General features: G+C 70.1%; 52 protein-coding genes and 1 pseudogene. 20 read left to right on the plus strand and 33 right to left on the minus strand.

The window, feature by feature from the left end; all coding sequences use genetic code 11:
- The 4 genes and pseudogenes from E1202_RS23605 to E1202_RS23620 all read right to left on the minus strand — a co-directional run.
- Positions 1 to 210 (minus strand): annotated as a pseudogene (locus E1202_RS23605) (Pycsar system effector family protein); the annotation flags it as partial.
- Positions 211 to 325: 115 nt separating this feature from the next.
- The gene (locus E1202_RS23610; RefSeq protein ID WP_132685325.1) at positions 326 to 1,639 is read right to left on the minus strand and encodes an MFS transporter; all 1,314 of its coding nucleotides are present in this window, start codon (positions 1,637 to 1,639) and stop codon (positions 326 to 328) included.
- A gap of 213 nt (positions 1,640 to 1,852) precedes the next feature.
- Complete coding sequence (locus E1202_RS23615; RefSeq protein WP_132685326.1) at positions 1,853 to 2,107, minus strand: DUF397 domain-containing protein; 255 nt, start codon at positions 2,105 to 2,107, stop codon at positions 1,853 to 1,855.
- Positions 2,100 to 2,960 (minus strand): helix-turn-helix domain-containing protein, encoded by an 861-nt coding sequence (locus tag E1202_RS23620; protein WP_132685327.1) that lies wholly within the window; start codon positions 2,958 to 2,960, stop codon positions 2,100 to 2,102. The genes E1202_RS23615 and E1202_RS23620 overlap by 8 nt, the downstream gene beginning before the upstream one ends.
- 121 nt (positions 2,961 to 3,081) lie before the next feature.
- Here E1202_RS23620 and E1202_RS23625 point away from each other — a divergent pair, with 121 nt between their 5' ends.
- Positions 3,082 to 3,300, plus strand: coding sequence for a zinc finger protein (locus E1202_RS23625; RefSeq protein ID WP_132685328.1), 219 nt, complete (start codon positions 3,082 to 3,084; stop codon positions 3,298 to 3,300).
- A gap of 123 nt (positions 3,301 to 3,423) precedes the next feature.
- On the opposite strand, the gene E1202_RS23630 is transcribed toward E1202_RS23625, so the two are convergent.
- The gene (locus E1202_RS23630; RefSeq protein WP_132685329.1) at positions 3,424 to 3,726 is read right to left on the minus strand and encodes a DUF4190 domain-containing protein; all 303 of its coding nucleotides are present in this window, start codon (positions 3,724 to 3,726) and stop codon (positions 3,424 to 3,426) included.
- Positions 3,727 to 3,868: 142 nt separating this feature from the next.
- On the opposite strand from E1202_RS23630, the gene E1202_RS23635 reads away from it, so the two are divergent.
- Complete coding sequence (locus E1202_RS23635; protein WP_132685330.1) at positions 3,869 to 4,378, plus strand: nitroreductase family protein; 510 nt, start codon at positions 3,869 to 3,871, stop codon at positions 4,376 to 4,378.
- On the opposite strand, the gene E1202_RS23640 is transcribed toward E1202_RS23635, so the two are convergent.
- Positions 4,375 to 4,683 carry a hypothetical protein gene (locus tag E1202_RS23640; protein ID WP_207918891.1) on the minus strand — a complete coding sequence of 103 codons (309 nt, stop codon included), beginning with the start codon at positions 4,681 to 4,683 and terminating at the stop codon, positions 4,375 to 4,377. The two genes, E1202_RS23635 and E1202_RS23640, sit on opposite strands and share 4 nt — an antisense overlap.
- 266 nt (positions 4,684 to 4,949) lie before the next feature.
- Between E1202_RS23640 and E1202_RS23645 the strand changes: the two genes are divergently transcribed.
- From E1202_RS23645 to E1202_RS23660, 4 genes are all read left to right on the plus strand, one after another.
- The gene (locus tag E1202_RS23645; RefSeq protein WP_235878945.1) at positions 4,950 to 6,269 is read left to right on the plus strand and encodes an MFS transporter; all 1,320 of its coding nucleotides are present in this window, start codon (positions 4,950 to 4,952) and stop codon (positions 6,267 to 6,269) included.
- On the plus strand, positions 6,266 to 7,903 hold the full coding sequence (locus tag E1202_RS23650; RefSeq protein ID WP_132685331.1) for an AMP-binding protein: 1,638 nt from the start codon (positions 6,266 to 6,268) through the stop codon (positions 7,901 to 7,903). Before E1202_RS23645 ends, E1202_RS23650 begins: the two co-directional genes overlap by 4 nt.
- 63 nt (positions 7,904 to 7,966) lie before the next feature.
- Positions 7,967 to 8,590 (plus strand): ClpP family protease, encoded by a 624-nt coding sequence (locus tag E1202_RS23655; RefSeq protein ID WP_132685332.1) that lies wholly within the window; start codon positions 7,967 to 7,969, stop codon positions 8,588 to 8,590.
- Entirely contained in the window at positions 8,587 to 9,177 is a 591-nt protein-coding gene (locus E1202_RS23660; protein ID WP_132685333.1) for a ClpP family protease, read from the plus strand. Before E1202_RS23655 ends, E1202_RS23660 begins: the two co-directional genes overlap by 4 nt.
- Here E1202_RS23660 and E1202_RS23665 read toward each other — a convergent pair.
- The 5 genes from E1202_RS23665 to E1202_RS23685 all read right to left on the minus strand — a co-directional run bounded on the left by E1202_RS23665 (position 9,174) and on the right by E1202_RS23685 (position 12,970).
- A complete protein-coding gene (locus tag E1202_RS23665) occupies positions 9,174 to 9,509 on the minus strand; it encodes a helix-turn-helix domain-containing protein (protein WP_132685334.1) in 336 nt (111 codons plus the stop codon). The two genes, E1202_RS23660 and E1202_RS23665, sit on opposite strands and share 4 nt — an antisense overlap.
- 103 nt (positions 9,510 to 9,612) lie before the next feature.
- Complete coding sequence (locus E1202_RS23670; RefSeq protein ID WP_132685335.1) at positions 9,613 to 10,476, minus strand: PI-PLC domain-containing protein; 864 nt, start codon at positions 10,474 to 10,476, stop codon at positions 9,613 to 9,615.
- A gap of 107 nt (positions 10,477 to 10,583) precedes the next feature.
- Entirely contained in the window at positions 10,584 to 11,243 is a 660-nt protein-coding gene (locus E1202_RS23675) for a YdcF family protein (protein ID WP_132685336.1), read from the minus strand.
- 50 nt (positions 11,244 to 11,293) lie between these two features.
- Entirely contained in the window at positions 11,294 to 12,256 is a 963-nt protein-coding gene (locus tag E1202_RS23680) for a S1C family serine protease (RefSeq protein WP_132685337.1), read from the minus strand.
- 78 nt (positions 12,257 to 12,334) lie between these two features.
- The gene (locus tag E1202_RS23685) at positions 12,335 to 12,970 is read right to left on the minus strand and encodes a TetR/AcrR family transcriptional regulator (protein ID WP_132685338.1); all 636 of its coding nucleotides are present in this window, start codon (positions 12,968 to 12,970) and stop codon (positions 12,335 to 12,337) included.
- Positions 12,971 to 13,060: 90 nt separating this feature from the next.
- Here E1202_RS23685 and E1202_RS23690 point away from each other — a divergent pair, with 90 nt between their 5' ends.
- Both E1202_RS23690 and E1202_RS23695 read left to right on the plus strand, forming a co-directional pair.
- Positions 13,061 to 14,482, plus strand: a complete 1,422-nt coding sequence (locus E1202_RS23690; protein WP_207918892.1) for an MFS transporter — start codon at positions 13,061 to 13,063, stop codon at positions 14,480 to 14,482.
- 11 nt (positions 14,483 to 14,493) lie between these two features.
- Complete coding sequence (locus E1202_RS23695; protein ID WP_235878946.1) at positions 14,494 to 15,666, plus strand: FAD-dependent monooxygenase; 1,173 nt, start codon at positions 14,494 to 14,496, stop codon at positions 15,664 to 15,666.
- Between the two features lie 5 nt (positions 15,667 to 15,671).
- Here E1202_RS23695 and E1202_RS23700 read toward each other — a convergent pair whose 3' ends face one another.
- Positions 15,672 to 16,430, minus strand: a complete 759-nt coding sequence (locus E1202_RS23700; RefSeq protein ID WP_132685340.1) for an ABC transporter permease — start codon at positions 16,428 to 16,430, stop codon at positions 15,672 to 15,674.
- A 9-nt stretch (positions 16,431 to 16,439) separates the two neighbouring features.
- A complete protein-coding gene (locus E1202_RS23705; RefSeq protein ID WP_235878947.1) occupies positions 16,440 to 17,441 on the minus strand; it encodes a LacI family DNA-binding transcriptional regulator in 1,002 nt (333 codons plus the stop codon).
- A 120-nt stretch (positions 17,442 to 17,561) separates the two neighbouring features.
- Between E1202_RS23705 and E1202_RS23710 the strand changes: the two genes are divergently transcribed.
- Together E1202_RS23710 and E1202_RS23715 are read left to right on the plus strand one after the other, a co-directional pair.
- Positions 17,562 to 18,473: a dihydrodipicolinate synthase family protein gene (locus E1202_RS23710; protein WP_132685342.1), complete on the plus strand. Its 912-nt coding sequence runs from the start codon at positions 17,562 to 17,564 to the stop codon at positions 18,471 to 18,473.
- A 119-nt stretch (positions 18,474 to 18,592) separates the two neighbouring features.
- A complete protein-coding gene (locus E1202_RS23715; protein ID WP_235878948.1) occupies positions 18,593 to 19,876 on the plus strand; it encodes an Nramp family divalent metal transporter in 1,284 nt (427 codons plus the stop codon).
- On the opposite strand, the gene E1202_RS23720 is transcribed toward E1202_RS23715, so the two are convergent.
- Entirely contained in the window at positions 19,873 to 20,877 is a 1,005-nt protein-coding gene (locus E1202_RS23720) for a tetratricopeptide repeat protein (RefSeq protein WP_132685343.1), read from the minus strand. The two genes, E1202_RS23715 and E1202_RS23720, sit on opposite strands and share 4 nt — an antisense overlap.
- A 506-nt stretch (positions 20,878 to 21,383) precedes the next feature.
- Between E1202_RS23720 and E1202_RS23725 the strand changes: the two genes are divergently transcribed.
- Positions 21,384 to 21,755: a DUF4345 domain-containing protein gene (locus E1202_RS23725; protein WP_132685344.1), complete on the plus strand. Its 372-nt coding sequence runs from the start codon at positions 21,384 to 21,386 to the stop codon at positions 21,753 to 21,755.
- Positions 21,756 to 22,230: 475 nt separating this feature from the next.
- Here the strand turns inward: E1202_RS23725 and E1202_RS23730 are convergent, their stop codons facing one another.
- Complete coding sequence (locus E1202_RS23730; RefSeq protein WP_235878949.1) at positions 22,231 to 22,899, minus strand: haloacid dehalogenase type II; 669 nt, start codon at positions 22,897 to 22,899, stop codon at positions 22,231 to 22,233.
- A gap of 59 nt (positions 22,900 to 22,958) precedes the next feature.
- On the opposite strand from E1202_RS23730, the gene E1202_RS23735 reads away from it, so the two are divergent.
- Positions 22,959 to 23,513 (plus strand): TetR/AcrR family transcriptional regulator, encoded by a 555-nt coding sequence (locus tag E1202_RS23735; RefSeq protein ID WP_132685345.1) that lies wholly within the window; start codon positions 22,959 to 22,961, stop codon positions 23,511 to 23,513.
- Here E1202_RS23735 and E1202_RS23740 read toward each other — a convergent pair.
- The gene (locus E1202_RS23740) at positions 23,505 to 24,677 is read right to left on the minus strand and encodes an MFS transporter (RefSeq protein WP_132685346.1); all 1,173 of its coding nucleotides are present in this window, start codon (positions 24,675 to 24,677) and stop codon (positions 23,505 to 23,507) included. The two genes, E1202_RS23735 and E1202_RS23740, sit on opposite strands and share 9 nt — an antisense overlap.
- Before the next feature lie 117 nt (positions 24,678 to 24,794).
- Between E1202_RS23740 and E1202_RS23745 the strand changes: the two genes are divergently transcribed.
- Positions 24,795 to 25,652, plus strand: a complete 858-nt coding sequence (locus E1202_RS23745; RefSeq protein ID WP_235878950.1) for a helix-turn-helix domain-containing protein — start codon at positions 24,795 to 24,797, stop codon at positions 25,650 to 25,652.
- Between the two features lie 55 nt (positions 25,653 to 25,707).
- Here E1202_RS23745 and aztD read toward each other — a convergent pair whose 3' ends face one another.
- From aztD to aztB, 4 genes are read right to left on the minus strand one after another with little or no spacing between them, the layout of a single operon-like run.
- On the minus strand, positions 25,708 to 26,871 hold the full coding sequence (aztD, locus tag E1202_RS23750) for a zinc metallochaperone AztD (protein WP_235878951.1): 1,164 nt from the start codon (positions 26,869 to 26,871) through the stop codon (positions 25,708 to 25,710).
- Positions 26,872 to 26,897: 26 nt separating this feature from the next.
- Positions 26,898 to 27,809: a zinc ABC transporter substrate-binding protein AztC gene (gene aztC, locus E1202_RS23755; RefSeq protein ID WP_132685347.1), complete on the minus strand. Its 912-nt coding sequence runs from the start codon at positions 27,807 to 27,809 to the stop codon at positions 26,898 to 26,900.
- Positions 27,806 to 28,960: a hypothetical protein gene (locus E1202_RS23760; RefSeq protein WP_132685348.1), complete on the minus strand. Its 1,155-nt coding sequence runs from the start codon at positions 28,958 to 28,960 to the stop codon at positions 27,806 to 27,808. The genes aztC and E1202_RS23760 overlap by 4 nt, the downstream gene beginning before the upstream one ends.
- Positions 28,957 to 29,829 (minus strand): zinc ABC transporter permease AztB, encoded by an 873-nt coding sequence (gene aztB, locus E1202_RS23765; protein WP_132685349.1) that lies wholly within the window; start codon positions 29,827 to 29,829, stop codon positions 28,957 to 28,959. Before aztB ends, E1202_RS23760 begins: the two co-directional genes overlap by 4 nt.
- A gap of 79 nt (positions 29,830 to 29,908) precedes the next feature.
- On the opposite strand from aztB, the gene aztA reads away from it, so the two are divergent.
- Complete coding sequence (aztA, locus tag E1202_RS23770) at positions 29,909 to 30,610, plus strand: zinc ABC transporter ATP-binding protein AztA (protein ID WP_132685350.1); 702 nt, start codon at positions 29,909 to 29,911, stop codon at positions 30,608 to 30,610.
- An 80-nt stretch (positions 30,611 to 30,690) separates the two neighbouring features.
- Here the strand turns inward: aztA and E1202_RS23775 are convergent, their stop codons facing one another.
- On the minus strand, positions 30,691 to 31,872 hold the full coding sequence (locus E1202_RS23775) for a hypothetical protein (RefSeq protein ID WP_235878952.1): 1,182 nt from the start codon (positions 31,870 to 31,872) through the stop codon (positions 30,691 to 30,693).
- Positions 31,873 to 32,046: 174 nt separating this feature from the next.
- Between E1202_RS23775 and E1202_RS23780 the strand changes: the two genes are divergently transcribed.
- Positions 32,047 to 34,701 carry a glycosyl hydrolase family 65 protein gene (locus E1202_RS23780; RefSeq protein ID WP_132685351.1) on the plus strand — a complete coding sequence of 885 codons (2,655 nt, stop codon included), beginning with the start codon at positions 32,047 to 32,049 and terminating at the stop codon, positions 34,699 to 34,701.
- A gap of 300 nt (positions 34,702 to 35,001) precedes the next feature.
- Here the strand turns inward: E1202_RS23780 and E1202_RS23785 are convergent, their stop codons facing one another.
- The 4 genes from E1202_RS23785 to E1202_RS23800 form a co-directional block, all read right to left on the minus strand.
- Complete coding sequence (locus E1202_RS23785; protein ID WP_132685352.1) at positions 35,002 to 36,024, minus strand: Gfo/Idh/MocA family protein; 1,023 nt, start codon at positions 36,022 to 36,024, stop codon at positions 35,002 to 35,004.
- Positions 36,025 to 36,047: 23 nt separating this feature from the next.
- The gene (locus E1202_RS23790) at positions 36,048 to 36,914 is read right to left on the minus strand and encodes a sugar phosphate isomerase/epimerase family protein (protein ID WP_132685353.1); all 867 of its coding nucleotides are present in this window, start codon (positions 36,912 to 36,914) and stop codon (positions 36,048 to 36,050) included.
- Positions 36,915 to 36,937: 23 nt separating this feature from the next.
- Positions 36,938 to 38,353 (minus strand): sugar porter family MFS transporter, encoded by a 1,416-nt coding sequence (locus tag E1202_RS23795; RefSeq protein WP_132685354.1) that lies wholly within the window; start codon positions 38,351 to 38,353, stop codon positions 36,938 to 36,940.
- A gap of 61 nt (positions 38,354 to 38,414) precedes the next feature.
- Positions 38,415 to 39,365, minus strand: coding sequence for a TIM barrel protein (locus tag E1202_RS23800; RefSeq protein ID WP_132685355.1), 951 nt, complete (start codon positions 39,363 to 39,365; stop codon positions 38,415 to 38,417).
- Positions 39,366 to 39,545: 180 nt separating this feature from the next.
- Here E1202_RS23800 and E1202_RS23805 point away from each other — a divergent pair, with 180 nt between their 5' ends.
- Positions 39,546 to 40,577 (plus strand): LacI family DNA-binding transcriptional regulator, encoded by a 1,032-nt coding sequence (locus E1202_RS23805; protein ID WP_235878953.1) that lies wholly within the window; start codon positions 39,546 to 39,548, stop codon positions 40,575 to 40,577.
- Between the two features lie 140 nt (positions 40,578 to 40,717).
- Here the strand turns inward: E1202_RS23805 and E1202_RS23810 are convergent, their stop codons facing one another.
- From E1202_RS23810 to iolC, 5 genes are read right to left on the minus strand one after another with little or no spacing between them, the layout of a single operon-like run.
- Positions 40,718 to 42,211, minus strand: a complete 1,494-nt coding sequence (locus E1202_RS23810) for a CoA-acylating methylmalonate-semialdehyde dehydrogenase (RefSeq protein ID WP_132685356.1) — start codon at positions 42,209 to 42,211, stop codon at positions 40,718 to 40,720.
- Positions 42,212 to 42,220: 9 nt separating this feature from the next.
- On the minus strand, positions 42,221 to 44,083 hold the full coding sequence (gene iolD / locus E1202_RS23815) for a 3D-(3,5/4)-trihydroxycyclohexane-1,2-dione acylhydrolase (decyclizing) (RefSeq protein WP_132685357.1): 1,863 nt from the start codon (positions 44,081 to 44,083) through the stop codon (positions 42,221 to 42,223).
- Positions 44,080 to 44,973 (minus strand): 5-deoxy-glucuronate isomerase, encoded by an 894-nt coding sequence (iolB, locus tag E1202_RS23820; RefSeq protein ID WP_132685358.1) that lies wholly within the window; start codon positions 44,971 to 44,973, stop codon positions 44,080 to 44,082. The genes iolD and iolB overlap by 4 nt, the downstream gene beginning before the upstream one ends.
- Entirely contained in the window at positions 44,970 to 45,896 is a 927-nt protein-coding gene (locus E1202_RS23825; RefSeq protein ID WP_165943960.1) for a Cgl0159 family (beta/alpha)8-fold protein, read from the minus strand. Before E1202_RS23825 ends, iolB begins: the two co-directional genes overlap by 4 nt.
- On the minus strand, positions 45,893 to 46,852 hold the full coding sequence (gene iolC / locus E1202_RS23830) for a 5-dehydro-2-deoxygluconokinase (RefSeq protein ID WP_132685360.1): 960 nt from the start codon (positions 46,850 to 46,852) through the stop codon (positions 45,893 to 45,895). Before iolC ends, E1202_RS23825 begins: the two co-directional genes overlap by 4 nt.
- A 153-nt stretch (positions 46,853 to 47,005) precedes the next feature.
- Here iolC and E1202_RS23835 point away from each other — a divergent pair, with 153 nt between their 5' ends.
- The 3 genes from E1202_RS23835 (at position 47,006) to allB (ending at position 50,001) form a co-directional block, all read left to right on the plus strand.
- The gene (locus E1202_RS23835; RefSeq protein ID WP_132685374.1) at positions 47,006 to 47,776 is read left to right on the plus strand and encodes a GntR family transcriptional regulator; all 771 of its coding nucleotides are present in this window, start codon (positions 47,006 to 47,008) and stop codon (positions 47,774 to 47,776) included.
- Positions 47,777 to 47,861: 85 nt separating this feature from the next.
- Positions 47,862 to 48,515 carry a GntR family transcriptional regulator gene (locus tag E1202_RS23840; protein ID WP_132685361.1) on the plus strand — a complete coding sequence of 218 codons (654 nt, stop codon included), beginning with the start codon at positions 47,862 to 47,864 and terminating at the stop codon, positions 48,513 to 48,515.
- A 121-nt stretch (positions 48,516 to 48,636) separates the two neighbouring features.
- Positions 48,637 to 50,001 (plus strand): allantoinase AllB, encoded by a 1,365-nt coding sequence (allB, locus tag E1202_RS23845; RefSeq protein ID WP_132685362.1) that lies wholly within the window; start codon positions 48,637 to 48,639, stop codon positions 49,999 to 50,001.
- Between the two features lie 129 nt (positions 50,002 to 50,130).
- Here the strand turns inward: allB and E1202_RS23850 are convergent, their stop codons facing one another.
- Together E1202_RS23850 and E1202_RS23855 are read right to left on the minus strand one after the other, a co-directional pair.
- Entirely contained in the window at positions 50,131 to 50,850 is a 720-nt protein-coding gene (locus E1202_RS23850; protein WP_132685363.1) for an aspartate/glutamate racemase family protein, read from the minus strand.
- 37 nt (positions 50,851 to 50,887) lie between these two features.
- Positions 50,888 to 52,369 (minus strand): NCS1 family nucleobase:cation symporter-1, encoded by a 1,482-nt coding sequence (locus tag E1202_RS23855; protein WP_235878954.1) that lies wholly within the window; start codon positions 52,367 to 52,369, stop codon positions 50,888 to 50,890.
- A gap of 275 nt (positions 52,370 to 52,644) precedes the next feature.
- Here E1202_RS23855 and E1202_RS23860 point away from each other — a divergent pair, with 275 nt between their 5' ends.
- Positions 52,645 to 53,466 carry a bifunctional allantoicase/(S)-ureidoglycine aminohydrolase gene (locus tag E1202_RS23860; RefSeq protein ID WP_132685365.1) on the plus strand — a complete coding sequence of 274 codons (822 nt, stop codon included), beginning with the start codon at positions 52,645 to 52,647 and terminating at the stop codon, positions 53,464 to 53,466.
- On the opposite strand, the gene E1202_RS23865 is transcribed toward E1202_RS23860, so the two are convergent.
- A complete protein-coding gene (locus E1202_RS23865; RefSeq protein ID WP_132624905.1) occupies positions 53,459 to 53,803 on the minus strand; it encodes a nuclear transport factor 2 family protein in 345 nt (114 codons plus the stop codon). The two genes, E1202_RS23860 and E1202_RS23865, sit on opposite strands and share 8 nt — an antisense overlap.
- Between the last annotated feature and the right edge of the window lie 173 nt (positions 53,804 to 53,976).

A 53,976-nucleotide genomic window follows, 5' to 3' on the forward strand; every position in this document is an offset into this window, starting at 1 on the left:
CCACAGGCCCACCCGCCCGGCCGCGGGCAGCGGGATGCGCTGGACCGCCGCCGCGCCCACCGTCACGATCGGTCCGAAGACCGCGAGCAGCACGCTCGCCTTCGTGTCGGTGCGGGCGATCGCGGCATCCGCCCTCGCCAGCTCGGCCCGCAGCACCTCCAGCGCGGCATCGCCGGTGTCCCGCTGCTCGTCGTCGGCCACAGCGCTCACGTTCACACCCCGTTCCGCCGGTCCGGCTGTCGGACCAGCGCACGGCGACGATACGGCGAGGAACCGCCCGGGGTGCGGGGAATTCGCGCGAATCCCCGCACCGCCGAGCAACGACCTACGCGTTCAGGTCGGTTCCGCGGGGTTCGCGGACCATGGTGACGGCGATGATCGAGATGACGCTGAGCACCATGATGTACGCCCCCACCGAGTAGGCGCTGCCCGTGGCCTGGGTCAGCGCTTCGGCGATGGTGGGTGCGAAGGCACCGCCGAGGATGGCGCCGAAGGCGTACCCGATGGACACCCCGGAGTAGCGCACCTTGGCGGGGAACATCTCGGCGTACATCGCCGACATCGGCCCGTAGGACAGCCCGATGCCGAACGACAGCACGACGATGGCCAGCGCGAACAGCACGCCGCTGCCCGTTCCCATCATGAGGAACATCGGCAGCATCCACACGAACACGGACGCGTAGCCGATCTGGAACGTGCGCACCCGCCCGATCCGGTCGGACAGCGCGCCGGAGTAGACGGTGAACACCAGCCACCCGACGGCGCCGACGATGGTCGCCAGCAGCACGGTCGGGCGGGACAGCCCGAGGGTCTTGCCGTAGCTGAGGAAGTAGGCGATGACCAGGTAGCCGGCGGCGTTGTTGGCGACGAAGATCAGCGCGGCCAGCACGACGTTGCGGGTGTTGCTGCGGAACAGCTCCTGCAGCGGCGCCGAGGTGTGGGCCTTGCGCTCCAGCATCTCCTGGAACACCGGGCTCTCCTCGACCATGCGGCGCACCAGGTAGCCGAACACGATGAGCACGACCGACACCAGGAACGGAATCCGCCAGCCCCAGGCGAGGAACTGCTCCTCGCTGGTCGACGAGCTGATCACCCACAGCACCCCGGTGGCCAGGATCAACCCGAGCGGCACGCCGGTCTGCGGGTAGGAGCCGAAGTACCCGCGCTTGCCGAGCGGTGCGTGCTCGACCGCCATCAGCGCCGCGCCACCCCATTCCCCGCCTGCGGAGAAGCCCTGCACGATGCGCAGCACGATGAGCAGGATCGGCGCCGCGACCCCGATCTGGGCGTAGGTGGGCAGCAGCCCGATCAGCGCGGTGGCCGCGCCCATCATGATCAGCGTCATGACCAGCATCGCCTTGCGTCCGAGACGGTCACCGAACCGCCCGGCGACGACCGCTCCGAGCGGCCGGAACAGGAAGCTGATGCCGATGGTCGCCAGCGACAGCAGGCTGGCGACGCCCGGTGCGTCGGCGCTCAGGGGCTTGAAGAAGTGCGGCGCGAACACCAGGCTCGCCGCCTGCGCGTAGATGAAGAAGTCGTACCACTCGATGGTCGTCCCGACGAGCGTGCTGGCGAGCAACCGCTTGTCATCCCGGGTGCGACCAGCGCCCGCAGCGTGCTGCACGGAGTCCGACATGGCTGAACCTCGTTGTTCCGTCGTCCTTGTGTTGGGTGCCTGTCTAGTCGGGACGACGCGCCAGGTCGAGTGCTCGCGCACAACGATTCACGGCGAATCCGGCCGGCGCCCACCGCCCGGAAGGTCCGGTTCAGCCGAAATGGCTTTCCGTGGTCGCACATTCACTCTCCGTATCACTGCGGACGCGGTTGCACCACCGTGCCCGCGGTGCCCTCAGAGCGAGAACCGGTCGCCCTTCACCGCGTCGATGAACGTCCCCCACTGCGACGGCGTCGCGGTGACGTACCCCGCGTCCGGCGTCTTGGAGTCGCGCACCGCGGCGTGGCCGGATAAGCCCCCCACCTCGACGCAGTCTCCGTTGGGGTGGCTGAAGCTGGACTTCCGCCAGCCGACCACGCGACCAACCTCGACGCAGTTTCCATTCGGGTGACTGCGCGAGGACTTCCGCCAACCCTGGATCTCACTCATCTCTCGTCCCCTTCTCCTCCGCGATACTTCTTATGAGCTCCGCGCTAGCCTCAGGGCTCAAGGCCAGCTTGCCGATCGCCTCGATCGCTTGTCGATACTCCTGCACATCAACGACATCGACGACGAAGGCACCAGAGCTGTAATGCTCGAAGTGCACCGTCGCGGGTGAGTCGGGGAACTCGTACAGGATGAACGGACCGACCAGCCCTGGATGCCAGCCGACGAGGGACGGAACCACCTGAATCGTCACGTTCTCCCGAGCCGTCAAATCTCGGAGGTGCACCAGTTGATCGGCCATAACCTCGGCGGTACCGATCTGGTCGCGGAGTGCGTATTCACCGATCAAAGCGTGGAACCGCAACGGAGACCTGCGTGTGAGCAGCTCCCGTCGTGAGGCCCTTACCATGGCTCTGGTTTCGATCTCGTTCGCCGGAAGGTTCGCTGCAACCGAAGCTGCGCGGGCATATTCAGAAATCTGCAACAGCCCGGGAACCACCATTGGCGACCATTCAATGGCCGTTGAAGCAGCTCGTTCGCATTCCACCACTCCCGCGAGCTGCTGCGGAATACCGGGGATGCCGACAGCGAGCCAGTTCGGCTCGCTGGCATGCCGGGCGAGGTCGACGAGTCGCCGCTTCTCCTCCCCGGTCACCCCGGCGACCGCCAGCAGAGATGCCACGTCCTCCGGCGTCGGCACCCTTCGGCCGGTCTCCCAGTGCGAGATCGTTCCGTGGCTCATTCCGAGCCGCTTGCTCAGTTCCCTTCCGCTGATCCCGGATTCTTCCCGAACCGTTCGGATTGCTGCCGCGAGCGCCCGCGCTCTCGGTGTTACCGCACTAACGTCTACAGGCACGAGACAGATCGTATGGTCGTCTACCTGGTATATCCATCCCACGATTAGGTAATTGATCACTGGCTACTAGACGTCGATTCTGGATTTGACACCATCGACATCGAATTGCCTGGGGGTTGCGATGTACAAGTTCCACTGGGTTCCGGCGAACTCAGCACGACATGCGAGCACCGACCGACGGCCGGAAGGCGCGTTGGTCTACCCGAGCGGAACCGCGGTCACGACGTTGTGCGGCGAGGTCGACCAGGTCGCGGACAACTCCGAGCTCGCGTGGCTGTGGGCGACGTGCCCGGAGTGCTATCAGGCGGCGTTGCGGATAGCGAGGGCAGCAGACGGATGACGACACGTCCCTGAATCAGGGACCGCTCGGCCGGACTCCGCGCCGAGACCGGTTCCAGGTCGGCCGGTGCTCCTTCCCCTCCCCCGGCACCGGCCGGCCGTCCCCTCGAAGCAGAACGCGCGATTACGCCCCCAATGCGGCGGTGGTGGACGCGCCGATCATGACGACCAGGAAGAAGAGGAAGACCATCGCCCACACCGCCAGGACCACGTACCCCAGCACCAGCCCGGCGATCGCCATGCCGTACCCCGACTGCGGCGGGTTGTTCCTGATGTCGCGCGCGGCGAGGTGGCCGAAGATCACTGCCAGCGGCGCGATCCCGAGGATGCCCAGGAGCAGCGCGGCCACCGACATGCCGTTGGTGGGCGCTGGGGACGTCATCGCCGGTGGCACGGGTCGGGGGTAGTACGGCTGTTCGGCGGTCATGTTCGGATCCCCTCAGCTGTTGTCCGGCTCTAGTGCGGAAGGTGCCGGTGGGCCTTCCCCGCAGGCAGGGGCGAAAGGTCCGGTCGCGGGGCGCTGGCAACTCCCCTCACCAGCCGCGACGCAGGCCGATAGTGTCGGCCGCATGGCAGATTCACTCCGAGCGCTGGCGTCGTTGCGGGCCACCAGGTGGTTCACCGATGACGCGGTGAGCGACGACCTGCTGCGGTCGGTGCTGGAGACCGCGCGCTGGACGGGATCCGCGCGCAATCGCCAGCCCTGGCGGTTCCACACCGTGCGGAATCCGGAAGCGCGCGCGGAGCTGAGTCGCTGCGGCGCTTACGCGGTGCACCTGCGAGCGGCGCCCGTGGTGCTGCTGCTCGCCCTCGACCTCAACTGGAGCGATGCCGCGTTGGACGGTGGCCGGGTGGCGCAGAACATCATGCTGGCCGCGCACGTTCTCGGGCTCGGCTCGTGCCCGGTGACCTTCTTCCCGGAGGACAACGTCGAGCGGGTCACCGCTCTCGCGGGGTTCTCGGCCCCGTGGCAGGTCCGCACCGGGATCGCGCTGGGGCACCCCGCCCCGAGCCCGGCGGGTCGATCGGCGATCCCGACCGGCCGGCTCTCGCTGGACGAGCTCTGGACCTCCGACTAGCGCGTCTCGGTGGGTTCGCGCTGCTGCTCCGGTCTGCGGAGAAGGTGGAAACCGCGCAGCCCGAGCCAGGTCAGCACGGCGAGCACCGCCACGACCAGGCACTCGATCAGCGGGATGCGCACGATCTCGTCGAGCTCCGTGAGCGACCGCGTCGAGTACACCGCGATCGCCGCGCCGAGGTAGACGGCGACCAGCACCCAGCGGGTGCTCCTCGCCAGACCCGGGCCGTGCATCTGGGAGATGACGAAGACCCCCAGGAAACCGAAGAGGAACATCGGCCGCAGGCCGTCAGGCCCGGAGTTCATCACCGCCACCAACTTCCACTGAAATCAGGTCCCGAACTTCAGTGGAACTCGGACTCCTGTTCCCCCTCGACCCCGGCCTCGGACGTCCTCTGGACCCCGGTCCCGGACTTCCACCGAACTTCGCTGCCGGATTCCCACTGAAATCGAGGGTCGGACTTCCACTGAAATCCAGGGGTTCGGGGCCGGGGACGGAGTTGGCCGTTCTTGACCTGGGATGATCGGGGTCGTAGCTTGCCTAGCAAGCGCTTGGTTCGGCGGAGGAAGTGGTGTCAGTGGCGATGCCCGGGTCGGTTCCTGTTCCGGAGGCGGTGGACGGCCGCCAGGTGCGGAAGGTGGCGCTGTCCGGGCTGCTGGGCACCGTCATCGAGTACTACGACTTCCTGCTCTACTCGACGATGGCGGCGCTGGTGTTCGGGACGTTGTACTTCCCGGGGTCCAACCCCGCCGTGTCCACCATCGCCGCGTTCGGGACGTTGGCCGCGGGGTACGTCGCGAGGCCGCTCGGCGGACTGATCTTCGGGCACTTCGGCGACAAGCTCGGGCGCAAGTCCGCGCTGGTCATGAGCATGGTGCTGATGGGTGTGGCGAGCGTGCTCATCGGCGTCCTGCCCACGTACTCGTCGATCGGGTTGACCGCGCCGGTCCTGCTGGTGCTGCTGCGCTGCGTGCAGGGGATCGCGGTCGGCGGCGAGTACGGCGGTGCGGCGCTGATGGTCATCGAGCACGCCGATTCGCGTCGGCGGGGAGCGTGGGTCGGCATCATGCAGGCGGGCTCGCCGCTGGGGTCGCTGCTGTCGAACGGGGCCGTCGCGCTGGTGACGTTGCTGCCCCGGGAGGACTTCGTGTCCTGGGGGTGGCGGATTCCGTTCCTGGCCAGCGCGATCCTGCTGATCATCGGCCTGTACGTCCGGTTGAGCGTGGTGGAGAGCCCGCTGTTCCGGCAGGCGATGGCGAAGGCGGGTGAGCGGGAGTCGTTGCCGCTGCTGCGGGTGCTGCGGCGCCCGCGCGCGGTGCTGCTGGCGTGCGCTGCGGGGATCGGGCCGTTCGCGATGACGGCGCTGATCGGCTCGCACAGCGTCGCCTACGCCAAGGGGCTCGGCTACGACCTGCCGGACATCATGCGGGCGCACCTGCTGATCAGCCTGACCGGGCTGATCGGGATCCCGCTGTTCTCCGCCCTCTCCGATCGCATCGGCCGACGCCGGGTGCTGCTGATCGGTGCGTCCGGGGGCGTGCTGTTCGCGTTCCCGATGTACGCCCTGCTGGAGTTGCGGACCGTGCCGGCGATGATCGCGGCGCTGGTGATCGCGCAGATCTTCCAGAACCTCATGTACGCGCCGCTGGCACCGATGCTCTCGGAGATGTTCGGGACCCGCGTCCGCTACACCGGGGTGTCGCTGGGGTACCAGATGGCGAGCCTGCTCGGCGCGGGCTTCACGCCGATGATCGCGGCCGCGCTGGTGGCCGGCACCGGCGGGTCGAGCCTGCCGTTGAGCTGCATCATCGTGGGTGCGGTCGGTGTTTCCATCGTCTCGGTGCTGCTGATCTCCGAGACCCGCGGCCGGGATCTCGGGGAGGAGCGGTGAGCACGTTCGCCGAGGTCGTGCGCGCGCGGGCCCACGACGAGCGGGTCGGGCTGCGCTTCGAAGAGCGGTCGTGGACGTGGGCGCAGGTCGTCGCCGAAGGGGCGCGGCGCGCGGCGTGGCTGCGCCGGACGGGTGTCCGGCACGTCGGACTGCTGCTGGAGAACGTGCCCGACCACGTGTTCTGGATCGTCGCCGCCGCGCTGGAGGGCGCGGTCGTGGTGGGCCTCAACCCGACCCGGCGGGGCGTGGGGCTCGCCCGCGACATCCGGCACACCGACTGCGAGGTCGTCGTCACCGAGACGCGCTCGGCCGGGCTGCTCGACGGGATCGACCACGGGGCCTCGGTGCTCGACGTCGACAGCGACCTCGACCGACTTCCGGATCACGCTGCTCTGCCGTCGGTTTCACCGGAGCCGGACCGAACGTTGTTGCTGCTGTTCAGCTCCGGTTCGACCGGGGCGCCGAAGGCGGTGATCTGCTCGCAGGGGCGGTTGGGCGCGCTCGCGGAGTCGCTGGCCATGCGCACCGAGCTCACGCGGGACTCGGTGTCGTACCTGTGCATGCCGTTGTTCCACGGCAATTCGGCGATGATGAACCTGGCCCCGGCGATGCACGTCGGATCGACGGTGTGCCTGGCCCGGAAGTTCTCCGCGTCCGGGTTCGCGCGCGACGTCCACCGCTACGGCGTCACGTTCGTCAACTACGTGGGGCGCGCGCTGTCCTACGTGCTCGCCCAGCCCGAGGGCCCGGCAGACCGGCGCAGCACGCTGCGCCTCGCCGTCGGCACCGAAGCCTCACCGGCCGACGCCGAACGCTTCGCCGAGCGCTTCGGCTGCCGGGTCTCCGAGGGGTACGGGATGAGCGAGGGCGTGCTGCGGATCAATCGGACCCCCGACAGCCCACCGGACTCGCTCGGCCTTCCCGTGGACGGGATCGACGTCCGGGTGCTGCGGGAGGACACCGGGACCGAATGCCCGCGCGCGGTGTTCGACGAGCGCGGTCGGCTCGTCAACGCCGATCAGGCGGTCGGTCAGATCGTGGCGATCGGCGGGGCTCGGTCCTTCGAGGGCTACTACAACAACCCGGAGGCGGAGGCCGAGCGCGTGCGCGGCGAGGACTTCTGGACCGGCGACCTCGCCTACCGCGACGCCGACGGCTTCTTCCACTTCGCCGGGCGCACCGCAGACCGGCTCCGCGTCGACGGCGAGAACTTCGCCGCGGCGTCGGTGGAACGCATCCTCCAGCGCTGGGAGCCGGTCGAGGCGGTGGCGGTCTACCCGGTGCCGGACCCGCGCACCGGCGACCAGGTCATGTGCGCCCTCCAGCTGCGGGGCGAGTTCGATCCGACGGCCTTCGCCGATTTCCTCGCCGCTCAGCCCGATCTGGGCACCAAGTGGCTGCCCCGCTTCGTCCGCGTCACCGGCGAAATCCCCCTCACCGCCAGCAACAAGACGGCGAAAACCCCCTTGCGCCACGAGGCCTGGCGCACCGACGACCCCGTGCACTTCCGCCCGACCGCCCAGCTCCGGTATCACCGCTTCGGCGCGGAAGACCTGCGCCGCTGGGAGAGCGCCTTCGCCATCGACGCCCGCGCAGCGCTGCTGCCACCGGAACCCGGCTCACCACGCCGCTGACGGCGGATCTGCTCAGGGCAGCGCGGGGGGCCGCGAGCGGGGTTCCGGCGGCATGGTCGGGGCATGGCCAACGATGAGAAGCAGCCGATGTTCGACCACCGGCTGCGCGAACGGTTCTTCAGCCAGCGGGTCCTGGTGCTCGACGGCCCGCTCGACGACGACAACGGGACGGTGCTGATCACGCAGATGCTGTCCCTCGCCCACGCCGATCCCGGCAAGGACATCGCGCTGTGGATCCACTCCCCCGGCGGCTCGGTGCCGTCGATGCTGGCGATCCGGGACGTGATGCGGCTGGTTCCGTGCGACGTGTCGACGCTCGCGCTCGGACTCGCGTGCAGCGCGGGGCAGTTCCTGCTGTCGGCGGGCACCCCCGGCAAGCGCTTCGCGCTCCCGCACACCCGGATCCTGATGCACCAGGGGTCGGCGGGGATCAGCGGTTCGGCCGTCGAGGTGGAGGTGCAGGCCGACGACCTGCGCCACACGCGGGACACGGTGCTCGGCCTGATCGCCGAGGACACCGGGCAGCCCGTCGAGAGGGTCTTCGCCGACTCGCTGCACGACCGCTGGTTCACCAGCGAGCAGGCGCGCGACTACGGGTTCGTCGACCACATCGTCGAGGGCCTCGGCCAGGTGATGCCGATGCGCACCCCGATGGGCCTCGGCGTGGAGACGGGGGTCCGAGCATGACCAGCTACACGATCCCGAACGTGATCACGCGCAGCACCAACGGCGAGCGGATCATGGACGTCTACTCGCACCTGCTCGCCGAGCGCATCGTCTACCTCGGCACTCCCATCGACTCCGGTGTCGCGAACGCGCTGATCGCCCAGCTGCTGCACCTGGAAGCCGACAGCCCCGACCAGGAGATCAACCTCTACATCAACTCCGAGGGCGGCGACCCGTCGGCGATGCTGGCGCTCTACGACACCATCCGCTACATCAAGGCCCCGGTCGCCACGACCTGCGTGGGGCAAGCCGTCGCGGCGAGCGCGGTGCTGCTGGCCGCCGGTGCGCCCGGCCGTCGCGCCGTGCTGCCGCACACGCGGGTGGTGCTGCACCAGCCGGCCGCTCAGGGCCGGGGCACGATCCCGGACCTGATCCTGCAGGCGGACGAGGTGATCCGGGTCCGCACCCAGCTGGAGGAGATCCTCTCCAAGCACACCGGCCAGGACGTGCCGACGCTGCGGCACGACACCGACCGGGACCGCGTCTTCGACGCGCAGGCGGCGGTCGCCTACGGCCTCGCGGACCACGTCCTGGACGAGCGGAGCTAGGCCGCCATCAGCAGCGGACCGGCCGGGCGACCGGCGGGAGCGGGGGCCACCGGCCCGCTGCGCCGGACCTGCCCGGCGATGCTGCCGAGCAGATCGGCCAGGTCGATGCCGAGCGCTCCGGTGACCGCGGCGATCATCTCGCTGGAGGGTTCCTTGCGGCCCCGCTCGATCTCGGAGAGGTACTGCGGTGACACACCGGCTCGCTCGGCGACGTCGACGAGCCGGTCACCCCGCTCCTCCCTGGTCGCACGCAGGCTGCGGCCGAGCTCCTCGCGCCACAGCGGCTCGGGCGCGGCCTTGCGCTTGCGCTGGAAGTCGAGAACGTCCGCCATGCGCCCATCCTGACACCGGTCGAGCGCTCAGCATCGCGGTTCCGCTGACGGCGGAACTCGATCACTCCTGCCGCGGGGTCCTGCTGGATCTTGGCGGCGGGCCTCACGAGTTCTGCTCGGCGGGGTCGTGGGACTTCAGGAACTCCTCGAGCGCGGTGAGGTGATCGGTGTTGATCTGGTCGACGTCGGCGTCGACCAGCTCGCGCCAGACCGCTTCCCGGGCACCGGGTTCGATGTCCGGGGTGGCCCAGAACCGCACCTCGTGGCCCCCGGCGTGGGCGCGATCGACGAGCTCGTGCAGCTTCTGCCGTTCGTGCTCCGGCATGGGGCCGATGCCTTGCCAGGTGAACAGCCGGGTCCAGCTCTCGGAGAGGACCACGAGGTCGGCGCTGGTGGCGTCGGCCGGGGGCGGGGTGACGATGCGGCCGTCTCCGGACGCCCAGCGGACCGGGTCGTCGAAGGCCTGGTTGGCCAACTGGCCGGAGACGACGACCTCGACGGCGCGGGTGGTCTCGCGGTCGTTCGCCCACGAGCTGACCAGCTGCGGACGGTCGTTGAGCTGATCGTTGAGCACGTCCCACACCGCCTGGCCGCCGTCCTTGACGTCGACGTAGAGGCGCAGCGGCTCGGTGGAACCGTCGTAGATCTCGCCGCCGTTGGCACCGGCGATCTCGGCCAGCGGCTCGAGGTAGAGCGACTCCAGGGTGCGGCTGCAGTCGGGTGCGTCGTGGCCGATGCACAGTTCGCCGTCCACCAGCCAGACATCGGCCTCGACGCTCCGGAAGCCGTGCGAGAGCGCGTCGAACAGCGGCCGCTGGTGCTCGTAGTCGTTGTGAGCGTGAGCTCGCTCCAACGGCTGCACCCCGTCGGTCGGGCCGGGAGCCGGCTCCGCGTGGGCGGTGACGGGCAGGACGATGAGCGCGAGAGCGGTCTGGGCGCCCAGGAGGAATGTCCGAGTTGCACGCATGCGCGCTATCCGAGCAGCGCTAGCGGGCGCCGAGGTGGCCTGTCGGTGACCGACGGGGTGCGCCCGGTCGACTGCGGCACGAACTCTACGATCGCGGGCTCGCGCGATCAGTCCTGGACGAGGCGGCGGGTGTAGCCGGCGGTCAGCAGGCGGCGGTAGGCCGCTTCGACCTCGGCGGGCACGTCCTGCGGAACGGCGAAACCGCGTTCGGCGTAGGCGGTGATGCGCTGCGTGTCGCCGACGAGCATGTCGATGACGCGGTCGGCGTCGCCGATGGCTCGGACGTAGTCGTCCAGCGGGGTGCGCTGCGCGCTGCAGATGATGTCGACCTCGGGCCAGACCTTCTTCGCCGTGGCGAAGGCGCGTCGCTGCTGGTAGGGCTTGGACACCAGCAGCAGGGACTCGACCTCGCGGTCGGCGAGCGCCTGGCGGGTGAACTCGATGTTCTCGGCGGTGTTGGTGGCTTTCGGCTCGACGAGGATCGCCGCGTCCGGAACGCCGAGTTCGATCGCGTGCTCGCGGTAGTGGACGGCCTCGCCGCGCGGGAAGCGCTCGACGGTCGTCGCTGCGTTGGCGCCGGTGAACACGACCAGCGGGAACCACCCTCCGCCGTAGAGCTCGACGATGTGGTCGGCGACGCCGAGATCGTGGCTGCCCAGCCCGACTCCGACGTCGCAACGCCGCAGCTCGTGCCCCATGTCGTGGTAGTCCCACAACATCTCCGCGTCGGCGCGGTGCTCCTCCGGAACGGCCGTGCTGATCCCCATCGACGACTCACCTCCGCAGCTCGGGCTGATCCGGCGAACCTATCCTCCGGTCAGGCCGCCGCGTCCTGGAGCTCGGTGGGTTCGGCGATGACGTCGACCATCGCGCCGTTGCGGGTGACGGTGATCTGCAGCGGCTTGCCGATGGCCTCGGCGAACATGAGCCGCTGCAGCCCCTGGGCGTTGCGGACCGGTTCACCCGCGGCGGTCAGCACGAGGTCGCCGGGGTGGAGGCCCGCGCGGTCGGCCGGACTGCGGCGCACGACGTCGACGACCCGCAAGCCGGTGCGCTGGTCGATGCGCCGGGCCAGTTCCTCCGGCAGCGGCGCGGGTGTGGTGACCAGACCGAGGTAGGCGCGGCGAACCCGCCCGGTGCGCATCAGCGAGTAGATGATCCGGCGGGTGGTCGAGTTGATCGGGATCGCCAGTCCCACACCGATCCCGGCGACGGCCGTGTTGATCCCGACCACGACACCTCGCGCGTCGGCGAGGGCGCCGCCGGAGTTGCCGGGGTTGAGCGCGGCGTCGGTCTGGATGACGTCCTCGATCATCCGAGCGGCGTGACCGCCGCCCGAGGGCATCGAGCGCCCGAGCCCGCTGACCACCCCCGCCGTGACCGAACCGGTCAAGCCGAGCGGATTGCCCACCGCCACGACGAGCTGGCCCACGACGAGCTCGTCGCTGTCGCCGAGCTCCACAGGTTTCGGCGTCCGCCCGTCGGCGCGGACGACCGCCAGGTCCGACAGCGGATCGGCGCCCACCAAGGACATCTCGGCGCTGGTGCCGTCGGCGAAGTAGGCGGTCCCGCTGCGCGAACCGCCGAGGACGTGCGCGTTGGTCAGCATGAAACCGTCCGCGGTGAACACCACGGCCGACCCCTTGGCCTCACCCCACGCCCCACGGGTGCGCAGGCTCGCCACGCTCGGCGTGATCTCCGCGGCCACCGAGCTCACGGTGCGCGAATAGGCATCCATCGCCCCCGCGTCGGACGATTCGGGAGCTCCGTGCTCAGCCATCTCGACCTCCCCGCCTCAAGCCGTTGCCGGGATAACACCGCCCCACCACCAGGACATTCCCGGCGAGACCCCGGAGGTTCAGCGGTAGGCGCGGAGGAAGGCGTCGACTCCGTCGGCGATGAGGGCGTGCAGCTCTCCGGTGTTGCGCGCCAGGTCCGGGTCCTCGTCGATGACGTCGAGGGCCAGGCGCATGGTCAGGGCGATGAAGTGCTGGACCGCGCGGCGCGGGTCGGGGACGTGCAGGTCTCCCCTGTCGGCGTACCGGGTGAAGCGCTGCTCCAGGGAGCGTTCCGGTTCGTCGTCGAGCCCGTCCGGCAGTCGCGGTGCCGGCGGTGCCTGGGCGTTGAGGCGGCGGAAGTTGACGTAGACCGAGGACGGGAAGGTCTCGGTGGTGACCCGCTGCGCGAAGGCGTGCAGCGCTTCGCGCAGGTCCCGGTCGTCGGTGAGCTCTTCGTCGATGGCCGCGCGGATGGTGGTCAGCAGGACGTCGCCGGAGCGCTCCAAGACCCCTTGGAACAGGGCGCGCTTGTCGCCGAAGTGGTCGTAGACCGTGCGCTTGGAGACCTCGGCGCGGGCGGCGATCGCGTCGACGCTGGTGACCTCGAAGCCTTCGGAGACGAACAGCTCCTCGGCAGCGTCCAGGATGGCCGCGCGCTTCATCTCGGTCCGCTTGCGCCGGCCGGGTGACTGCGGGGCCGTGCTGGGTGTCGCCATGGTTCACATCCTATTCTCAGCCAATTCACACTACACCGTGTAGTGTAGTTTTCGTCGGGTCAAGCGCTCACCGAACGCGAGGAGCGGTTCATGCAAGCCGTAGACGGCGCCCAAGCCGGACTGCACACCAGGTGGAACGGGCGACTCATCGGCCTGGTGGCGGTGCTGGTCCTGGTCAACTTCATGGTCGACACGGCCATCTCAGCGCCCCTGATCGTGCTGCCGGAGATGCTCGACCACTTCGGCACCGACCAGGCCGCCTGGCTCAACGCCAGCGCGATGCTGGCCGGAGCGATGTGGGCTCCCCTGCTCGGCAAGAGCGCCGACGTCCACGGCAAGCGCCGGATCCTCGTGCTGACGCTGCTGATCAGCTGCGCGGGAGCGCTGGTGTGCGCGGTGGCGCCCACCGCGTGGATCTTCGTGATCGGCAGGCTCATGCAGGGCTCGGCCGTGGCCGCGCTGTTCCTGACCGTGGCGATCGTGCGCGACGTCTGCGCACCGCGGCTGTCCATGGTCGTGGTCGGCATCGTGACCTCCGGATCGGCCGTGCTCAACATCGGTTCGCGCTTCGCGGCGGAGAAGCTGGCCGCCGAGAACGGCTTTCAGATCATCTTCGTCATCTCGGCCGCGGTGGCGGCGGCGATGGCGCTGGTGGTGCGCGGCGTCGTGACCGAATCCCCGGTCACCACGCCCGGCCGGATCGACTTCGGCGGCGCCGCGCTGCTCGGTGGCGGACTGATCGGCGTGCTCAGCTACATCAGCCTCGGGTCCGAGATCGGGTGGCTGGAGATCGGACCGATCGCACTGCTCGTCGGCGGCGCAACGGCGCTGGCCCGGTGGTGGATCGCCTCGGGCCGCACCCCGGAACCGCTGATCGACGTGCGCCGGTTGGGCGGGCCGCTGCTGCTCACGCTGCTGGTCATCGTGCTGTCCACCGGCTCGTACCAGAGCATGCTGCAGCTGATGCCGCTGGTCGGCGAGGTTCCGCTGAGCCAGGGGCTCGGGTACGGGCTCGGCGGGCAGGGGTCGCTGGCGATGCTGCTGGCCGCGCCCGCCATCGGCGTCATGATCGGCGGCCCCCTCGCGGGCGCGCTGGCGGGGCGCTTCGGGCCGGTGGTGACGCTGGCGGGCGCGGTGGGTCTCGGGACGATCGGCACCCTCGGCATGTTCGTCGGTGTCGCGTCCTTCCCGGCCGCCCTCGTGTTCGCGCTGCTGCTCGGGTTCACCGTCGGGGCGCTCGGCACGTCGGGGTTCAACGTGGCGGGCAGCCTCGCGCCCGCGAGCCAGCAGGCGACGGTGTCGAGCCTGGTCATGGTCATGGTCGCGGTCGGCTCGGTGGTGCTCAACTTCGTGGGATCGGCGGTGCTGCACTCCACGGCGCTGCCCTCAGGTGGCGGAACCGTGAACTCGGGGCTGGGCGTCTTCAGCTACCTCACGATCGCCGCCGTCGCGTTCGGCCTGTCCACGGTGACCGCCGTCGTGCTGACCCGCCGGCAGAAGTCCATCAGGTGAAGGAGGAAGACGTGCGAGTTCTGGTTTCAGGTGCGAGCATCGCGGGCCCTGCGGTCGCGTTCTGGCTGCACCGCAACGGGTTCGAGGTCACCGTCGTCGAGAAGGCCGCATCGGTGCGCAACGGCGGGTACCCCATCGACGTGCGGGGCACCGCGCTGGAGGTCGTCCGCCGGATGGGGGTCCTGCCGCAGCTGCAGCAGGCCGACATCCAGACGCAGCGGCTGACGTTCCTCGACGCCGACGGTTCCGTCGCTGCCTCCGTGCACCCCCAGCACGTCGTGGGCGGTGTCGACGGGCACGACCTGGAGGTCCGGCGCGGCGATCTGACCCGGGTGCTCCACGAAGCCGTTCGCGACGACGTGGAGTTCGTGTTCCACGATTCCATCGACGTGCTCGACGAGCGCGAGGACGGCGTGCGCGTCACCTTCCGCAGCGGTGCGCAGCGGGATTTCGACCTCGTCATCGGCGCCGACGGGTTGCACTCCCGGACCCGGGAGCTCGTCTTCGGGCCCGAGCTCGGGTTTCACCGCTACCTGGGGTTCTGCTTCGCCGGTTTCACCACGCCCAACACCTTCGGGCTCTCCCACGAGGGCATCATGTGGAACACGCCCGGCAAGGCGGCGGCGCTCTACGGCGTCCGGGACAGCGAGGAGCTGCACGGCTTCCTCAACATCGCCCGCCCGCAGCCGTCGATGGGGCTGCTGCGCGATCCCGACGCGCAGCGAGAGCTGGTCGCCGACGCGTTCGCCGATGAGGGGTGGGAGATCTCGAGCCTGGTCAAGGCGATGCGCGAAGCCGACGACCTGTTCTTCGACACGGTCAGCCAGATCCACCTGCCCGCGTGGTCGCGCGGCAGGGTCGCCCTGGTCGGCGACGCGGCCCACGCCCCGTCCTTCCTGACCGGCCAGGGTTCCAGCCTCGCGCTGGTCGGCGCCTACATGCTCGCCGACGCGCTGGCGACCCACGCCGACCACACCGAGGCCTTCACCGCCTACGAGGCCGCCACCCGCGAGTTCGTCGAACTCAACCAAGCCCTCGTCGGCGAAGGAGACGCAGCCCTGTTCCCCACCACCCGGGAGGCGCTGGAGAAGCGCAACGCGGGCCTGCGCTCACTCGCCGAGATGCCACCCGCGGCCGGCAGGCCGGAGCACTCGGCGTTGACCCTGCCCTCTCCCAGGGGCTGATCGGATCACCCGTGGTGCGCGGCCGGTCGGGTGACCAGGCCGCGCGCGACGATCTCCAGCACCGCCGCGATCGCCACCGCCTCCACCGCCAGCAGCCCCACCAGCACGAACAGCTGCACGGCACCGGCCTGCAGCGGACTGGCACCGCCCAGCAGCATGCCGACGAACGCGCCCGGCAGGGTCACCATGCCCACGGTGCGGGTCTGGTCGAGCGCGGGGACCAGCGCCGTTCCGGCCACGGGACGGGCGATTTCGAGCCGGGAATCGCGTGCGGACAACCCCAGCGACAACGCCGCCTCCACCTCGCCGCGGCGCTGCGCCAGCTCGTCGAGGAGCCGACGACCGGCCAGCGCCGTGGCGGTCAGCGCTCCCCCGATCAGCTGGCCGATCAGCGGGATCAGCACCAGCCCGGTCAGCGGCACCGCCCGCGACACCAGCAGCACTCCGGCCACCGGCGCGACACCGGCGGCGATGGGGACGGCCGCCCACCACCACGTCCTGTTGCCGGTGATGCGCCGTCCCGCCGTGCGCGCCGCGATCGCGAACATCACCACGATGAACGCCGCCACCAGCCACGACCAGCGCACCACGGAGGTGATGATCAGCGACACCAGCAGCAGCTGCGCCGCCCCGCGCAACCCGGCGGTGATCACGGCCCAGTGCCGCGCGAACCCGCCGAGGCGCACCACCGCAGCGGCCGCGACCAGCAGCAGCACGACCACGGCACCGAGCACCGGCGTCACCGGAATCGTCCCAGAACCCACCCGGCGACCTTACGGCCGAGGCCCGTCGGATCCCAGTTGCCGGGGAGCGGCAGTGGAGCCGCGCGGGATGAGAGTAGGGGCGCTCACCAGGGTTTCACCGGCCCCCGGCCCGTCGTCGAGCAGCAGGCGCAGGGCGTCGGCGGCGATCTGCCTGAACGGCACCCGCACGGTGGTGAGCGGCACCGGCAGCCTGCTGACCACCGGGATGTCGTTGTAGCCGACGATCGACACGTCCCGGGGGACTTCCAAACCCAGCGCGTGCGCGGCGGCGAGCACCCCGATCGCCGTGTTGTCGTTGACCGCGAACACCGCGCTCGGCGGATCTGAACGATCCAGCAGCTGGCGCCCTGCGACCTCACCGGCCTCGATCGAGAACGCGTCACCGGCGACCAGTGCCGGGTCGAAGCCGAGTCCGCCGCTTTCCAACGCCTCCCGGTAGCCCGCTGCGCGCCCTTGCGCGCTCGAGGCGTACGCGGGCCCACCGACCAGGCCGATCCTGCGGTGTCCGAGGTCGATGAGGTGCCGGGTCGCCAGCTGCGCTCCGAGGCGGTCGTCGCCGATGGCGGCCGGGCTGCTGCCGTCGGTGCGCAGGGCCAGTGCGTAGGAGGTCTTGCCGACGTCGACCGGTTCCCCCACGCGCGCCGTGGTGAGGATGAGCCCGTCGACCCTGCGCCTCCGCAGCGACTGCACCGCCTTGTCCTGCACTTCCGGCAGGTCTTCGGTGGTCGCCACGACCGTGAACAGGTCGCGTCCGGCCGCGGCCTCGGTGATCGCCTCGTAGAGCATCGCCATGACCGTGTCGGTGAGCCTGGGAACGATCACTCCCACCGTGCTGGTTCCGGAACGGCGCAGCCCGGATGCGAGCGGGTCGCGGACGTAGCCGAGTTCGGCCGCGACCTCGCGAACGCGCTCCGCCGTCGCGTTGGTGGAGCGCGGGAGGCGCTCGTCGAGCACGCGGGAGACCGTGGACTTGCTGACCCCGGCCGCCCGGGCCACATCGAGAATCGTCACCACACCCGGAGCCTACCCGAAGATGGGAACGTTCCCGGGATCGGTCTTGACACTCGGCGAGTCGTGGCACATCGTTTTGGGAACGTTCTCGCTACCGTTCCCAGAATGGAGTTCCCAGGCATGTCTCTCGATCTCCGCGGCCTCAACCCCGCTCCGGTCACGCCGTTCACGCCGGACGGCGAGGTCGACCACCAGGCGATGGCCAAGCTCGGCCAGTGGCTGGCTGGCCACGACGGCGTCAAGAGCCTCGTGGTGCTCGGCCACGCCGGCGAAGGGACCTTCCTGACCCAGGACGAGCAGGTGGCCACCATCTCCCAGCTGGTCGACTCCGTCGACGTCCCGGTCATCGCCGGGATCACCGGCGAAGGCACGCACGTGGCGGTCGAGGAGGCCAAGCGCGCGGTCGCCGCCGGAGCCGAGGCCGCGCTGGTGTACCCCTCGCACGGCTGGCTGCGGTTCGGCTACCAGCAGGGAGCCCCGCAAGAGCGCTACCGCGCGATCTACGAGGAGGCGGGCCTGCCCTGCATCCTCTTCCAGTACCCGGACGTCACCAAGGCGAACTACGACCTCGACACCCAGCTCGAGATCGCCGCCCAACCAGGCGTTTTCGCCACCAAGAACGGCGTGCGGAACATGCGTCGCTGGGACACCGAGATCCCCGTCCTGAGGCGGGAGAACCCCGGTCTGCAGATCCTGTCGTGCCACGACGAGTACCTGCTGCACACCATGTTCGACGTGGACGGCCTGCTGGTCGGATACGGCAACATCGCCCCCGAACCGCTGCTCGAACTCATCGCGGCCGGAAAGGCCCAGGACTACGCGGCGGCCCGCGCCGTGCACGACCGCCTGCTGCCGGTCACCAAGGCCGTCTACCACCGCGGCTCGCACATGGAGGGCACCGTGGCCCTCAAACTCGCGCTCAAGGCGCTCGGCGTGCTGGAGAACGCGACCGTGCGCTCTCCCCTGATCGACCTCTCCGCCGAGGCCGAGCAGGAGATCGTCCAGGCGCTGCGCAGCGCGAAGCTCATCTGAACCGACCCGCGGGCCGGGTGCGCGAGCGCATCCGGCCCTTCCGGCCACCCGGCCGGTCCGGTGACAATGCCGTCCCCGAACGACCCCGCGACAATGCCGCGTGGGGGTGAGGAAACACCATGTCCGACGCAGCACCCGCCCGGATGAACACCGGGCCCAGCGACACCTCCGGTTCCGCTCCAGTCGGCCGTGGCCGCCGAGTCCTGCGGATGCTGGCCCTGATGGGGCCTGCCTTCATCGTCGGCGCCTGGCAGTTCGGGCCCGGCAACCTCACCTCGGCGGTGCAGGCCGGCAGCCGCTTCGGCTACTCCCTGATCTGGGTCATCGCCATCTCCACCGCGCTGATGCTCATCTACGCCGACATGAGCATCCGCATCGCACTCGTGTCGAAGGGCTCGGTCGTCCAGACCATCAAAGAGCACCTCGGCCGTTGGGTCGGCGGGCTCGCCGGGTTCGGCGTCTTCGCCATCACCCTGATGTTCTCCGTCGGCAACGCCGTCGGCTCGGGCCTGGGCCTGTCCCTGGTGTTCGGCGGCTCGCCCATGTGGTGGACGCTGGCGTGCACGACCGTCGTCGTCGGCATCCTCTTCGCACGGCGGCTCTACACGCTCATCGAAAAGCTCGTGCTGGTCATCGTCGCGGTCATGGCGGCATCGTTCGTCGCCACCGCGATCGTCACCCGGCCCGACTGGGGAGCCGCCGCCGTCGGGTCCGTCGTCCCGGTCGTGCCCGCAGGAGTCGGTCTGCTGATCGTCGCCCTCGTGGGCACCAACTTCTCGGTCAACGCCGCGTTCTACGCCGGCTACGCCTCACGCGAGCGCGGCCTGCGCCGCGATCAGTACCGCGAAACGACCATCGCCGACACCATTCCCGGCATCGTCGCACCCGGAATCATGACCGCACTGGTCATCATGGCCGCAGCCGCGGTCCTGCCCGGCGTCGGCGGCGAGGACGGCGCCACGCTCAAGCAGTTCTCCACCGTCCTCACCCCGATCGCCGGTGACGTCGGGCGGACCATCTTCTCGCTCGGCTTCACGGGCGCGGCTCTCTCGGCGATGATCGCCAACGCAACGGCAGGCGGCACCCTGCTCTCCGACGGCCTCGGCTTCGGCAACAGGCTCGCCTCGTGGCGGGTCCGCGCCGGCATCCTGGGCGTGCTCGGCTTCGGCGCCCTCGTCACCGTTCTGGCCCGGGGCGAGTCGCCGGTCCAGCTGATCATCGCCGCCCAAGCGTTGACGGTCGTCGTCGCTCCCGTTCTGGCGGTGCTGCTCGTCGTTCTGGCCAACCGGCGCGACCTGATGGGCGACCTCCGCAACAAGTGGTGGCAGAACGCCCTGGCCGCCATAGGGCTCGTCGCGATCGTCGCCGTCTGCTACCAACTCGCGGTCACCAGCTTCTCCTAACCGACGAGTTCGTGGCGTGCGGCCTGCGCCATGTCCGCTGCGTGGTGCAGGCCGCTCTCGGTGAACCGGGTGTGCAGAGCCAGGAGGGCCTGATCGGTTTCGGCGGGCGAGGCCCCTCGGCGGGCTCGGCTCTTGACGAGGCCGAGCCGGGCGAGGGCTTCGCCGCGGGGTTCGGAGATGCGGGTGAACTCCTCGACGGTGTCGCGGTAGACGCGCTCTGCTTCGGCATAGCGGCCCGCCCGGTAGAGGACGTTACCGCGCATCTTGTGGTTGTAGGCCAGGGCCGCTTCCAGGCGCATGTCCCGGCACGTGCGTTCGGCGTCGGCCAGCAGGTCCAGGGCCTCGTCGGGTTCGCCGCGCAGCGAGGTGAGGTCGGCGATGCCGCGCAGCGCCCAGGCCCGGCCCCGCTGGTCGTCGCCGTCGGTGGCGATCTGGCAGGCTTCGGTGAACATGGCCAGCGCGGTGTCGTAGTCGCCCCCGTGCCGGTGGATCTGGGCGATCCCCTCCAGCGCCCACACGACGTGCCTCGGCTGACCGATCTGCCGCGCCTCGGCCAGCAGCTGCTCGTGGAGCCGCAACGTTCCGGCGAAATCGCCTTGCACGCGGCCAGTTTCGGCGAGCCCGGCCAGCGCGTACCCCCGCGCCATGGGATCGGTGCCGCGCTCGGCGGCCTCGACCGCGCGCGTCAGCAGCCGGTGCGCCAGCACGTAGCGACCGCGCTGCCGGGCGAGGGTGCCACCGCTCCACAGCGCCCAGGCCATCGCGTCCTGGTCGCCGGCGTCCCGTGCGGTGCGGTAGCTGGCGCGCCAAGCGCGTTCAGCGCGCTCCACCCGGCCCAACCGCCTGCACGCCTCGGCGATGGCCAGCAGCGCACCCGCGCGTTCACCCGGCGTGGTCGCCGCCGCGTCGTGCCGTTCGGCCTGTTCGAGCACCTCGTCCAGCGACGCGTTCACCGACAACGCCGCGAGGCCACCCCGGTACTCATCCGCCTTGGCGTGCATGCCACTCCCTCCAGTAGACCGACCACACCGGTCCGCGAGGGACGGCATGATCATTTCCACTGAGGACGCTACGGAGAAAGCGGAACCGAAACCTCAGGTCTCACCCCGGAAACGGCCCCCGAGCACCCCTAGGGGCCGTCCCGTACATCAAAAGTCGGTCATCCCCCACCAAGGCACTCACAACCCGGAATACCGCCGCAATCGGGCACCCGAAACGGCAGTAATCCGTGCTCCGATTACTGCGGTCTGGAGCGGCTGTGCCGGCGGTTCCCTGGACCTCTCATGTCACCCTCCCGATGTCGCGAATCCGCTCGAAGTAGTGGAAACCGCGCCGAATTCGCGGCGGCCGAGCAATATCAAGCCACGCCTGACCGAAAAAGGAGAGCAAAGACGAAAATGCAGTGGAGGGAATAGGCGATCCCTATGGCCTCTCAGCACTTCTCGGAAGCTCGCAGCGGCACTGGCGTGTGACGATCCGCTGCACCCGAAGCGGAGGAGCCGGTTCGATGGAGGAAGTGGTGTTGGTCGCGAGTGCGGCGTTCTTCGCCGCCATGGGCCTGTTCGCGCTGGCGGCACCGGCAGCCCTGGTGCACCCGTTCGGCCTGGTGGCCACGAGCGCGGTGAGCCGTTCCGAGGTGCGCGCGGTCTACGGCGGGTTCGGCGTCGCGATGGCCGGAGTTCTCACCTGGTGCGCCACGGATGACGACGCGATGCGCGACGGCGCCGCTTCGGCGGTCGGAATCTCGCTGGCGGGCATGGCGGTCGGCCGGGCGATCTCCCGCCTGCTGGACGCTCCAACGAGCTTCTACCCGAACTGGTTCTACTGCCTGGTCGAGATCACCGTCGGCGGGTTGGTCATGGTCGTCCTGCGAACATGACGACCATGACCGCGGAGGGCCGGAAGGTGTGGCTGTCGCCGGGCCGAGCCACCTACCTCGGGCCGCAACTGCGGTGGGACCGGCACTCCACCCCGGTGGACTACCTCGCGATCGACGTCGACGACGCGTTCACCGTCCACTCCCCCGAAGGGTCCCGGCGTCGCCGGAGCGCCCTGGTACCGGCGCGCGTCCAGCACCGGATCGACGCCGGTCAAGGACGGGTGCTCCTCCACTACCTCGATCCCGGACCGGCACGCGCCGCCGAGGTGCGGAGCCGCATGAGCGAGACGCTGGAACCGATCGGCGCCACCCACCTCGCCGAGCAGGCGATGCTCGCCCAAGTGCACGACCCGGACGAGCTCAACCGGCTAGCTCCACCTTCCGCCGGATGTTCGACCTCTCCGCGACAACCCTCCTGGCCCCAGATCATCACCACGCACGCAGTACGTGCTGATCCGGCGTCGGGTTTTCGGTGTCACCTGGTGGGTTTGAGGAGGTCTCTCACGAGGGTGGGGAGGTCGTCGGCTGTGGTGTCGGCTGGGTCGAAGGTCGGGTTGTAGCGACCTTCGAGGCGGCTGACCCAGCCCGTTCGCAGGCCGGCTCTCTTGGCGCCGTGGCAGTCCCAGGCGTGGGCGGCCACCAGTGCCACCTGTTCCGGGGCGAGGTCGAGCCAGGTCGTGGCGTAGCGGTACGCGGCGGGGGCGGGCTTCCACGCGCCGACGTCGGCGCAGGACAGGACCGCTTCGACGTGATCGGACATCCCGTTGTGGGCGAAGAAGCCGCTGATGACCTCGGCGTTTCCGGTGGTCAGGCCGATGACGCGCACACCGGCCGATCGGAGCTCTTCCAGTGCCGGGAGCACGTCGGCGTGCGCCCGGAAGCGGTCCCAGCCGCGCAGCACGTGGTCGATCGTCTCCTGGCCGACCTCCTCGCCGGTGATGTCGCGCAACGCCGCCGCGCAGATCTCGTCGAAGCTGCGGTAGCCGCCCGCGGCGGCGAGCGCCATGCCGTCGCGGACCGCGCGGGTGAACCACGGCTCGAAGAGGCTTGCGGGATGACCGCGTTCGGCCAGTCGACCCGGAACCTCCTCCAGCGACATCAGGGTTTCGACGACGTCGAACGCGACGGCCTTGAGCTCGGGCACGGCTCCTCCTACAGCAGAACGGTCGTTCTAGGCAGAACGATCGTTACACTAGTTCCGTGATGGCGAAACCGGCAACCCCGGCGCGGGAGCGCCTGCTCGCTGCGGCGGACGAGCTGTTCTACGCGCAGGGCATCAACGCCACCGGCATCGACGCGATCGTCGAGCGCGCGGGCGCGGCTCTGGCGACCTGCTACAAGCACTTCGGCGGCAAGGACGAGCTCGTGGCCGCCTACCTCGCCCAGCGCGACGAGCAGTGGCGGGCCGACTGGGAAGCGGCCATCGCCGAGAGCGATGACCCCCTGCTGGCCCTGTTCGACGCGCTGGAGCGGTGGTGGGCCGCCACCGGCCACCGCCGCGGCTGCGCGCACGTGGACGCGACGGTGGAGCTCACCGACCCGGACCACCCCGCGCTCGCCGTCGTCGCCGAGCACAAGCGCCACCTGCTCGACCGGCTCACCGAACTCGCTGCCGCCGAGGGATCGTCAGCTCCCGGGGAGATCGCCGCGGACCTCCTGCTGATCTACGAGGGCACGCTCAGCGCACTCCTGCTGAACATCACCCCCGACCCCTTCGTCCAGGCCCGGCGCCTCGCCGCAGCACGCACCTCACGCTGACTGCGCGACGCGGACTTCCGCTGACGCGGCACGCGTGCGGGGACGCGTCATCAGGAAGGCGACCAGGCCGAGCGCTGTCATCGCCGCTCCGACCAGCGCCAGCACCGGGTAGTCGGGCGTGCGGGCCAGGACGCCGCCGCCGACGGCTGAACCGAAGGCGACGCCGAAGTTGAACGCGGCCGCCGCCAGCGCCGAGACCAGCGCGGACGCCGTTCCGGCGACCTGCAGGACGTAGGACTGCAGCGGCGGCACCATGCCGAAACCCGTCCCGCCGAGCAGCACCAGCAGCACGATCACGACCGGCAGCATCGAACCCAGCGCCCACAGCGCCAGCAACGACGCGACGAGTCCACCGAGGATCACCACGACCGCGTGCGTGACCGACCGGTCCGCGTACCGGCCGCCGAGGGTGTTGCCGACGATCAGCCCCGCGCCGAACAGCAGCAACAGCCAGGTCACCGAACCCTGCGACACGCCGGTCACCGAGGCCAGGTAGGGCGCGATGTAGGTGTACACGACGAACAATCCGCCGTAGCCGAGCGAGATCGCCAGGAACGCCGTCCACAGGCGACCGTTGCGCAGGACGCCGAAACCGCGGTCCTCCGGCTCTCCCCCACCGGGTGCGTCGGGCAGCACCAGCCACATCGCGACGACCCCGACGGCGGCGAGGACCGACACGAGCCAGAACGCGGCCGACCACCCCATGGCCCGGCCGGCGAGGTTGCCGATCGGCACGGCGATCACGTTGGACACGGTGAACCCGGTGAACACCACAGCGATGGCGGACCCCTGCCGGGAAGGGGTGACGAGACCGCGGGCGACGGTGATCGCGGTGCCGAGGAACCCGCCCAGCATGGCGCCCGCCACGGCCCGCGACAGCGACACCACCAGCAGCGACCCGCTGCTCGCGGTGATGGCGTTGGCAACCAGGAACACCAGCGTCAGGCCGATGACCAGGGGCTTGCGGGGCAGGCGCAGGGTGGCGGCGGCCACGAGCGGGCCGCCGATCACCGCGCCGAGCGCGAAGCTCGTGGTCACCCAGCCCGCCATGGGCACCGAGATTCCGAGATCACCGCTGATGAGCGGGAGCAGACCGTTGGGCACGAGCTCGGCCGTGCCCAACGCGAACGCGGTGAGGGCCAGAGCGACGATCGGGATTGGCATGACCTCGACACTGCGCGGCACCGCGGACGCCCACCAGGCCCCGGTTGTGCCCTCCCCGCCGTGGGTGGCACCAGCAGGGATACCCTCGCACTCCCCGAACCGAGCTACCGTTGAAGCGTGAACGATCCGGGTGAGCTGGGAGTCTTCCTGCGGGGCAAGCGCGCCTCGCTGCCGCCGGAGGCCACCCCGCTGAACGGCTTCGGGGTGCGCAGGCGCGTTCCCGGACTGCGCCGGGAGGAGGTGGCTCAGCTCGCCGGCGTCAGCGTGACGTACTACACGCGGCTGGAGCAGGGGCACAGCCGCAACGCCTCGGACGAGGTGCTGCTCGCCCTGGCTCGAGCGCTGCAGCTGTCGGTCACCGAGACCGAACACCTCCTCGACCTGGCGCGCACCCACCGCACCACGACCGATCCCGGTCCTGAGTCGGCCACACCGAAGGCCCTGGAGCTGCTGTCGCTGGTGTCCGCCCGTCCGGCGATCATCCTCGGCAGGCGCAACGACGTCCTGGCCTGGAACGAGCTGGGTCGCGCCCTGGTGGCTCCGCACCTGCCCGCCGACGCCCCGGAATCGGCCGCGACGCGTCCATCGTTGCCCAGGATGCTCTTCCTCGACGCGCAGGCCCGAGCTCTCTACCGCGACTGGGGCCTGGAGGCGGCCGACTACGTCGCCTACCTGCGCATGGCCAGCGGGAAGTACCCCGATGACGAGGCGCTGACCCGCATGATCGGTGAGCTGTGCATCCGCGACGACGCGTTCGCCGACCTGTGGGCCTCGGGCCGGGTCGGCGAGTGCGTGGCCGGGACCAAGCGGATGCGCCACCCGCACGCGGGCGACATCACCGTCGACTTCCAGCTGTGGGCCCAGTCCGACCGGCCCGAGCAGCGGCTGGAGATCTACGACCTCCGCGACGACCCGGACGGAGTCCGCACCCGGGCTCTGCTCGGCAACCGCGTCACCGAGCCCGGAAACGGGTGAGCCGCGGGTCGGACCCGAGGGGGCCGGCACCGATCCGATGCCGGCCCTTACCGCGTCAGTGACCTGCCAGGGGTGTGGCGATCTCGTTCGGCGCCTGGGGAAGCGCGCCGGTCGCGGTCTTCTGGCCGGAGGCGAGGTCGATCGCGTGGATCTCCCGCTTGGCCGGGTCGGTCACGTACGCCGTGCCGCCGCGGACGAACAGCGCCGGGCGCGGCTGCTGCCACTCCAGCGGCTCCTCCCACTGACCGATCACCGGGATGCTGCGGACCACGCCGGCCTGGACCGGGTCGATCACGTGCAGCTGACCGTCGGTGCCCAGCACCAGCGCCTCACCGGCGGGGCCGCGACCCAGCGAGCGGAAGGTGTAGCTGGTGCCGAGGTCGACCAGCTTCAACGAGGAGTCCGCTGTGTTGACCAGCGCGACCTGCTGCGGGCGTTCGAGTTCCGCGTGCTCGTCCTGCTTGTAGTCGCCGAGCACGACCGGCGAGTGCTCGCTGCCCGCCTGGTTGCCGATCCGCCCGTACGGCGTCGGGCTGGTGATCTTGCTGATCGCGCCGTCGCGGTAGACCAGAGCGCCGTTCTCGCAGCCGATGACCACGGCCTCGCCCTGCGCGACGGCCTCGCCGTGCACGCCGGGGCAGTCCTCGTTGCGAGTGATCTCGTGGCGGTGCTCGTCGAGGACCGCGATGCCGGTGCGGTCCTCCTCGTTGCCCAGCGACAGCACCATCTGGCCGTTGGACAGCTCGACCGCGACGCCGTGGTGGGCTTCGGCGGCCGTGTGCTTGTCGGTGGCCGGCGCACCCGCGGCGAGCTCGGCGGTGTCGAACGAGGTGATCTCGCCCGTCCCGTCGGAGAACAGCACCGTGCGACCGGCGTTGCGCACCACGTGACCCGGTTTGGGTGCCGGGAACCGCACGTCGGTGAGCTGGGCGCGCACGGCGTTGAGCGCCTGGAAGCCCGTCGAGGTCGACACCATGACGTGCTCGGCGTCGCCTGCCGGGTTGAGCCGGTTGAAGCCCGGCAGCGGAATGTCCTCGGCCACGGCCAAGGTCTTCCCGTCGAGCACCAGGACACCGCCGTCGTAGGTGGTCACGATCGGGTCGGGCACGGCGGGGCCGGGCGCGGCGGGCGCGGCGGCCTGCTGGGCGCCGGAACCGCACGCGGTCAGGGCCAGCGCCATCGTGGCGACGGCCACCGGTAAGCGAACCGGTTTCACCATGGTCTTCTCTCCTTCTCGAAGGGTGGTCAAGCGTCGAGCCCGGAGGCGATCGCCTCGGTGTTCGCGCGGGTCATCTCCAGGTAGGTGGCGGCGCCCCCGCCCGGCTCGCTCAGCGATTCGGTGAACAGCGGCGTCACGCGGACGTCGATTCCGGCCTGCTCGGCGAGCACCCGCGCCAGCCGGTCCGGCTGCGAGGAATCGGCGAAGATCGTGCGCACGTTCGCGCGGCGGACGGCGTCGGCCAGCGAAGACAGGTCGGAGGCGCTGGGCGAGGCCAGCGTCGTGCCGCTGGGGATCACGGCCCCGATCACCTCGAACCCGTAGCGCTGGGCGAGGTAGCCGAACACGTGGTGGTTGGTGACGAGCTTGCGCCGCTCGGGCGGGATGCGCTCGAACCGCTGCGCCGTCTCGGCTTCGACCGCCAGCACCTGCTGCCGGTACTGCGCGGCGCGGGCTTTCACCGCCGCCGCGTCGATGCCGTCGACGTGCGCCACGACCTGCTCGGCGATCAGGTCGACGGCGCGGGCGACCCGCGACGGGTCGGTCCAGAAGTGCGGGTCCGGCTGGGAATCCGGTCCTGCGATCTTCAGCGGGTCGACGTGCTCGGCGACCGCGACGGCCGGAACGCCTTCGGCGACCGCGGTTTCGACGTTCCGCTGCACGCCCTCCTCCAGGCCGAGCCCGTTGTGCACCACGAGGTCGGTCTGTTCGAGTTCGGCGGCCTGCTGCGCGGAGATCCCGAACGAGTGCGGGTCGGCTCCGGCCGTCATCAGCACCGAGACCGGCACCTCGTCGCCGACGATCTGCCGCGTGATGTCGCCGAGGATGTTGGTCGTGACGACCACGCCGGGCCGCTGCTGCGCCCCGGCGGAGCAGGCGGTCAGCGTCAGCAGCGCGGTGATCAGCGCGAGGACCGCGCGGGGTGCGGTGCGCTTCATCGGCCCGTCTCCACCACGTGCGCGGCCTGCCCGCCCAGCCGGAAGCTGCGGGCGATGCGCAGGCCGTCGTTGTAGTCGATCTCGTGCACGGTTCCGGCCGCGGCGTCGTTGACGTACGCCCGCGAGGTGTCGACCTGGATGCTCGGCGGTGGTCCGCCGGGCGGGAGGACCTGGTTGCGGGCGATCTCGGTGCCGTCCTCCCGGTAGGCGCGCATCGTCCCGTCGGTGCCGACGGCCAGCAGCGAACCGCCCGCACCAACGGCGTTGACCGCCGCCACCGGGCCCGTGGGCACGTGCGTCCAGGACCGCTTCGACAGGTCCAGCAGCCACGCACCGTCCTCGCCCGCGAGCGCGGCCAGGGTGTCGCTGCCGGGGCGCTGGTGGAACTCGCTCGCGCGCGGCGCCGCGCCCGGCGGGTAGGCGATCTTCTCGCCGCGGAACGGCCCGTCGTCGGCGGTGACGAGCAGCGCTCCGTCGGCGCACCCGAAGACCACGCCGCGACGCGTCACCGCGGTTCCGGCGGGTTGCGGGCACGGTTCGGCGATGCGGGCGGTTTCCGCCCCCGCCCGGTCCAGGACGCGGACCGCGTCGCCGGAGATGGCGAGGACGTGCTGCTCGAAGGGCACGGCGACGGTCCCCGGCTCGACGCGCAGGTCACCCGCCCGCTCGATGCGGCCCTTCTCCAGCGGTTCTCGGTTCAGCAGCACCGTCGCGCCGTCGGCACCGGAGAGCGCGACGAGCACCTTGTCGCTCTGCGCCTGCACCGGCGTGGCGAGCGGGATCTCGCCCAGCTCGCGGATCTCCGCGCGGTAGTGGTGGATGTGGTCGCCGTGGTCGACCGTCCAGGCACCGCTGTCGACGACGTGCACCGAATCCGCGTCCGACACGTAGCCGAAGCGGCCGTCGGTGACGACGTCGCGAACTCCCGGAACGGGTTCGAGGTCCCGGGTTTCCTCGGTGATCAGGTCGAGCACGCGCAGCGCTCCCCCGTCCCCGGCGACGATCAGCCGGGACTGCGCTTCGGCGGTCTCCTCGGCGCCTTCGACGTAGCCGTGCGGCACCGGTGGTGGTGGTGGTGGCGATTGCGAACAGGCGCCGAGCGCGAGCGCGCCCAGTGCGATCGAGACCAGTTGTAAGCGGCGATGTTTCACGCGACCGGCTCCTCTACTTTCGAGACGTGCTCTGCTCGGGTGGTCAGCGCCCGTCCCCGGTCGCGCAGCGCGGCCAGCAGGGCGGACAGGAAGAACAGCGCCACCGAGGTGGCGGCGATGCTGGCCCCGGCGGCGGTTCCCCAGTGCCACGAGGCGAGCAGCCCGAGCACCGTCGAGGCGGCGCCGAAACCGGCGGCACCGGCCATCACCAGCGGGACCCGGTTGGCCCACAGGGTCGCGGCGGCGGGCGGGGCGATCAGCAGGCCGAAGACCAGCAGGGTGCCGACGACCTGGAAGCACATCACCATCGCCAGCGTCACCAGCCCGGTCATCAGCAGACCGGCCAGGCGCGGGCGCATGCCCAGCGTGTGGGCCTTGCGCGGGTCGAAGGCCAGCGCCAGGAACGGGCGGTAGGCGGCGACCGACAGCACGATCGCGACCACCAGGGCGATCGCGAGCCGCACCAGGTCGCCGTCGGTCACGGCGAGCACGTCGCCGAACAGGAAGCCGGTCAGGTCGACGGCGAAGGACTTCGAGTGCGACACGACGATCACGCCGGTGGCCAGCATCCCCACGAACAGCAGCCCGATGCCGGTGTCGCGCGACAGCCACCGCGACCGGTCCAGCGCCGACACCCCGGCGGCCATCGCGCCGGCGCTCAACGCGGCCCCCAGCAGCAGGTCACCGCCCAGCACGGACGCGACCGCGACGCCCGGCAGCATGCCGTGGGACATCGCGTCGGTCAGGAAGGCCATGCCCCGCAGCACGACCCAGGTCCCGGCCAGGGCGCAGATCACCGACACGAGCACGCCTGCCCACAGCGCGCGCTCCACGAAGGAGACCCCGAAGGGGACGAATAGCCAATCCATGACGGTCAACATATAATGGAAACGATTTTCGTTTTCCAACTTGTGGCGTGATCTCGCCCACTGCCCCGGAGAGGAAGTCGTGAGCAGCGTGCCGCGAACCGCCGTCGCCCTCAGTCGAGTGAAGGCCGGCTACCAGGGAAAACAAGTGCTCGACATCGAGTCGGCGGAGATCCCGGCGGCCCGGTTGACCGCCGTGGTGGGCCCCAACGGCGCCGGCAAGTCCACGCTGATGGCCGCGCTCGCGGGCACGCTGCCCAGCAGCGGTGCGCAGCGCAACGACTACGAGGGGCGACCGGCGTTCGTGCCGCAGCACAGCGCGATCCCGGAAGCCCTGCCCTGCACGGTCTTCGACGCCGTGGCGATGGGCCGGTGGGCCGAGCGCGGACCGTGGCGCAGGCTCAACGCGGCGGACCGCTCGGCCATCGATGACGCGATGCAGCGGTTGGAGATCACGCTCCTGGCCAAGCAGCGCATGAGTGCGCTCTCCGGCGGCCAGCGGCAGCGCGTCCTGGTCGCGCAGGGGCTCGCGCAGCACGCGGAACTGCTGCTGCTCGACGAACCCGACGCGGGCGCCGACCCGAAGGCCCGCGGCCTCATCGCCGACGCCGTCCGGGCCGAAACGCGATCAGGCCGCACGGTCGTCCAGGTGTCGCACGACCTCGCCGAAGCGCGCCGAGCCGACCACTGCGTCCTGCTGCACCGAGGACGCGTCCACGCCGCGGGCTCCCCGGACGACGTCCTCACCCCCACCACGATCAACGAGGTCTGGGCACCGTCCTGATGAGACTGCGAACGGATCCCGTGGCGGCTGCCGCCGTTTCAGGTGGGAATCAGCTCGCCCTCCGAGTGCGGAATCAGCACCTACCCCTTCTGGGCGCGTTGGAAGTCCTGCAGCCAGGCGTAGTTGGGGGCGGCCTCGCCGTTGGGTTCGGGGCGCACGGTCGCCGAGGCGTAGATGCTGTTGAGCAGCCACGGGATGCTCTTCGCGGTGAAGTCGCCGCCGGACATCGCCGCGTCCTGGCCGATCCCGTAGGTGGCCACGGCGAGCTTGCCGGTGGCGCGGAACTTCGCCATCTGCTCGCTGAGGTAGTGCTTGTTGCCCTCGAACCACGGGCTTTCTCGCAGCAGGTCGTACCAGCGCTGCTTCGGGAAGGGCTTGTTCAGCGCGTTGCGGATGACCTGCCAGATCTCGGCTCCCGCCGCAACCCCGTACTTCTCGGCGTAGGCGGCCGGGATCTTGTCGGAGAGGTGGTCCTTCCACAGGTGCACCAGGGAGAACTCGGTGACGAGGAACTTCTTGTCGCCGAGCCTGGGCAGGACGTAGTCGAGGTACGCCTGGGCGCCGTCGGGCCGGTCGACGTGCGGGTGGATGTCGGTGCCCTCGATCTCAGGGGTGTCGCGGACGTAGGTCATCCAGCGGTCGGTACCGCTGTTGACCCACTCGTCGGGCTCGTCGAGGTGGTTCAGCGCACCCATGTGGAGGACCGTCTTGCACCCGTGGGGGAAGTTCTTCGCCCGGTAGTCGATGACGTGCGCTGCCACGGTCTCGTAGAAGTCGTTGATCGCGCCGTTGGTCCAATCGACCTTCGGGCATTCGATGAACGGCTCGTTGCCGATGACGAGGACGTCGACCTCGCCCATCACCTCGGGCAGCACTTTGTCAACCCGCTCCAGATCCTTCTTCATCTCCTCGGTTCCCGGGCGAGGAATTCTGTCGTGCTTATCCGGAAAATAGGGGAACTTCAGCGAGAGCACGGCACCGTACTTGCGGTCAACCGCCTCCAGCAGGGCTCTGACCGCCCGGTTGTCGGCCGCGGCTTCGTCGTCGAGATCGGGCATCGCCGCGAAGCCGCGCACCCAGGTCGCCTCGGCTCGCTCGAGGCCTGCCCAGGTCATGATGCTCGGGTCACCGTTGAAGTTCGCCCCGAGGACTCCGGTGGGGGCGCTCATCCGCGCGGCACCGGCGGCCGCGTTCGTCGCCGGCCGCGTGCCGCAGGACGCGGCGCCGAAAGCGGCGGCACCGGCCGCTGCCGACAATTGCATCAGTCGCCGTCGCGAATAGGAGCTCATGCGTCCACATATACGCGACATGCACTTCTGACACTCCCCATTGCACACAACGGGAACATGATCGATACCACCTCGACTTGACGGACCAATGCCTCCGAAGCAGGATTCCCGATCACCATCCGAAATCGAACACAGGAGTTGACTCGGGTGAAACTGCATCGTTCAAGCGGCGTGCTGGGAGCCGCGCTGCTGGTCACCGCGGGCGCGGTCGTGCCCCTCGCAGGCGCCGCCCCGGCCGAGCCGCCTTCGCGCTGCGCGAGCGACGACACGTGGGAGATGTCGACCGACCGGTTCGATCCCGCCTACACGGCGCACGCCTTCGTGGGCAACGGCTACCTCTCGCAACGCGTCCCGCCCACCGGCGCCGGCTACGTCGCGACCGGCGAGAAGACCGGTTTTCCGCTCGAAACACCGCGCTACGACGGCGCTTTCGTCACCGGCCTCTACGGCGAAGGCCCCAGTTCGCAGTCCGACGTGCCCAGGCACGCCATCGCGGCCATCCCGACCTGGTCGTCGCTGACCGTCCGCGCCGGTGAGCACACCTTCAGCCCGCAGACGCCGCCGGAGCAGATCTCGAACTTCCGCCAGGCGCTGAACGTCCAGTGCGGTGTCGTGTCGACCTCGCTGACCTGGACCGCACCGGACGGGAAGGTCACCGATCTCTCCTACGACGTCGTGGCCGACCGGACCAACCCGCACGTCGGAGCCGTCCGCGCGCGGGTCTCTCCGCGCTGGTCGGGGCAGGTCGAGGTGTCCGGCGCGATCGAGGGCGCGGGCGCCCGCCGGATGCACCCGACCGCCGGGAAGGCCGAGGGCGAGACCGTGCGCGTCGGTTTCGAGACCGATGGCGTCGGCGCTCGCGGCACCGTCGCGTCCACTCTGGTCGCACCCGATGACGTGCGCACGACCTCTCAGCAGCGGATCGACGGCCTCGACGCCGAGCAGAAGGTCGGCTTCGAGGCGCAGCGGGGCCAGAGCTACGAGTTCGGCAAGTTCGTCGGCGTCGACACCGCGCTGACCAGCCCGGATCACGAGGCCGCCGCCGTCAGGGCCTCGCAGGAAGCCGCCGAGCGCGGCTGGGACGACCTCTTCGACGCCCACGCCGCGGCGTGGAAGGAGCTGTGGGAGAGCGACATCCGCGTCCCGGATCGTCCGGACCTGCAGAAGTCCCTGCGCTCCAGCAAGTACGCGATCCTGTCGAGCATCCGCGAAGGCCAGGACACCAGCGTCGCTCCCGCGGGGCTGAGCAGCGACAACTACGCGGGCCTGAACTTCTGGGACACCGAGCTGTGGATGTACCCGAGCCTGCTGCTGCAGCACCCCGACATCGCCAAGTCCGTCGTGGCCTACCGCGAGAAGACGCTGCCCGCCGCGCGCGCCAACGCCCGGTCCATCGGCCAGCAGGGCGCGTTCTACCCGTGGACCAGCGCCGACAGCGGTGACCTGCAGAAGGACTGCCACAGCTGGGACCCGCCGCACTGCCTGACGCAGAACCACCTGCAGAGCGACGTCGCGCTGTCCACCTGGCAGTACTACCTGGCCACCGGTGACCGGACGTGGCTGCGGGAGCACGGCTGGCCGGTGCTGCGCGGCGTGGCCGAGTACTGGACCGGGCGCGTGACGCCCAACGCCGACGGCACCTTCTCGATCAACAACGTCGCGGGCCCGGACGAGTACAGCAACGGCGTCAACGACGGGGTGTTCACCAACGCTGGCGCGGCCACCGCGCTGCGGCACGCCACCGAGGCCGCGCAGGTCCTCGGTGAACCCGCACCCCCGGAGTGGAACGCCATCGCCGAGAAGGTGCGGATGCCCTTCGACCAGCAGGCGCAGGTGTTCCGGCAGTACGACGGGTACGCGGGGCAGCGGATCAAGCAGGCCGACGCGGTGCTGCTGCAGTACCCGCTGGAGTGGCCGATGCCCGAGCAGGTCGCGCAGAACACGCTCGACTACTACGCGCCGCGCACCGACCCCGACGGGCCGGCGATGACCGACTCCGCGCACGCCATCGACGCGGCCGCCATCGGCGAACCCGGCTGCGCGACCAACACCTACCTCGACCGGTCGATCCGTCCGTTCGAGAAGGACCCGTTCGCCCAGTTCTCCGAGGCGCGCGGCGAACGAGCCGGTGAAGGGGCGGGCGCTCCGACGTTCAACTTCCTCACCGGCGCCGGCGGCTACACGCAGGTCTTCACCCACGGGCTGACGGGCATGCGCTGGCGCGGCGACGAGGTCGTCCTCGACCCGACCCTGCCGCCGCAGCTAGGCGAGGGCGTCGAGCTGACCGGGCTGAAGTGGCAGGGCCGCACGTTCGACGTCCGCATCGGCGGTCACCAGACCACGGTGGTCCTGCGCAGCGGTGACCCGTTCACCGTGCAGGCCCCGGAGGGCGAGCACGTGGTCAGCGAGGCGCAGCCGCTGATGCTCAAGACCCGCAGGCCGGACCTGGAGCCGACCGACAACCTGGCGCGCTGCAAGTCGGCGGAGGCCACCAGCGAGGAACCCGGTCGTTACGCCGAAGCAGCCGTCGACGGCAACACGGCCACGCCGTGGCACCTCAACGGCCCGCAGGGCTCGGCCACGGTCGATCTCGGCGCAGCGCAGCGGATCTCGCAGATCACGCCGCGTTGGAGCGAGATCGCCCCGAGTGCGCACCGCCTGCTGACCTCGGTCGACGGCCGCACCTTCACCGAGGCCCCGGCGGAGCTGCCGGAGGGCCACCTGGCCCGCTACGTCCGAGTGGAGCTCACCGGCCCCGAGAGCCCGGACCACACGGGCATCACCGAACTCGAAGTCCGCTGATGCCTCGGTGCCCCGGGGTGCACCCCGGGGCACCGGTCAGTTCAGGTCCGAACCGACCATGATCAAAATCCTCTCACCGGCCAGTTCAGACCTCGAGATCGAGCTGGGTGCGCGCCGCCACCCTCGACGCCTTCCTCGCCTCCCGACACCGCTCGTGAGCGGTCCCGAGAAACCCACCGGGGCGGCGTTTCCCGAGGTGGCCCCACCTTCGGAGCGATGACCGGATCTCAGTGGAAACCGGCGTTCGGATTTTCCGCTGAGATCCGGTCGACCACGTGCGGGCTCGGAGTCGTGGACGGGTCAGGGGATGTAGAAGTCGGGGCGTTCGGCGAGGTCGACCTCCGCTCTGGTGGCGGTGGCTTGGGCCTGCACGCCTGCTTCGCAGGCCGCGGCCGCGGCGTAGCCGTCCCACGCGGTGGCAGCGGCCGGATCGGCGTGGCCTCGGTGGGCGGCATCGGCCCAGCGCTGAAACTCCCGGTCGAAGGCGGCGCCGAACCGGTCCCGGAAGTCGTCGCTGATCGTGCCGCCCCAGTTGCCGGAGCGGTGCACCAGCGGGCCGCCGTCGGCGCCGATGAGTGCGGTGCCCCGCTCGCCGACGGCCTCGCAGCGGACCTGGTAACCGAAACCGCAGTTGACGAAGATCTCCACGTCGACCAGTGCGCCGCTGGTGGTTTCGATGGTGACCATCTGCGGGTCCAGCAGCCCGTCCGGGGCCGCCGAACTCGACTTCGGGGCGCGGACGGTCACCGCCGCGATCTCGCTGCCGAGCAACCAGCGCGCGGTGTCGAACTCGTGCACCACCGAGTCGTAGATCATCATCTCGCTGGTGAAGCCGGGCGGCGTCGCGGCGTTGCGGTGCACGCAGTGCAGCATCAGCGGAGCTCCCAGCTCATCCGCGTCGAGCAGGCGTTTGAGCTCGCCGTACTCGGCGTCGAAGCGGCGCATGAACCCGACCTGCACCAAGTGCTCACCGCGCGCCTCCTCGGCCTCGACCACGCGCAACGAGGACTTCGCGTCCGGTGTCAGCGGTTTCTCGCACAGCACCGGCACACCCCGCTCGACGGCCGCGAGCAGCAGCGGCTCGTGCACAGCACCCGGTGAGGCGATCACCAGGGCGTCCACGTCGGGGTCGTCGATCACTTCGAAGGCGTCGGCCGTGGCGCGGGCGCCGAAGCTGCCCGCGACCTCCTGCGCCCGGTCGCGGTCGGGATCGGCGACCGCGGCCAGCCGCGCACCGCTGATGCGCTCGTGGATCCGCAGCGCGTGATCGGCGCCCATCTTGCCCGCGCCGATGAGCCCGACGCGAAGTTGCTGTCCCTGCACGGAATGTCCCTTCCTCTGGTGGCTCAGCGCTTGAGCTCACGGGTGATCCGGTCGAGCATGAACTTCGACGACTCCACAGCGCGGTCCTCCCACGCGAACACGCACGCGGTGGCGATGCCGTCGAAGTTCATCTCGCGGAGGGTCGAGAAGAACGCGTCCCAGTCGACCTCGCCCTGGTCGATGTCCAGGTGCTGGTGGATGCGCGCGGGTGTGCCGGGCGGGTTGAGGATGTAGCGCAGCCCGGAGGACGCCTTGTGGTTGAAGGTGTCGGCGATGTGCACGTGGGTGAGCTTGTCGCCGGCGTAGCGCAGCATCGCGGGGATGTCCGCGCCGGTCTCCTGCCCGGAGAGGTGGAAGGTGTGCGGCGCGCAGTACAGATAGTTGACCCAGGGCTTGTTGATGGCGCGCACCAGGTCGACCGCAGGCGTGTTGACCTCGCAGAAGTCGTCGGGGTGGGCCTCCAGGTTCAGCGCGATGCCCTCGCGCTCGAACAGCGGCAGGAGCTCCTCCATCGACCGCCAGAACGCGGCCTCGCTCTCGGAGGGGTGTTCGGGGCGGCCGTTGAACTCGGAGTTCATCTGGGTGCAGCCGAGTTCGGCGGTCACCTCGATCATGCGCTTCCAGTAGCGCACCGCCGCCTGACGTTCGGTCTCGTCCGGGCCTGACCAGCGGTACAGCGGTAGCACGCTGGCCAGCTGCACCCCGGTTTCGCGCAGCGCGGACCCCAGTTCGGCGACCCGTTCGTCGTCGGCGCGCGGGTGCGCGAAGAAGGGCATGAAGTCGTCGCGCGGGGACAGCTCGATGTGCTCGTACCCGATGTCGGCGACCGTGCGCACCATCTCCCGGATCGGGAGCGTGCGGAACATGTGCGGATCGATGGCGATCTTCATGGACGTCCCTCAGCGGAGAAGGTTCAGGAGTAGCGGACGTGCAACTCGGTTTCTAGGGTTTCCAGGGACTTCCCGCGGGTTTCCGGCACGAACTTGGCCACGAACGCGATGGCCAGCACCCCGACCGCGACGAACACCAGGAACGTGGTGGCGATGCCCAGCGCGTCGACCAGGATCGGGAACGTCAGTCCCACGGTGAAGTTCGCCGCCCACAAGGTGAGGCTGGCCAGTCCGAAGGCGAAACCGCGCATCCGCAGCGGGAAGATCTCCGAGAGCATCAGCCACGTGACCGGCGAGGTCGCTCCCTGCTGAAACGCCAGGAACGTGACGGTCAACGCCAGCACCAGCACGCCGCGCAGCAAGCCTTCGGGCACCGCCATCGACACCAGCGCGACCAGTAGCAGCGCGGTGGCCGTGCCGGCCTGGCCGATCAGCAGCATCGGTCTGCGATTGACCCGGCCGAGCAGGTAGATGCCGACGAAGGTGGCCAGCACCGAGATGACGCCGTTGGCGATGTTGGCGACGATGGCCCCGTTCGCCGAGAAGCCCGAGCTCTTCAGGATCTGCGTGCCGTAGTACATGATCGTGTTCACTCCGCTGACCTGCTGCACCACGGCGATGCCGATGCCGACCACCAGCAGCCGCCGCACCCACGGCACCTTCAGGTCGGCCCATCCCCCGGCCCGCTGCCGCTGGTCCTGCTCGGCCAGCCGCTGGACCTCGGCGAGCTCGGATTCCGCGCGCTGGGCGGTGCGGACCTGCCGCAGCACCTCCAGCGCTTCCCCGAGCCGTCCCCGGGAGGCCAGCCAACGCGGGCTCTCCGGCATCACCAGCATCCCGAACCACAGCACCACGGCGGGCAGCGACGCGATGACCAGCATGTACCGCCAGACGTGCGCGGATTCGCCGAGCGCTCCGGCGATCGCGGCGTTGAAGGTGAACGCCGCGAGCTGGCCGCTGACGATCATCAGCTCGTTCTGCGTGACCAGCCGGCCCCTGCGTTCCGCGGGCGACACTTCGGCGAGGTAGGTCGGCACGGTCACCGAGGCACCGCCGACGGCCAAGCCGAGCACGAAGCGGGCGATGACCAGGAACGTGGCGCTGGGAGCGAAGGTGCAGGCCAGAGCGCCGGCGAGGAAGATCCAGGCGAGCCAGAGGATGATGCGTCGTCTGCCTCGCGCATCGGCGAGCCTGCCGGCGACGAAGGCGCCGATCGCCGCGCCGAACAGCAGCGAGCTGGTCACCAGGCCTTCGGTGAGCGGGGTCAGCCCGAGGTCGGACTGCATGTACGGCAGTGCGCCGTTGATGACGCCGGTGTCGTAGCCGAACAGCAGGCCGCCGAAGGTCGCCACGACGGTGATGACCTTCAACCTGCGGGACTGGGCACCGGTTCTCGGTTCGGCTGCGGGAGCGGGCACATCGCTGTGCACTTCGGACATTCGAACGGTCTCCTTCGTGGAGCGCCCCGGACGGGCGCGCTTCGGACCCCAGGGGTGGTGGTCACCGGACCTGAGGGCGCCGGGTTCCGCTCAGACCGCATCCGCCGAGGTATTCCCGAGTGCGCACGGCGATGGGCATCGGCACGTCCGGTGCGCACGGGTAGAGGTCCTGCTCGACGATCACGAACAGCTCTGCGTCCAAGGTGGACAGTTCGCGCACGATCTCCCCCGGGTCGGGCACGCCGGCCGGAGGTTCGACGCACACGCCGCGCTTGACGGCCTCGCCGAACGACAGGTCCTCGGCGGAGACCTGCGCGAGCACGCCGGGGTCCATCTGCTTGATGTGCACGTAGCCGATGCGCTCGGCGAAACGCCTGATCAGATCGAGGTTGTCGCCACCGCCGTAGGCGACGTGCCCGGTGTCCAGGCAGAGGTTGGCGTAGCGGGAGTCGGTGGCGTCGAGGAAGCGCTCGATCTCCGGCTGGGTCTGGACGTGGCTGTCCGCGTGCGGGTGCAGGCACAGCCGGACGTCGTGCTCTTCCAGCAGGATCTTGCCGAGCTCGTTGGCGGCAGACCCGAGCGCACGCCACTGGTCGGCGCTGAGCTGCGGGGATTCGGTGAACGCGCCCGTCTTCTCGTCGCGGAACATCGGCGGGATGAACACCAGGTGGTGCGCGCCGACGGCGGCGGTCAACTCGGCCACCTCGCTCACCTCGGCGAGCATCCGCTCCCACTCCTCCGGCCGGTGCAGTGCGCCGAAGGTGGTGCCGCCGGAGACCTGCAAGCCCCGCGAACCGACCTCGTCGGCGAGCCGCTGCGGGTCCAGGGGCAGGTAGCCGGGCGGTCCGAGCTCCAGCCAGCGGTAGCCGGCTTCGACGAGTTCGTCGAGGAAGCGGGTGTGGGGAACTTGGTGCTCGTCCTCGGGGAACCACACTCCCCAGGAGTCGGGGGCGGAGCCCAGGCAGAGGTTTCCCGCCACTGCGCGCGGCGCGGTCTCGGACGTCGCTGTCATCGAACCCTCCTCGGTCCGGCGTGGGAGCCGGTGCTTCTCGATCGCCGGAATCGGCGAGAGGTCTGTACAGGCGCGCCGACTAGCGCGCTCTAGTCCGGAACACTATGTTGGCGGTCACATCGATATGTCAAGACGTTCTAGCAAACTCGTCCCGCCCTCGAATGGGGCAGGATCGGCGGCGTGATCGACGAATCCACACGTCCTGACGGCGGCAACGGCCGTCGGCCGACCATGACCGACGTCGCCCGCGCCGCAGGGGTCTCCCGCGCGCTGGTCTCGCTGGTGTTCCGCAACAAGCCGGGCGCGGGCGAGGAAACAAGGCAACGGGTGCTGCAGGCAGCGGACCGGCTCGGCTACCGCCCGGACACCGCGGCGCGGATGCTGGCCAGCCACCGCAGTCGCACGCTAGGCGTGATGCTCACCGTGCACCAGCCCTTCCAGGCCGACCTCGTCGAGGCGATCTACCCCGAGGCCGAACGACTCGGCTACGACGTCCTGCTGTCTGCCACCGCGCCGTCGCGCGACGAGGCGAAAGCGGTGGAAGCGCTGCTCAGCCACCGCTGCGAGGCGCTGATCCTGCTCGGTCCGCGCGCTGCCGCCGATCTGCTCGACGAGCTGGGAAGCAGGGCCGTGGTCACGGCGATCAACGCGCGCGAGGACGCCACCCGGCTCGACAACGTGCGCACCGCCGACGAGGCGGGTGTCGGCCAGGCCGTGGACCACCTCGTCGCCCTCGGTCACCGCGACATCGTGCACGTCGACGGCGGCGACGAGCCCGGATCGGCCGAACGGCGCGGGGCCTACCGGAGAGCGATGGACGCCCGCGGTCTCGGCGGGCGCGCGCGGGTGCTCCCGGGCGCGCACACCGAGCAAGCCGGGCAGGACGCCGCCCGCCGACTGCTCGACGAGGCCGAGCTGCCGACGGCCGTGCTGGCGAGCAACGACCGGTGCGCGCTCGGACTGCTGCGCGCGTTCGCGCTCGCCGACGTCGACGTTCCCGCGAAGGTCTCCGTCGTCGGCTACGACGACAGCCACGTCTCGCACCTGGCACCGGTCGCCCTCACCACGATCCGCCAGGACGCCGAGGAGATGGCCAGGCACGCCGTGCGCCTGGCCGTCGAGCGCCTGGAGGACCACTCGCGCACCCCACAACAGGTGGTGCTGGACCCCAAGCTCGTCTCCCGGGGCAGCACCGCCCCTCCGCCGCGTTGAACCCCCGGCTCCGCCTGGAAGCCAGGCCGTGATCCGTGGGAACCATCAGCGCAACCGCACCGCCACGGGCTCTCGGGCGTTCTCCGGCCAGAACAGGCGCAGCGCCGCGCGTTGGCCACACATCAGTGCGGACCGGGAGTTCAGCTGTTGCTGGGGAATCCGAGGTCGATGCCGCCGTCGCTGGGGTCCGGCCAGCGGGTGGTGATGACCTTGCCCCGGGTGTAGAAGCGCACGCCGTCGTTGCCGTAGATGTGGTGGTCGCCGAACAGCGAGTCCTTCCAGCCGCCGAAGGAGTGGTAGCCCACCGGCACGGGGATCGGCACGTTCACGCCGACCATACCGGCTCGCACCTCCAGCTGGAAGCGCCTGGCCGCTCCCCCGTCGCGGGTGAAGATGGCGGTGCCGTTGCCCCACCGGGAGCGGTTGATCAGCGCCAGCGCCTCCTGGTAGTTCTCCGCGCGCACGACGGCCAGGACCGGGCCGAAGATCTCGTCGGCGTAGACGTCCATCCCCGGGGTGACCCCGTCGACGAGGCTGACTCCGGTGAAGAACCCGCCCTCATGGCCTTCGACGACCAGTCCGGTCCCGTCCACGACGACCTCGGCGCCCTGCTCGCGCGCCCGGGGCACGTAGGAGGCGACCTTGTCGCGGTGCTCGGCGGTGATCAGCGGACCCATCTCGGAGGCCGGGTCGTCGCCCGGTCCGATGGTCAGCGCTCGGGCGCGCTCGGCGATCTTGCCGACGAGCTCGTCGCCGATCGGGTCGACCGCCACGACCACCGACACCGCCATGCAGCGCTCACCCGCGCTGCCGTACGCGGCCGACACCGCGGCGTCGGCGGCCTGGTCGAGGTCTGCGTCGGGGAGCACGAGCATGTGGTTCTTCGCGCCGCCCAGCGCCTGCACCCGCTTGCCGTGCGCGCCCGCGGTGTCGTGGACGTGCTTGGCGATCGGAGTGGACCCGACGAAGCTGACCGCGTCGACGTCGGGATGCTCCAGCAGCCGGTCCACGGCGGTCTTGTCGCCGTGCACGACGTTGATCACTCCGTCCGGCACACCCGCCTCGTGGGCCAGTTCGACCAGCCGCAGCGTCGCCGACGGGTCCTTCTCGCTCGGCTTGAGCACGAAGGTGTTACCGCAGGCCAGAGCGACCGGGAACATCCACATCGGCACCATGGCCGGGAAGTTGAACGGGGTGATGCCCGCGACGACGCCGACCGGCTGGCGGATCGACTCCACGTCCACGCGGGTCGAGACCTGGGTGGAGGTCTCGCCCTTGAGCAGCTGCGGGATGCCGCAGGCCAGCTCGACGATCTCCAAGCCGCGCGCGATCTCGCCGAGCGCGTCGGAGTGCACCTTGCCGTGCTCGGCGGTGATCAGCTCCGCGATCTCGTCGCGATGGGCGTTGACGAGTTCCCGGTAGTTGAACATCACCTGGGTGCGCTTGGCCAGCGACGCGGTACCCCAGAACTCGAAGGACTTGGCAGCCGCGGAGATCGCCGTGTCCACTTCGGACGCGGAGGCGAGCGGGACCTGCCCGGTGACCTCGCCGGTGGCGGGGTTGGTGACTTCGCCGTGACGGCCGGAGGTGCCGTCGGCGTGCTTGCCGTCGATGAAGTGCTGGATGGTCTTCACTGCTTCCTCTCACAGGTGGTGGCGGCGCTCGGCCACCTGGCCCTCGTAGCGCTTGCGGGCTTCGCGGGTCGATTCACGGGTGGCGACCTCGGCGACCGGCACGTCCCACCACGCTTCGGGTGGCAACTGCGCCTTGGTGGGATCGGTTTCGACGTAGACCGCCGTCGGGCGGGGGTCCTCGCGGGCGTCGCGGAGGGCTTGGCGCAGCTCGTCGTTGGTGTCGGCGCGCAGCACGCGCATGCCCAGGCTCGCGGCGTTGGCGGCGAGGTCCACCGGCAGCGGTTCGCCGGTGAAGGTGCCCTCGTCGGTGCGGTACCGGTAGGCGGTGCCGAACCGCTCGCCGCCGACCTTCTCCGAGAGGCCGCCGATGGAGGCGTAGCCGTGGTTCTGCACGAGCACCAGGTTGATCTTGATGCCTTCCTGCACGGCGGTGACCAGCTCGGTCGGCATCATCAGGTAGGTGCCGTCACCGACCAGCGCGAACACCTCCCGCGTGGGGTCGGCCAGGCGGGCACCGATCGCGGCCGGGATCTCGTATCCCATGCAGGAGTAGCCGTATTCGACGTGGTACTGCCGAGGGTCCTTCGCGCGCCACAGCTTGTTGAGGTCCTCCGGCAGCGAACCCGCCGCGTTGATGACCACGTCCCGTTCCCCGAGGACCCCGTCGAGAGCCCCGATGACCTCGGCCTGGCCCGGGCGTTCGTCTCCCGCTCCGCGGGTGACCGAGGCGACGACCTCGGCCCAGCGCCGAGCGCCCGACCTGGCCCGCTGCGCGTGGTCCTCGGCGACGCGGTGGCCCGACAGGGCCTGCGACAACTGCCGCAGGGTCGTGCGGGCGTCGCCGACGACCGGGGTGGCGGCCTGCTTGTGCGCGTCGAGCGAGGCGATGTTGACGTTGACGAACCGCACGGCCGGGTTCGCGAACAACGTGCGGGAAGCCGTGGTGAAGTCCGAGTAGCGGGTGCCGACACCGATGATCAGGTCGGCCTCGCGGGCGAGGTCGTCGGACACCTCGGTGCCGGTGTGCCCGATCGAGCCCATCGCGCACGGGTGGTCGTGGCGCAGCGAACCGCGCCCTGCCTGCGTCTCCGCCACCGGGATGCCGGTGCGCTCGGCGAGCTCGGACAGTTCCCGCTCGGCGCCGCTGTGGTGCACTCCCCCACCGGCGATGATCAGCGGTCGGCGCGCGCCCCGGATCGCCTCGACGGCGTCCGACACCGACTCCGGGTCGGCGACCGGGCGGTGCACCCGCCACACCCGCTCGGCGAAGAACTCCTCCGGCCAGTCGAACGCCTCGGCCTGCACGTCCTGCGGCAGCGCCAGGGTCACGGCACCGGTCTCCACCGGGTCGGTGAGCACCCGCATCGCCTCCAGCGCGGAGGGCATCAGCGCCTCGGGCCGCCAGATGCGGTCGAAGTAGCGCGACACCGGGCGCAGGCAGTCGTTGACCGAGACATCGCGCGCGTGCGGTACTTCCAGCTGCTGCAGCACCGGGTCCGCGGGGCGTGTCGCGAAGACGTCGCCGGGCAGCAGCAGCACCGGCAGGTGGTTGATGGTCGCCAGCGCGGCACCGGTGACCAGGTTCGTCGCGCCCGGACCGATCGAGGTCGTGACCGCGTAGGTCGACATCCGGTTGCGCTGCCGGGCGAAACCGACGGCCGCGTGCACCATCGACTGCTCGTTGCGCCCCTGCAGGTAGGGCATCCGGTCGCCGGTTTCCAGCAGTGCCTGGCCGATCCCGGCGACGTTGCCGTGCCCGAAGATGCCCCAGCAGCCCTCGACCAACCGCTGCCGCGCGCCGTCGCGCTCGGTGTGCTGGTTGGCCAGGAACAGCACCAGCGCCTGCGCGACGGTGAGCCTGCGCGTCGTCATCGTTCCTCCACTTCGGACGGAGCCTGGTAGAACGGCAGCCGGGCGTCGACCGGCTGGTCCTCCCAGGTGCCGCGCACCCACGCGTGCGCGGGGTCGTCGCAGATCAGCCAGGCGCGATCCGGCGAGGGACCGGCCATGACGTTGAGGTAGTACATGTCGTAACCGGGCACCGCCATCGACGGGCCGTGCCAGCCGTCCGGGATCAGCACCACGTCCCCGCTGCGCACCTCGGCGAGCACGTCCGTGGCGCTGTCCGGGCCCGACGGGTAGACGCGCTGGTAGCCGACGCCGGGAGTGCCGTGGGAGTCGGCGATCTCGAAGTAGTAGATCTCCTCCAGCCTCGACTCGCCGTCGCGGTCCTCGTCGTGCTTGTGCGGCGGGAACGACGACCAGTTGCCCGCGGGGGTCAGCACCTCCACCGCGATCAGCCGGTCCGCCTCGAAGACGTGCGCCGCGCCGAAGTTGTTGACCTGGCGGCTTGCCTGCCCGGCACCCCGCAACTCCACCGGCACGCCCGAGGCCGGGCCGTAGCGCGCGGGAAGCCGGTTCTCGCAGCGCGCACCGGTCAGCGCGAACCGCCCGCCGGCGCTGCTGACCACGCGGACCGAGGCGTCCCGGGGGACGTAGGCGAAGTCGGTGACCCCGTCGAACACGCTCGCCCGCCCGGCCAGCTCGAACGTCTCGCCGTCACAGGACACAGCGCAGGAACCGCTGAGCGGCAGCAGGATCCACTCGCTGTCTCCGGTGTCGAACGCGCGCGACTCACCGGCCGACAGCTCCAGCACCCGCAGCGAGGAATAGCCCCAGCCCGCTGTTGCCGGGTCGACGAAGGCGCGGTAGCCGTCGTGCTCCGACTCCCCGTCGGGGAGGTGAAAACCATTGCTCCTCAACGCTCGTTCCCCTCCTGCAGCAGGTCGGCTGCGGCGTCGACCGCGCCCGCGACGTCGTCGTCGTGCGGGTAGAGCAGACTCCTGCCCACCACCAGACCGCGCACGTTGGGCAGTTGCAGCGCCTTGTGCCACCGCTCCTGGGTGGCCGCCGGGTCGTCGGGCACCTCGCCACCCAGCAGCACCGTCGGCAGCGTGGTGGCCTCCAGCGCCCGGCCGATCTGGTCCAGCTCGTCGACCACGGGCACCTTCAGCCAGGTGTAGGCCGAGGTGCCGCCCAGCCCGGAGGCGATCGCGATCGACCGCGCCACCGCCTCGGCCGAGATGTCGTTGCGCACCTTGCCCTCCACGCGCCGGGACAGGAAGGGCTCGACCATCGCGATCAGCCCGCGCTCGGCGAGCTCGTTGACGGCGTTGGCCGCGCCCTGCATGGTGTTCAGCGATCCGGGGTCGTCGAGATCCAGCCGCAGCAGCAGCTTCCCGGCGTCGAAGCGCATCCGATGCAGGTCCTCGGCGCGGTGGCCGGTGAACCGGTCGTCGAGCTCGAACGACGAGCCCGCCAGACCGCCTCGGTTCATCGAGCCGATGACGACCTTGTTCTCCAGCGCCCCGAGCAGCAGCAGGTCCTCCAGCACGTCGGCGGTGCCCAGCACCCCGTCCACGCCCGGACGTTGCAGCGCGGTGCACAGCCGGTCCAGCAGGTCCGCGCGGTTGACCATCGCCAGCGGATTCCCGCCCGCCGCCAGCGCACCGCGCGCCGGGTGGTCGGCGGCGACGATCATCATGCGGCCGGACTCGCCCAGCAGCGGCCGTCTCGCGCGCAGCGCGGCGGCCTCGGCGATGGCCTCGGGACGCGTCGCGCGCGCCTCGATCAATTCGGTGATGCTCAACGGTGACACCCGAATCTCACTTTCCTCCGCACTCATGCGCTCAGCGCCGAGTTCTTGGACAGCGTCTCCTCGACCTCGTGCGCGTAAGGCATGGCCGAGGAGCACGCGAGACGGCCGGCGACCAGCGCTCCGGCCGCGTTCGCGAAACGCATGGTCCGCTCCAGCGGCCGGTCCTGCAGCAGCCCGTGGCAGAGCGCGCCGCCGAAGGCGTCGCCGGCTCCCAGGCCGTTGACGACGTCGACCGGGACCGGTGGCGCCACCGTCCTCTCCTCGCGCGTGCGCGCGAGGACCCCGTTCGGGCCCTGCTTGACCACGGCCAGCTCCACCCCGAGCTCCAGCAGCCGTTCGGCGGCCTCCTCCGGTTCGCGGGAGCCGACGGCGGTCTCGACCTCGTCGAGGTTGCCGACCGCGACCGTGACGTGCGCGAGCGCTTCCCGGTACCAGCGGCCGGCTTCGCCCTTGTCGTTCCAGAACATCGGCCGCCAGTCCAGGTCGAAGACCGTGGTGCCGCGCTTGGCCCGGTGGCGCAGCGCCGCGAGCGTCGCCGAGCGGCTGGGCTCCTCGGCCAGACCGGTGCCGGTCATCCAGAAGATGCGGGCGTCGGCGATGGCCTGCAGGTCCAGCTCGTCGTCGTGGATTTCCAGGTCAGGGGCTTTGGGCAGGCGGTAGAAGTACAGCGGGAAGTCGTCCGGCGGGAACAGCTCGCAGAAGGTGACCGGGGTCGGGTACTGCTCGACGGAGCTCACCCACCGGTCGTCGACGTCGAAGCCGCGCAGCGCCTGGTGGACGTACTCGCCGAACGGATCGGCCCCGGTTCGGCTGATGACAGCGCTGCGGTGGCCGAGGCGTGCCGCGGCGACGGCCACGTTGGTCGCGGTGCCGCCGAGGTACTTGCCGAACGATTCCACCTGCGGCAGCGGAACACCGGTCTGCAGCGGGTAGATGTCGACCCCGATCCGGCCCATCGTGATCACATCGAACGGATCGCTCATCGCAGAAGCCCTCCATCAGGACGCGGCCGCTCGCGGCGGCCGGAGCACGGACGTTCCTTGTCTACGTGCGCGCCACGACGCTGTCAAGAATTTGTCAGTACATACGGACTTATTTACGTCGTGTGTTCTTGCTATCGTGTCGGCGTGACCGCCATGCGACACCGATCTCAGGAACCGAGGTGGGATCCAGCCAGGCAGATCTCGGTGGACCACCGCAGCCCCGTCCCGCTGTACTTCCAGGTGGCCAGCCAGATCGAGGAGGCCATCACCTCCGGAGCACTGCCCGTCGGCGCGCGCCTGGACAACGAGATCGAGCTGGCCGGCAACCTCGGGCTCTCCCGCCCCACCATCCGGCAGGCGATCGGATCGCTGGTCGACAAGGGACTCGTGGTGCGCAAGCGGGGCGCGGGCACGCAGGTCGTGTTCAACCACGTCAAGCGCTCGCTGGAGCTGAGCAGCCTCCACGACGACCTCACCGGCATCGAGGCGCAGCCCACGACGCGCGTGCTGGTCAACGAGATCTGCCACCCGCCCGAGGAGGCCGCCCGCGCGCTGGGACTGTCCGAACAGGACGAGGTCCTGCACCTGGAGCGCGTCCGCAGCGCGCGCGGCGAGCCGATCGCCCGGATGCGCAACTACCTCCCGGCCGAGCTGATCAAGCCCAGCGACGAGGATCTGACCGAACGCGGCCTCTACCAGCTCCTGCGCGCGGCCGGGGTCCACCTGCACGCCGCGCAGCAGACCATCGGCGCCCGCAACGCCACCGACGAGGAAGCCGACCTGCTCGACGAGCCGGCGGGGGCCGCGCTGCTGACCGCCCAGCGCGTCACCCACGACCACACCGGCACCATCGTCGAGTACGGCACGCACGTCTACCGCGCCTCCCGCTACACCTTCGACCTCACCCTGCGCGGCAACACGTGACCCGCGAGACCCGCCCGCACCGCGAACGCACTAACGTGCTGGGCGTGATGCACGCTCGCCGAAGCCGTGATTTCGTGAGGTTGCCGTGACCGAAGCACCCGACGGGGAACCGCGCGTTCCGCTGCGCGATCAGGTCCACGACGAGCTTCAGGCCCGGATCAGCGACGGGCGGTTGCGGCCCGGCGACCGGATCTTCGAGCAGGAACTCGCCATCGAATTCGGCATCTCCCGAGTTCCGGTGCGGGAGGCGATCCGAATGCTGCAGAGCGCGGGCATGGTCGAGGTCCGGCCGCGCCGGCGCGGCGTGTTCGTCCGCAGCCTCGACCGCCAGCAGCTCGAAGAGCTCTTCGACGTGCGCGAAGCCCTCGAAGCGCTGGCCGCGCGGCTCGCCGCCGAGCGCAGCGACTCCGCCGACGTCGACCGGCTGGGAGAGCTGGCCACCCGCGCCCGCGAGGCGCTGGACTCCTCCGACACCGACGCGATGTCGGAGGCCAACACCGAGTTCCACGACAAGCTCGTGGCCGTCTCCCGCAACGAACTGCTGGCCTCGATGCTCGAACCGCTGCACGGACGGCTGGCCGCCCTGTTCCGGCTGAACCTGGAGCCGGAACGGGTCTGCACCGAGCACGCGGAGCTCTACGCGGCCATAGCGGCCGGTGACGCCGAGCGGGCGTCGGAAATCGCCCGCAAGCACGTGCGCGCGAGCCGCGCGATGGTGCTCGAGCGCATGGTGCACTGAATCCGCGCTGACCTCTCTTGACTGGCGGAACCAGCTCGCCATAGTTTACGTATACGTTCAAATATACTTTCGTATCGTGGAACTCGATCCCTCGTGATCGAAGTTCGAGGGAGGTGCCGCGTTGGTCCGCTCAACAACGCCGTTCGACCTGGTCTTCCGGGCTCAGCGACTCATCGGCCCGCACGGTGAGACGTCCGGCAGCGTCGGCGTCCGGGACGGCCGCATCGCCGCCGTCGAACCGCTCGACGCCGAGCTGGAGGCCACCCGGGTCGTCGAGCTCGCCGACGACGAGGTGCTGCTGCCCGGCCTCGTCGACACCCACGTGCACGTCAACGACCCCGGCCGCACCGAGTGGGAGGGCTTCGAGACCGCCACCCGCGCGGCGGCCGCGGGCGGGGTCACCACCATCGTCGACATGCCGCTCAACAGCCTCCCGCCGACGGTCGACACCGACGCCCTGGAGGTCAAGCGCAAGACCGCGCGGGACAAGGCGCACGTCGACATCGGCTTCTGGGGCGGCGCGATCCCCGGCAAGCTCGACGAACTGCGCGGCCTGCACGAGGCCGGCGTGTTCGGCTTCAAGTGCTTCCTGCTGCACTCCGGCGTCGACGAGTTCCCGCCGCTGGACTCCGCCCAGCTCGACACCGCGCTGCGCGAGCTGGCCGGGTTCGACGCGATGATGATCGTGCACGCCGAGGACTCCGACGCGATCGACGAGGCCCCCACCCCGCACGGCGAGGACTACGGCGACTTCCTCGCCTCCCGCCCCAAGGGCGCGGAGAACGTCGCGATCGCGCAGGTCATCGAGCTGGCCCGGCGCATCGGAGCCCGCGTGCACATCCTGCACCTGGCCTCGTCGGACGCCTTGCCGCTGATCGCCTCGGCTCGCGCCGAGGGCGTGCGGGTCACCGTCGAGACCTGCCCGCACTACCTGAGCTTCACCGCCGAGGAGATCCCCGACGGCGCCACCCAGTTCAAGTGCTGCCCGCCCATCCGCGAGGCCGCCAACCGCGAACTGCTGTGGAAGGCCCTCGCCGACGGCACGATCGACTGCATCGTCAGCGATCACTCCCCCTGCACGCCGGAGCTCAAGCGCTTCGACACCGGCGACTTCGGGGTCGCGTGGGGCGGGGTCTCCAGCCTGCAGCTGGGCCTGTCGGCCATCTGGACCCAGGCGCGCCAGCGCGGGTACGATCTGTCCGACGTGGTGACCTGGATGGCGCGCAAGCCCGCCGAGCTCGCCGGGATGCGCAGCAAGGGCTCGATCGCCGTGGGCAACGACGCCGACCTGTGCGTGTTCGCGCCGGACGACGCGTTCGTCGTCGACGTCGCCAAGCTCCAGCACCGCAACCCGGTTTCGGCCTACCACGGCCGCCCGCTGGCCGGTGTCGTGCGCGAGACCTGGCTGCGCGGAACGCAGATCGCCGGTGACGGCGCGGACACCTCGCAGCTGCACGGGAAGTTGCTCACCCGCGGCGAGGTCTGAGTCGCCGGCGGCTCTGGTCCGAACCGTCCATGATCAAGGCCGGTCGGTTCGGACCAGAACCGCCACCACGCACGAGAGAAGCCGGGCCTCCGCGTCGGAGGCCCGGCTTCTTCAGGTGGTTTCACACCATCAGGCCGGCGGCCAGTTCTTCATCTCCTTGGGGCGCGGCGGGGCGTAGGTGCGCACCTTCGAGGTCTTCAGACCGAGCCGGACCAGCGACTCGGCGATCGTCACCGCCGCCGTCACGCCGTCGATCACCGGGACTCCGGTGCGATCCACGACCCGTTCGGCGAGACCCGACATGCCGCCGCAGCCCAGGCAGATCGCCTCCGCCCGGTCGTCGCGCACGGCGTTGACCGCCTGCTCCACGATGGCGTCCACGGCCGCCTGCGGATCGCGCTCCAGGTCCAGCACCGCCAGCCCGCTCGCGCGCACCGACGCGCAGCGGGCGCTGAGACCCGCCGCGTGCAACCGGTCCTCGATCAGCGGCACCGTGCGATCCAGGCTGGTCACCACCGAGTAGCTGCGGCCCACGAACTGCGCCGTGCTCGCCGCCGCCTCGGTGATGTCCACGACCGGGACGTCGAGGAGCTCCTGCAACCCCTCGCGACCGTGCTCGCCGTACCCGGCCTGGATGACCGCGTCGAACGGTTCCGGGTAGGCCCGCACGGCCTCCATCACGGCGACCGCAGCGAGATAGCTCTCGTAGTTGCCCTCCACCGACTCCGCCCCGAAGGATGGCGTCAGCGGGACGATCTCGGTGCCGGGCGAGGCGACCGAGGCGGCCTGCTCACCGATGGAATCGGTGATGGTCTTGGTCGTGTTGACGTTCACGACGAGAATGCGCATGAAACCGACTTCCTCCGAAAACCCTTGAGCCGCGGTCTCATTCCGCGGCGACGGCGATGGTCTCCCCGTCCACGTCCCGCGCGTCCGGTTTGCGGTCGGCGATGACCGCGTAGATGATCGCGCCGAGAATCGCGCCGATGAACCAGGAGAACCCGCCGACCGAGCTGAACGCCGGCACCAGTGCCAGCACCACGGCGATCGCCGCGGCCGGGATGAACGCCCAGACCGCCTTCGGATTGTATCCGCGCGTGTAGTGGTACTCGCCGTTGCTGTCCTCGGTGTAGAGCTCGGGGACGTTCACCCTGGTCTTCCGGATCAGCCAGTAGTCGGCCATGATCACGCCGAACAGCGGGCCGAGCAGCGCGCCCAGACCGGCCAGGAAGTAGTTGACCACCACCGGGCTGTCGTAGAGGTTCCACGGCAGGATGACCAGGCCGATCACCGCGCTCACCAGTCCCGCGCGGCGGAAGTTCAGCTGCTTCGGGAAGAGGTTGACCAGCACGTAGATCGGGGCGACGAAGTTGGCCAGCAGGTTGACCGCGATCGTCAGCACGATCAGCGCGAGCGAGGCCAGCGCCAGCAGGTAGGTGTTGGGGATCGTCTGCACGATGTCGGTCGGGCTGGTGATCACCCGACCGTTGATCTTGAACTGCGCTCCGCTGAGGACGACCACGATGCCGGCGAAGAACAGCATGTTGACCGGGATGCCGATCAGGTTGCCCAGCACGATCGACTGGCGGCTCTTGGCGGACCGGGTGAAGTCGCAGAAGTTCAGCACGAACGTGCCGTAGATGACCACCCAGAGCGCGGCGCCCTGCAGGATCTGCAACCACATCGCCCCGCCGGTCAGCGGCTGAGCCGTGGACATCGAGATCGAGAAGTCCGCGCGGGAGAACATCCAGACCGCCAGGCCGAGCATGGTGATCAGCGTGGTCGGCGCGGCCACCGCCATGTACCTGCGGATGACGTGCATGCCGTAGCTGACGATGAGGACCTGGACCGCCCACAGCGCCAGGAAGGTGATCCAGCCGAGCAGCGAAAGGCCCAGCACGGACTGCTCTTCCAGCGATTTCAGCCCGGGGAACATCGCGACCAGCAGCGCGTCGAGGACCGAGGAGGCGAGGTAGGTCTGGATGCCGAACCAGGCGATGGCCACGATCCCGCGCACGGCCGCCGGGATCTGCGCGCCCTTGGTGCCGAACGCGATCCGGCTCATCACCGGGAACGGCACGCCGGCCTTGTGCCCCATGTAGCCCGACATCGTCAGCAGCAGGAACAGCAGCGCCGAGGCCAGCACGAACGCCGCCAGGATGCCCCAGACGTTGAGCCCGAGCGCGAACAGGCCGATCGCGAAGGCGTAGTTGCCGAGACTGTGCACGTCGTTGGCCCAGAGCGTGAAGACGTTGTAGGCGCCCCAGCGACGCCCCTCCTTCTTCGTGGGAGCCAGGTCGTAGCTGTACAGCCGCTCACTCGAGGCGGGCGGGAGGTCCACATCGGATTGGTCGTTCGTGGCAGTCACTAGCCGCCTCCAAGCTTCACCCCGCCACTCTGCGAGGTGAGTCATTTCCGCGATGCGAAAGTATACGTGCGAGTTGGAGAAGACGGTAAGGCGCGCGCAGGCGTCCGTCAATACTGTCGAGTAACGGTGTCGGATGTGATCTCGGCAGCCGACCCGGGGGCTTCCGCATCGGGCCGAGGTTGCCTATCCTGCTCCCCAGGCGCCCGTTTGTATACATTAATTTCGCAGGTCACCGGCGCCTGATAGGTCGGGTTTCCCGTCGAGGAGGAGTCAGCTTGAACACGCCGTCGTACTTCGCGCCTGCCGGTGGTCTGCCGCCGCAGACCGATCTGCTCACCGACCGGGCGATCGTCACCGAGGCCTACACCGTGATCCCGCGCGGCGTGTTGCGCGACATCGTCACCAGCAACTTCCCCGGATGGACCCGCACCCGCTCCTGGGTGCTGGCCAAGCCCGTGCAGGGCTTCGCCACCACGTTCGCCCAGTACATCGTCGAGGTCGCCCCCGGAGGCGGCAGCAGCGATCCCGAGCCCGAACCGGGCGTCGAATCCGTCGTGTTCCTCATGACCGGCGAGCTGGACCTGACCATCGCCGGCACCCGCCACCACCTCGAGCCCGGCGGCTACGCCTACCTGCCCGCCGGAGCCGACTGGTCGGTCAGCAACCCGGGCGACTCCCCCGCGACGTTCAACTGGGTGCGCAAGCCCTACGAGTTCGTCGACGGCATCGCCGCGCCCGAGCCGTTCGTGACCCGCGAGCAGGACATCGCGCCGACCCCGATGCCCGACACCAACGGCACCTGGGCGACCACCCGCTTCGTCGACCCCGACGACCTCGCCCACGACATGCACGTCAACATCGTCACCTTCCAGCCCGGCGGTGTGATCCCCTTCGCCGAAACCCACGTCATGGAGCACGGCCTCTACGTCCTGGAGGGCAAGGCCGTCTACCGCCTCAACGGCGACTGGGTCGAGGTCCAGGAAGGCGACTTCATGTGGCTGCGGGCCTTCTGCCCCCAAGCCTGCTACGCGGGCGGACCCGGACCCTTCCGCTACCTGCTCTACAAGGACGTCAACCGCCAGATCCGCCTCACCTGACGGCGGTCCCCTGGTGGTGCAGCAGGAGCCACTCGCCGGCGCTGCGGACCCACACCGAGGTCCGCAGCGCTGACGCACCGCGGTAGCGGGTGGTGCAGGTCAGCAGGATCGCGTCGGGACCGAGCCGCGTGGGGCGGAAGTCCGACGCTTCGATCCGCTCGTCGTCACCGCTGCTCGCCTCCGTGGCCCGCACGATCGACTCCCGATCCCACACCACCCCGGAAGCCCCGAACTCCCGGAACTCCGGGTGCAGCAACGCCCGAACGGCCTCGGCATCCCCCCGAACCGCGGGCTCCTGCAACCGAAGCTCCCGCTCAACCACGACCTCGAACTCCACCCGGCACCCCTCCCCCGCTGATCCCGTCCAGATTACGGCGGTGATCCGACGGGAGCACCGCTTCACCGGGGTACCGGCGCGAAACGGGGTGAACCGTCGCGGTGGAGGTCCGGTCAGGTGGTGGTGGGGGTGAAGGCTTCGGTGCGGGGTGTGCCGTCGTAGTGGGTGGTGGG

It is taken from the genome of Saccharopolyspora karakumensis, from assembly GCF_004349225.1.
In the GTDB taxonomy this organism is placed as follows: Bacteria; Actinomycetota; Actinomycetes; order Mycobacteriales; family Pseudonocardiaceae; genus Saccharopolyspora; species Saccharopolyspora endophytica.

What these genes read in the sequence shown, in the direction of transcription:
- E1202_RS23610 (WP_132685325.1), bottom strand. Translation starts at nt 1,639, where the DNA reads ATGTCGGACTCCGTGCAGCACGCTGCGGGCGCTGGTCGCACCCGGGAT.
- E1202_RS23615 (WP_132685326.1), bottom strand. Translation starts at nt 2,107, where the DNA reads ATGAGTGAGATCCAGGGTTGGCGGAAGTCCTCGCGCAGTCACCCGAAT.
- E1202_RS23625 (WP_132685328.1), top strand. Translation starts at nt 3,082, where the DNA reads ATGTACAAGTTCCACTGGGTTCCGGCGAACTCAGCACGACATGCGAGC.
- E1202_RS23630 (WP_132685329.1), bottom strand. Translation starts at nt 3,726, where the DNA reads ATGACCGCCGAACAGCCGTACTACCCCCGACCCGTGCCACCGGCGATG.
- E1202_RS23635 (WP_132685330.1), top strand. Translation starts at nt 3,869, where the DNA reads ATGGCAGATTCACTCCGAGCGCTGGCGTCGTTGCGGGCCACCAGGTGG.
- E1202_RS23640 (WP_207918891.1), bottom strand. Translation starts at nt 4,683, where the DNA reads ATGAACTCCGGGCCTGACGGCCTGCGGCCGATGTTCCTCTTCGGTTTC.
- E1202_RS23655 (WP_132685332.1), top strand. Translation starts at nt 7,967, where the DNA reads ATGGCCAACGATGAGAAGCAGCCGATGTTCGACCACCGGCTGCGCGAA.
- E1202_RS23660 (WP_132685333.1), top strand. Translation starts at nt 8,587, where the DNA reads ATGACCAGCTACACGATCCCGAACGTGATCACGCGCAGCACCAACGGC.
- E1202_RS23665 (WP_132685334.1), bottom strand. Translation starts at nt 9,509, where the DNA reads ATGGCGGACGTTCTCGACTTCCAGCGCAAGCGCAAGGCCGCGCCCGAG.
- E1202_RS23670 (WP_132685335.1), bottom strand. Translation starts at nt 10,476, where the DNA reads ATGCGTGCAACTCGGACATTCCTCCTGGGCGCCCAGACCGCTCTCGCG.
- E1202_RS23675 (WP_132685336.1), bottom strand. Translation starts at nt 11,243, where the DNA reads ATGGGGATCAGCACGGCCGTTCCGGAGGAGCACCGCGCCGACGCGGAG.
- E1202_RS23680 (WP_132685337.1), bottom strand. Translation starts at nt 12,256, where the DNA reads ATGGCTGAGCACGGAGCTCCCGAATCGTCCGACGCGGGGGCGATGGAT.
- E1202_RS23685 (WP_132685338.1), bottom strand. Translation starts at nt 12,970, where the DNA reads ATGGCGACACCCAGCACGGCCCCGCAGTCACCCGGCCGGCGCAAGCGG.
- E1202_RS23690 (WP_207918892.1), top strand. Translation starts at nt 13,061, where the DNA reads ATGCAAGCCGTAGACGGCGCCCAAGCCGGACTGCACACCAGGTGGAAC.
- E1202_RS23710 (WP_132685342.1), top strand. Translation starts at nt 17,562, where the DNA reads ATGTCTCTCGATCTCCGCGGCCTCAACCCCGCTCCGGTCACGCCGTTC.
- E1202_RS23715 (WP_235878948.1), top strand. Translation starts at nt 18,593, where the DNA reads ATGTCCGACGCAGCACCCGCCCGGATGAACACCGGGCCCAGCGACACC.
- E1202_RS23720 (WP_132685343.1), bottom strand. Translation starts at nt 20,877, where the DNA reads ATGCACGCCAAGGCGGATGAGTACCGGGGTGGCCTCGCGGCGTTGTCG.
- E1202_RS23725 (WP_132685344.1), top strand. Translation starts at nt 21,384, where the DNA reads ATGGAGGAAGTGGTGTTGGTCGCGAGTGCGGCGTTCTTCGCCGCCATG.
- E1202_RS23735 (WP_132685345.1), top strand. Translation starts at nt 22,959, where the DNA reads ATGGCGAAACCGGCAACCCCGGCGCGGGAGCGCCTGCTCGCTGCGGCG.
- E1202_RS23740 (WP_132685346.1), bottom strand. Translation starts at nt 24,677, where the DNA reads ATGCCAATCCCGATCGTCGCTCTGGCCCTCACCGCGTTCGCGTTGGGC.
- aztD (WP_235878951.1), bottom strand. Translation starts at nt 26,871, where the DNA reads ATGGTGAAACCGGTTCGCTTACCGGTGGCCGTCGCCACGATGGCGCTG.
- aztC (WP_132685347.1), bottom strand. Translation starts at nt 27,809, where the DNA reads ATGAAGCGCACCGCACCCCGCGCGGTCCTCGCGCTGATCACCGCGCTG.
- aztB (WP_132685349.1), bottom strand. Translation starts at nt 29,829, where the DNA reads ATGGATTGGCTATTCGTCCCCTTCGGGGTCTCCTTCGTGGAGCGCGCG.
- E1202_RS23775 (WP_235878952.1), bottom strand. Translation starts at nt 31,872, where the DNA reads ATGCAATTGTCGGCAGCGGCCGGTGCCGCCGCTTTCGGCGCCGCGTCC.
- E1202_RS23790 (WP_132685353.1), bottom strand. Translation starts at nt 36,914, where the DNA reads ATGAAGATCGCCATCGATCCGCACATGTTCCGCACGCTCCCGATCCGG.
- E1202_RS23795 (WP_132685354.1), bottom strand. Translation starts at nt 38,353, where the DNA reads ATGTCCGAAGTGCACAGCGATGTGCCCGCTCCCGCAGCCGAACCGAGA.
- E1202_RS23800 (WP_132685355.1), bottom strand. Translation starts at nt 39,365, where the DNA reads ATGACAGCGACGTCCGAGACCGCGCCGCGCGCAGTGGCGGGAAACCTC.
- iolD (WP_132685357.1), bottom strand. Translation starts at nt 44,083, where the DNA reads ATGACGACGCGCAGGCTCACCGTCGCGCAGGCGCTGGTGCTGTTCCTG.
- E1202_RS23825 (WP_165943960.1), bottom strand. Translation starts at nt 45,896, where the DNA reads ATGAGTGCGGAGGAAAGTGAGATTCGGGTGTCACCGTTGAGCATCACC.
- iolC (WP_132685360.1), bottom strand. Translation starts at nt 46,852, where the DNA reads ATGAGCGATCCGTTCGATGTGATCACGATGGGCCGGATCGGGGTCGAC.
- E1202_RS23835 (WP_132685374.1), top strand. Translation starts at nt 47,006, where the DNA reads ATGCGACACCGATCTCAGGAACCGAGGTGGGATCCAGCCAGGCAGATC.
- E1202_RS23850 (WP_132685363.1), bottom strand. Translation starts at nt 50,850, where the DNA reads ATGCGCATTCTCGTCGTGAACGTCAACACGACCAAGACCATCACCGAT.